This is a genomic window from Eubacterium aggregans (assembly GCF_900107815.1).
GTDB lineage: Bacteria > Bacillota > Clostridia > Eubacteriales > Eubacteriaceae > Eubacterium_O > Eubacterium_O aggregans.
The window spans coordinates 1-57,108 of the sequence record NZ_FNRK01000014.1; the positions used below are offsets into that span (position 1 = coordinate 1).

The 57,108-nt window shown below is 49.1% G+C and carries 56 protein-coding genes, 2 tRNA genes and 2 pseudogenes (1 of these 60 only partly in view); 22 read left to right on the plus strand and 38 right to left on the minus strand.

The window, feature by feature from the left end:
* Positions 1-278 (plus strand): annotated as a pseudogene (locus tag BLW33_RS08825) (IS1634 family transposase); the annotation flags it as partial.
* Between the two features lie 52 nt (positions 279-330).
* Positions 331-666: pseudogene (gene bioD, locus BLW33_RS08830) on the plus strand (ATP-dependent dethiobiotin synthetase BioD); the annotation flags it as partial.
* A 55-nt stretch (positions 667-721) separates the two neighbouring features.
* Here bioD and BLW33_RS08835 read toward each other — a convergent pair.
* Positions 722-2,380, minus strand: a complete 1,659-nt coding sequence (locus BLW33_RS08835; protein ID WP_090307946.1) for an FAD-dependent oxidoreductase — start codon at positions 2,378-2,380, stop codon at positions 722-724.
* Positions 2,381-2,479: 99 nt separating this feature from the next.
* Here BLW33_RS08835 and BLW33_RS08840 point away from each other — a divergent pair, with 99 nt between their 5' ends.
* Positions 2,480-3,160 carry a Crp/Fnr family transcriptional regulator gene (locus BLW33_RS08840; protein WP_090307770.1) on the plus strand — a complete coding sequence of 227 codons (681 nt, stop codon included), beginning with the start codon at positions 2,480-2,482 and terminating at the stop codon, positions 3,158-3,160.
* 107 nt (positions 3,161-3,267) lie between these two features.
* Positions 3,268-4,617, plus strand: a complete 1,350-nt coding sequence (locus BLW33_RS08845; protein WP_090307773.1) for a C-GCAxxG-C-C family (seleno)protein — start codon at positions 3,268-3,270, stop codon at positions 4,615-4,617.
* A 306-nt stretch (positions 4,618-4,923) separates the two neighbouring features.
* Here BLW33_RS08845 and BLW33_RS08850 read toward each other — a convergent pair whose 3' ends face one another.
* A complete protein-coding gene (locus tag BLW33_RS08850) occupies positions 4,924-5,511 on the minus strand; it encodes a ComEA family DNA-binding protein (RefSeq protein ID WP_242911635.1) in 588 nt (195 codons plus the stop codon).
* Positions 5,512-5,647: 136 nt separating this feature from the next.
* Between BLW33_RS08850 and BLW33_RS08855 the strand changes: the two genes are divergently transcribed.
* From BLW33_RS08855 to BLW33_RS08880, 6 genes are all read left to right on the plus strand, one after another.
* Positions 5,648-6,046: an RrF2 family transcriptional regulator gene (locus BLW33_RS08855; RefSeq protein WP_090307775.1), complete on the plus strand. Its 399-nt coding sequence runs from the start codon at positions 5,648-5,650 to the stop codon at positions 6,044-6,046.
* A gap of 46 nt (positions 6,047-6,092) precedes the next feature.
* Positions 6,093-7,997: an acyl-CoA dehydrogenase family protein gene (locus BLW33_RS08860; RefSeq protein ID WP_090307778.1), complete on the plus strand. Its 1,905-nt coding sequence runs from the start codon at positions 6,093-6,095 to the stop codon at positions 7,995-7,997.
* 39 nt (positions 7,998-8,036) lie between these two features.
* A complete protein-coding gene (locus tag BLW33_RS08865) occupies positions 8,037-9,242 on the plus strand; it encodes an FprA family A-type flavoprotein (protein WP_090307780.1) in 1,206 nt (401 codons plus the stop codon).
* Between the two features lie 500 nt (positions 9,243-9,742).
* Positions 9,743-11,587: a tyrosine decarboxylase gene (tdc, locus tag BLW33_RS08870; protein WP_090307782.1), complete on the plus strand. Its 1,845-nt coding sequence runs from the start codon at positions 9,743-9,745 to the stop codon at positions 11,585-11,587.
* Between the two features lie 75 nt (positions 11,588-11,662).
* Positions 11,663-13,195, plus strand: a complete 1,533-nt coding sequence (locus BLW33_RS08875) for an amino acid permease (RefSeq protein ID WP_090307784.1) — start codon at positions 11,663-11,665, stop codon at positions 13,193-13,195.
* A 183-nt stretch (positions 13,196-13,378) separates the two neighbouring features.
* Positions 13,379-14,575 (plus strand): MFS transporter, encoded by a 1,197-nt coding sequence (locus tag BLW33_RS08880; RefSeq protein WP_090307788.1) that lies wholly within the window; start codon positions 13,379-13,381, stop codon positions 14,573-14,575.
* Here the strand turns inward: BLW33_RS08880 and BLW33_RS08885 are convergent.
* Positions 14,570-15,751: a M20 metallopeptidase family protein gene (locus tag BLW33_RS08885; protein WP_090307790.1), complete on the minus strand. Its 1,182-nt coding sequence runs from the start codon at positions 15,749-15,751 to the stop codon at positions 14,570-14,572. The two genes, BLW33_RS08880 and BLW33_RS08885, sit on opposite strands and share 6 nt — an antisense overlap.
* A gap of 190 nt (positions 15,752-15,941) precedes the next feature.
* On the opposite strand from BLW33_RS08885, the gene thiT reads away from it, so the two are divergent.
* Positions 15,942-16,604 carry an energy-coupled thiamine transporter ThiT gene (thiT, locus tag BLW33_RS08890; protein WP_090307793.1) on the plus strand — a complete coding sequence of 221 codons (663 nt, stop codon included), beginning with the start codon at positions 15,942-15,944 and terminating at the stop codon, positions 16,602-16,604.
* A gap of 25 nt (positions 16,605-16,629) precedes the next feature.
* Here thiT and BLW33_RS08895 read toward each other — a convergent pair whose 3' ends face one another.
* The 5 genes from BLW33_RS08895 to BLW33_RS08915 all read right to left on the minus strand — a co-directional run bounded on the left by BLW33_RS08895 (position 16,630) and on the right by BLW33_RS08915 (position 21,560).
* The gene (locus BLW33_RS08895; protein ID WP_090307796.1) at positions 16,630-17,400 is read right to left on the minus strand and encodes an ABC transporter ATP-binding protein; all 771 of its coding nucleotides are present in this window, start codon (positions 17,398-17,400) and stop codon (positions 16,630-16,632) included.
* Between the two features lie 16 nt (positions 17,401-17,416).
* Complete coding sequence (locus BLW33_RS08900; RefSeq protein ID WP_090307799.1) at positions 17,417-18,199, minus strand: ABC transporter permease; 783 nt, start codon at positions 18,197-18,199, stop codon at positions 17,417-17,419.
* A gap of 9 nt (positions 18,200-18,208) precedes the next feature.
* Entirely contained in the window at positions 18,209-19,156 is a 948-nt protein-coding gene (locus BLW33_RS08905; protein WP_090307802.1) for an ABC transporter substrate-binding protein, read from the minus strand.
* Between the two features lie 34 nt (positions 19,157-19,190).
* The gene (locus BLW33_RS08910) at positions 19,191-21,263 is read right to left on the minus strand and encodes an anaerobic carbon-monoxide dehydrogenase catalytic subunit (protein ID WP_090307804.1); all 2,073 of its coding nucleotides are present in this window, start codon (positions 21,261-21,263) and stop codon (positions 19,191-19,193) included.
* A gap of 220 nt (positions 21,264-21,483) precedes the next feature.
* A tRNA-Arg gene (locus BLW33_RS08915) sits at positions 21,484-21,560 on the minus strand.
* Between the two features lie 175 nt (positions 21,561-21,735).
* Between BLW33_RS08915 and BLW33_RS08920 the strand changes: the two genes are divergently transcribed.
* The gene (locus tag BLW33_RS08920; protein ID WP_090307807.1) at positions 21,736-22,215 is read left to right on the plus strand and encodes a deoxycytidylate deaminase; all 480 of its coding nucleotides are present in this window, start codon (positions 21,736-21,738) and stop codon (positions 22,213-22,215) included.
* Positions 22,216-22,275: 60 nt separating this feature from the next.
* Here the strand turns inward: BLW33_RS08920 and BLW33_RS08925 are convergent, their stop codons facing one another.
* The 25 genes from BLW33_RS08925 to BLW33_RS14580 all read right to left on the minus strand — a co-directional run bounded on the left by BLW33_RS08925 (position 22,276) and on the right by BLW33_RS14580 (position 45,600).
* On the minus strand, positions 22,276-25,488 hold the full coding sequence (locus tag BLW33_RS08925; RefSeq protein ID WP_176966685.1) for a response regulator: 3,213 nt from the start codon (positions 25,486-25,488) through the stop codon (positions 22,276-22,278).
* 37 nt (positions 25,489-25,525) lie between these two features.
* Positions 25,526-26,137 (minus strand): PAS domain-containing protein, encoded by a 612-nt coding sequence (locus BLW33_RS08930; RefSeq protein WP_090307812.1) that lies wholly within the window; start codon positions 26,135-26,137, stop codon positions 25,526-25,528.
* Between the two features lie 3 nt (positions 26,138-26,140).
* The gene (locus BLW33_RS08935) at positions 26,141-29,326 is read right to left on the minus strand and encodes an EAL domain-containing protein (protein WP_090307815.1); all 3,186 of its coding nucleotides are present in this window, start codon (positions 29,324-29,326) and stop codon (positions 26,141-26,143) included.
* Positions 29,327-29,394: 68 nt separating this feature from the next.
* On the minus strand, positions 29,395-30,099 hold the full coding sequence (locus BLW33_RS08940) for a hypothetical protein (protein WP_090307818.1): 705 nt from the start codon (positions 30,097-30,099) through the stop codon (positions 29,395-29,397).
* A gap of 13 nt (positions 30,100-30,112) precedes the next feature.
* Positions 30,113-30,985 (minus strand): hypothetical protein, encoded by an 873-nt coding sequence (locus BLW33_RS08945; protein WP_090307821.1) that lies wholly within the window; start codon positions 30,983-30,985, stop codon positions 30,113-30,115.
* A 116-nt stretch (positions 30,986-31,101) separates the two neighbouring features.
* Positions 31,102-31,302 carry a cold-shock protein gene (locus BLW33_RS08950; RefSeq protein ID WP_090243411.1) on the minus strand — a complete coding sequence of 67 codons (201 nt, stop codon included), beginning with the start codon at positions 31,300-31,302 and terminating at the stop codon, positions 31,102-31,104.
* A gap of 262 nt (positions 31,303-31,564) precedes the next feature.
* Positions 31,565-31,834 carry a hypothetical protein gene (locus BLW33_RS08955; protein ID WP_090307824.1) on the minus strand — a complete coding sequence of 90 codons (270 nt, stop codon included), beginning with the start codon at positions 31,832-31,834 and terminating at the stop codon, positions 31,565-31,567.
* A complete protein-coding gene (gene gloA, locus BLW33_RS08960) occupies positions 31,834-32,220 on the minus strand; it encodes a lactoylglutathione lyase (protein WP_090307828.1) in 387 nt (128 codons plus the stop codon). Before gloA ends, BLW33_RS08955 begins: the two co-directional genes overlap by 1 nt.
* A gap of 24 nt (positions 32,221-32,244) precedes the next feature.
* Positions 32,245-32,994 (minus strand): DNA repair protein RecO, encoded by a 750-nt coding sequence (gene recO / locus BLW33_RS08965; RefSeq protein WP_090307831.1) that lies wholly within the window; start codon positions 32,992-32,994, stop codon positions 32,245-32,247.
* Positions 32,994-33,890 (minus strand): GTPase Era, encoded by an 897-nt coding sequence (gene era / locus BLW33_RS08970; protein ID WP_090307834.1) that lies wholly within the window; start codon positions 33,888-33,890, stop codon positions 32,994-32,996. The genes recO and era overlap by 1 nt, the downstream gene beginning before the upstream one ends.
* 70 nt (positions 33,891-33,960) lie before the next feature.
* Complete coding sequence (locus BLW33_RS08975; protein ID WP_090307838.1) at positions 33,961-34,347, minus strand: diacylglycerol kinase family protein; 387 nt, start codon at positions 34,345-34,347, stop codon at positions 33,961-33,963.
* Positions 34,348-34,366: 19 nt separating this feature from the next.
* Positions 34,367-34,837 carry an rRNA maturation RNase YbeY gene (gene ybeY / locus BLW33_RS08980; RefSeq protein WP_090307840.1) on the minus strand — a complete coding sequence of 157 codons (471 nt, stop codon included), beginning with the start codon at positions 34,835-34,837 and terminating at the stop codon, positions 34,367-34,369.
* Positions 34,830-35,831, minus strand: a complete 1,002-nt coding sequence (locus BLW33_RS08985) for a PhoH family protein (protein WP_090307843.1) — start codon at positions 35,829-35,831, stop codon at positions 34,830-34,832. The genes ybeY and BLW33_RS08985 overlap by 8 nt, the downstream gene beginning before the upstream one ends.
* 11 nt (positions 35,832-35,842) lie before the next feature.
* The gene (locus BLW33_RS08990; RefSeq protein WP_090307845.1) at positions 35,843-36,457 is read right to left on the minus strand and encodes a histidine phosphatase family protein; all 615 of its coding nucleotides are present in this window, start codon (positions 36,455-36,457) and stop codon (positions 35,843-35,845) included.
* Between the two features lie 102 nt (positions 36,458-36,559).
* Positions 36,560-37,288, minus strand: coding sequence for an acyl-[acyl-carrier-protein] thioesterase (locus tag BLW33_RS08995; protein ID WP_176966686.1), 729 nt, complete (start codon positions 37,286-37,288; stop codon positions 36,560-36,562).
* Positions 37,289-37,308: 20 nt separating this feature from the next.
* Complete coding sequence (locus tag BLW33_RS09000; RefSeq protein WP_090307851.1) at positions 37,309-38,733, minus strand: hypothetical protein; 1,425 nt, start codon at positions 38,731-38,733, stop codon at positions 37,309-37,311.
* Positions 38,734-39,004: 271 nt separating this feature from the next.
* Positions 39,005-39,442, minus strand: coding sequence for a hypothetical protein (locus BLW33_RS09005; protein ID WP_090307854.1), 438 nt, complete (start codon positions 39,440-39,442; stop codon positions 39,005-39,007).
* Positions 39,442-40,269 carry a metal ABC transporter permease gene (locus BLW33_RS09010; protein WP_090307857.1) on the minus strand — a complete coding sequence of 276 codons (828 nt, stop codon included), beginning with the start codon at positions 40,267-40,269 and terminating at the stop codon, positions 39,442-39,444. Before BLW33_RS09010 ends, BLW33_RS09005 begins: the two co-directional genes overlap by 1 nt.
* A 4-nt stretch (positions 40,270-40,273) precedes the next feature.
* Positions 40,274-41,002 (minus strand): metal ABC transporter ATP-binding protein, encoded by a 729-nt coding sequence (locus tag BLW33_RS09015; protein ID WP_242911636.1) that lies wholly within the window; start codon positions 41,000-41,002, stop codon positions 40,274-40,276.
* Complete coding sequence (locus tag BLW33_RS09020; RefSeq protein WP_242911637.1) at positions 40,995-41,981, minus strand: metal ABC transporter substrate-binding protein; 987 nt, start codon at positions 41,979-41,981, stop codon at positions 40,995-40,997. The genes BLW33_RS09015 and BLW33_RS09020 overlap by 8 nt, the downstream gene beginning before the upstream one ends.
* Before the next feature lie 94 nt (positions 41,982-42,075).
* Positions 42,076-42,387, minus strand: coding sequence for a hypothetical protein (locus tag BLW33_RS09025; RefSeq protein ID WP_090307861.1), 312 nt, complete (start codon positions 42,385-42,387; stop codon positions 42,076-42,078).
* Between the two features lie 99 nt (positions 42,388-42,486).
* Positions 42,487-43,719, minus strand: coding sequence for a deoxyguanosinetriphosphate triphosphohydrolase family protein (locus BLW33_RS09030; RefSeq protein WP_090307864.1), 1,233 nt, complete (start codon positions 43,717-43,719; stop codon positions 42,487-42,489).
* Between the two features lie 14 nt (positions 43,720-43,733).
* Positions 43,734-44,246: a hypothetical protein gene (locus BLW33_RS09035; protein ID WP_090307866.1), complete on the minus strand. Its 513-nt coding sequence runs from the start codon at positions 44,244-44,246 to the stop codon at positions 43,734-43,736.
* Positions 44,247-44,816: 570 nt separating this feature from the next.
* Positions 44,817-45,275 (minus strand): IS3 family transposase, encoded by a 459-nt coding sequence (locus BLW33_RS14335; RefSeq protein ID WP_090307870.1) that lies wholly within the window; start codon positions 45,273-45,275, stop codon positions 44,817-44,819.
* Positions 45,276-45,519: 244 nt separating this feature from the next.
* Entirely contained in the window at positions 45,520-45,600 is an 81-nt protein-coding gene (locus tag BLW33_RS14580; RefSeq protein ID WP_410173264.1) for a putative holin-like toxin, read from the minus strand.
* A 495-nt stretch (positions 45,601-46,095) separates the two neighbouring features.
* On the opposite strand from BLW33_RS14580, the gene BLW33_RS09050 reads away from it, so the two are divergent.
* On the plus strand, positions 46,096-46,305 hold the full coding sequence (locus BLW33_RS09050; protein ID WP_090307872.1) for a hypothetical protein: 210 nt from the start codon (positions 46,096-46,098) through the stop codon (positions 46,303-46,305).
* Positions 46,302-46,514 carry a tyrosine-type recombinase/integrase gene (locus BLW33_RS09055; protein ID WP_176966687.1) on the plus strand — a complete coding sequence of 71 codons (213 nt, stop codon included), beginning with the start codon at positions 46,302-46,304 and terminating at the stop codon, positions 46,512-46,514. The genes BLW33_RS09050 and BLW33_RS09055 overlap by 4 nt, the downstream gene beginning before the upstream one ends.
* An 86-nt stretch (positions 46,515-46,600) precedes the next feature.
* Here BLW33_RS09055 and BLW33_RS09060 read toward each other — a convergent pair.
* Positions 46,601-46,677: transfer RNA gene (locus BLW33_RS09060), tRNA-Pro, on the minus strand.
* Positions 46,678-46,785: 108 nt separating this feature from the next.
* Here BLW33_RS09060 and BLW33_RS09065 point away from each other — a divergent pair.
* The 8 genes from BLW33_RS09065 to BLW33_RS09095 all read left to right on the plus strand — a co-directional run bounded on the left by BLW33_RS09065 (position 46,786) and on the right by BLW33_RS09095 (position 52,764).
* On the plus strand, positions 46,786-47,370 hold the full coding sequence (locus BLW33_RS09065) for a YjbQ family protein (RefSeq protein ID WP_090307877.1): 585 nt from the start codon (positions 46,786-46,788) through the stop codon (positions 47,368-47,370).
* Between the two features lie 14 nt (positions 47,371-47,384).
* Positions 47,385-47,534, plus strand: a complete 150-nt coding sequence (locus tag BLW33_RS14130; RefSeq protein WP_176966688.1) for a hypothetical protein — start codon at positions 47,385-47,387, stop codon at positions 47,532-47,534.
* Between the two features lie 6 nt (positions 47,535-47,540).
* The gene (gene rlmH / locus BLW33_RS09070) at positions 47,541-48,020 is read left to right on the plus strand and encodes a 23S rRNA (pseudouridine(1915)-N(3))-methyltransferase RlmH (RefSeq protein ID WP_090307878.1); all 480 of its coding nucleotides are present in this window, start codon (positions 47,541-47,543) and stop codon (positions 48,018-48,020) included.
* A 25-nt stretch (positions 48,021-48,045) separates the two neighbouring features.
* The gene (locus tag BLW33_RS09075) at positions 48,046-49,350 is read left to right on the plus strand and encodes a glutamate-5-semialdehyde dehydrogenase (protein WP_090307881.1); all 1,305 of its coding nucleotides are present in this window, start codon (positions 48,046-48,048) and stop codon (positions 49,348-49,350) included.
* Positions 49,351-49,369: 19 nt separating this feature from the next.
* On the plus strand, positions 49,370-50,089 hold the full coding sequence (locus BLW33_RS09080; protein WP_090307954.1) for an ABC transporter ATP-binding protein: 720 nt from the start codon (positions 49,370-49,372) through the stop codon (positions 50,087-50,089).
* Between the two features lie 9 nt (positions 50,090-50,098).
* Positions 50,099-51,016: a SufB/SufD family protein gene (locus BLW33_RS09085; protein WP_090307883.1), complete on the plus strand. Its 918-nt coding sequence runs from the start codon at positions 50,099-50,101 to the stop codon at positions 51,014-51,016.
* 97 nt (positions 51,017-51,113) lie between these two features.
* Positions 51,114-51,947 (plus strand): DegV family protein, encoded by an 834-nt coding sequence (locus BLW33_RS09090; RefSeq protein WP_090307886.1) that lies wholly within the window; start codon positions 51,114-51,116, stop codon positions 51,945-51,947.
* A 76-nt stretch (positions 51,948-52,023) separates the two neighbouring features.
* Positions 52,024-52,764, plus strand: coding sequence for a lysophospholipid acyltransferase family protein (locus BLW33_RS09095; protein WP_090307888.1), 741 nt, complete (start codon positions 52,024-52,026; stop codon positions 52,762-52,764).
* Between the two features lie 71 nt (positions 52,765-52,835).
* Here the strand turns inward: BLW33_RS09095 and BLW33_RS09100 are convergent, their stop codons facing one another.
* The 4 genes from BLW33_RS09100 to BLW33_RS14340 form a co-directional block, all read right to left on the minus strand.
* Positions 52,836-54,323 (minus strand): phosphohexomutase domain-containing protein, encoded by a 1,488-nt coding sequence (locus BLW33_RS09100; protein ID WP_090307890.1) that lies wholly within the window; start codon positions 54,321-54,323, stop codon positions 52,836-52,838.
* Positions 54,324-54,346: 23 nt separating this feature from the next.
* On the minus strand, positions 54,347-55,372 hold the full coding sequence (gene argF / locus BLW33_RS09105) for an ornithine carbamoyltransferase (protein ID WP_090307892.1): 1,026 nt from the start codon (positions 55,370-55,372) through the stop codon (positions 54,347-54,349).
* A 140-nt stretch (positions 55,373-55,512) separates the two neighbouring features.
* Positions 55,513-56,760, minus strand: a complete 1,248-nt coding sequence (locus BLW33_RS09110; RefSeq protein ID WP_090307895.1) for an arginine deiminase — start codon at positions 56,758-56,760, stop codon at positions 55,513-55,515.
* On the minus strand, positions 56,760-57,108 hold the 3' portion of the coding sequence (locus BLW33_RS14340) for a zinc ribbon domain-containing protein (protein ID WP_242911638.1). 221 nt of this gene lie beyond the right edge of the window; only the last 349 of its 570 coding nucleotides appear in the window; its start codon lies beyond the right edge, outside the window; the stop codon is at positions 56,760-56,762. Before BLW33_RS14340 ends, BLW33_RS09110 begins: the two co-directional genes overlap by 1 nt.

Consider the following 57,108-nt stretch of genomic DNA (forward strand, 5'->3'; position numbering starts at 1 on the left):
ATATGCGCAGAGCCCTAACATCCTCAGAAAGCGCCCTGGAAGGGAAGCTGTTTGTTGAATTCATCGCACTCATCTTCCTCTCGTCCATCAAGAAAAGGATGGAAACGGCGGATCTCTTTTCAAAGTATACACTCCATGAAGTACTGGATGAGCTTGATGTCATCGAATGCTACCTCGAGCCCGGGAAAGCACCCGTGCAGGGCGAGGTTCTAAAGAAACAGGAAGAACTCTATCGCTCCCTCGGGGTCAGGCCGCTATTAGCTTCACCGCAGTGCTAAGGATGATGGCGGATACTCGTTAGGTGTTTCGGGAATGTAGGTTGTAGAGGGGGCCGGTGGACTGATTACGCCCCTGACCCAAGGCCCTGACCCACTTCTCCTAACGGATATGATCCTCACCCTGGGCTGCCCAGTCCTACTCGTCTCTGGCAGTGGCCTTGGGGCCATTAACCATACCATGCTTTCCATCCACCACGGGCAGGGCCTTGGGATTCCCATGGCGGGTGTGGTCCTTAATCGTTACGATTCCACCAATCCTATCCACGTCGATAATGCCCGGATGATCGAAGCACTCAGTGGCCTTCCGGTGTTGGCCCGAATCGAGACGAATGCCCAAGCCTGGCCAGATGATAAAAATCAGCTCAACACACTACTCAGTGCCCTTTAAGAAAAACACCAAGCCCTTTAGACGGTTGGCTTGGTGTTTTTTTTATCCGTGTTACTTACGCCTTCTTATAGGCTTTTTCAATGGCTGCATACAAGCGATAACCTCCGGCCAAATGACTGCATTCGTAGCCATTTCCCATCAGGATACGGCAGGCAATATAGCTGCGAAGCCCAGACTGACAATGGAGGTACACCGGCTTATCCTTTGGGATTTCGTCCAACCGGTTTCGCAGGCAGTCCAGAGGAATCTGAGTAAAGCCCGGAATCCGACCCCGGGCCACTTCGGCATCAGTGCGGACATCCAATAAGGTCGCACTGCCATCCCGGGGCAGACGCTCCACATCATCCCAGAAAAACTGATTGACCTTTCCAGTTACCAGGTTTTCCCCCACAAAGCCAACCATGTTGACCACATCCTTGGCCGATCCAAAGGGCGGGGCATAACAGAGCTCAAGCTCTGTTAAATCCGTGATCTTCCCCCCAAAGCGAATGGCCGTTGCCAGGACATCCATTCGTTTATCCACACCAGCATAACCCACAATCTGGGCGCCAATCATCCGCTCATCATCCTGACGCCAGAGCACTTTTACGGACATACTGGATGCCCCTGGGTAATAGCCCGCGTGATTGGGTGAGAAGGTATAGGCCTTATTGTACGCGATCCCCGCTGCCTGGGCCGCCTTTTCGGTTAAGCCCGTAACGGCCACGGTCATATCAAAGGCCTTAATCACAGCGGAGCCTTGGGTCCCGGTATAGACACTGCCAAGTCCGCACACATTATCAGCGGCAATGCGCCCCTGCTTATTGGCTGGGCCAGCCAATGGAATCATGGCTGGACTATCGGTGATAAAATTCTGGATTTCAACAGCGTCTCCCACTGCAAAAATATCCTGGGTATCGGTTTGCATCTGGGTATTGACGACGATGGCTCCCCGGGCATTGGTTTTGATCCCCGCATCCACCGCGATTTTTGTATCCGGGCGAACCCCAATGGCCAGAATAACCATATCCGCCATCAGCTCCCCATCTGAAAGTGTCACCTTTAAACCCCGGCCAGATTTTTCAATGGCGGTCACCCCATTACCGGTCCGAATATCCAGGCCCTTTTCTGCCAAATAGTTTTGCACATCTGCGGCCATATCGTAATCCAGGGGTGCAATGATATGATCGGCCATCTCTACAATGGTCACCGCTGTGCCCACATCCACCAGGTTTTCCGCCATTTCCACACCGATGGCACCACCTCCGACAACCACGGCGGTTTTAGGCTTCGTAGATTGAATATAAGTTTTAATCTTCAAGGTATCCGGAATATTACGCAGGGTAAAGATGCCCTCCAGGTCTGCTCCGGCAATGGGTGGGACAATGGGCTCTGCCCCCATGGAAAGAATGAGTTTGTCATAGCTTTCCGTATAAGTTTTATTATTCCCTCGATTAAGCACCGTCACACTGTGGGCTGCCGGGTCGATGGCGATGACTTCATTTTCCACCCGGACGTCCACATTAAACCGGGCGTTAAAGGAGCCCGGCGTCTGCAGGGTCAAAGCAGACCGATCACTGATGGTTCCCCCAATATAGTAGGGCAGGCCACAGTTGGCAAAAGAAATAAAGCATCCCTTTTCAAGCAATACAATTTCTGCCTGTTCATCCAAACGTCGTAGTCGGGCTGCTGCAGAAGCACCACCAGCGACGCCACCAACAATTACTGTTTTCATAATCACTCACCATTCCTTCCATCATCTGTTATAATATCTTATTGTAATCCAATTACTCGCTTTTTTAAACACCCTTAATTATTTGATCAGGAGAACGCCATGGAATTAACAGCCTTTGAACAACATTACGCCCCCATCCTTTCTTTTTGGCATCACCTCAACAAGGGGCAGCGTATCCTACTCAGCCATCATGCCCGGGAGGTCTCCTTTAAAGCCGGAGAAAACGTCCACGGCAACACCGGTGAATGTACCGGTGTCGTCATCCTTAAAAGCGGAAGCCTGCGGGCCTACATGCTGTCGGATAAAGGCCGGGAGATCACCCTTTACCGCCTGATTCCCGGAGAAATCTGTATGCTCTCAGCCTCCTGCGTCATCGAATCCATTACCTTCGATGTCTTCATCGATGCCGAGGTCCACAGCGAAGCCCTGCTTATCAATCCGGCCATCTTTGCCAGCCTCTCCAAGGAGAATGTCTATGTGGAAAATTTTTCCCTAAGCATTGCCACCGCCCGTTTTTCAGACGTGATGTGGGCCATGGAGCAAATTTTGTTTATGAGCTTTGATAAACGTCTAGCGATTTTCCTTCTGGATGAATACCGCAAGACTGGAGATACCACCATCCCCCTCACCCTCGACCAGGTCGCCCGCTACACCGGCTCTGCCCGGGAGGTGGTCTCCCGGATGATCAAGTATTTTGTAGCCGAGGGGATGGTCAGCCACAAACGCGGCCGGCTCACTCTACTGGATATCCCCAGCCTGACCGAACTAACCAGAGATTAGTTTGATTATACACCCATCCGACTCCATTATACCGTGATTTAATCACGTACATATTGATAAAAAATCGGTTATAATAAAAATAGATCATTCGTTAAAGGGGAATTTCTATGTTAAAAACTATTGCAAAAAAATTTTTTATTGATGAAAAAGCAAATTGCGCCGAAGCCGTCTATCGGGCTGCTGCCCAGTGCTACCATTTTACCACAGGTAAAGAGGATATCGCTATGGTCCGCGGCTTTGGCGGCGGTATGGGCTGTGGTAGTACCTGTGGTGCCCTGGCCGGTGCGTTATCTGCCCTGGGACGTCTTTACGACGGTGAAAAAACCACCCTCACCCAGACGGAGCTGAGCGCCAAACTTGTGGCTGCTTTTTCTGAAGTGACAGGGGATATCAATTGCTCGGTCCTCAAAGAAAAGTATTTTGAAGAAGGCCAACGCTGTTTAAAAACCGTGGAAATCGCCTGTGATGCCCTTGAAGCCGTTGCCGCCGAAAGTGGTTTTGGAGAAATAACCACCACAACCCTATCCGCCGAAGATATTAAAGCCGCCAAAGGGATGGGATTCCTTCACAATAAGGGCACCAATGCCTTTAACTGCCGGGTCATCACCCGCAATGGCAGAATCTCCAGTGTGGAAAACGCCTGTATCGCAGAAGCCGCCAAACGCTTTGGTAACGGCAATTTGGCCTTTACCACCAGACTGACCGTGGAAATCCAAGGCGTTCCCTTTGAAAACATTGAACCCATCCGGAAATTCCTGGCCACCGTCGGCCTGGAAACCGGAGGAACCGGCAGTAAGGTCCGGCCGGTGGTGGCCTGTAAGGGTACCACCTGTCAATATGGCCTGTGCGACACCTTTGATTTGTCAGAAAAACTCCATTATATTTTTTACAAGGGCTACCGTAATGTCAGCCTTCCCCATAAATTTAAAATCGCCGTGGGGGGGTGTCCCAATAATTGCGTCAAGCCTGACCTGAACGACATCGGCATCATTGGACAACGCCAACCCATTTTGGATGCCGATATCTGCCGGGGTTGTGGCAAATGTGCCGTGGAAAAGGGCTGCCCCATCGGTGCCAGCCAAGTGGTGGATGGCAAGCTTACCATTGACCGGGATATCTGTAATAATTGTGGCCGCTGTATTGCCATGTGTCCCTTTGAGGCCCTTTCCGGCCCAAGTAACGGCTTTAAGATTGTCATTGGCGGCCGTTGGGGTAAGAAAATAGCCATTGGTCAAGCCCTGAACCATCTCTTCACCACTGAGGAAGAGGTCATTGCCACCGTGGAAAAGGCCATCCTCCTCTTTAGAGAGCAGGGCGTCCCCGGAGAACGTTTCTCCGACACCATCACCCGCATCGGTTTTGAACAGGTTGAAGCCCAGCTCCTGGCCGATGACCTCCTGGCCCGGAAGGATGCCATCATCAATGAAATGAATGTGGTGGGTGGCGCTACCTGCTAAACCCTTTGGGAAGAGTTTGGGGGGCGGTAGCGTAAGCACTCTATAAGGTGCGGGGAGGTGGACATATGCTTTCACTTCGTCTGCTTGCGGATTCGGACATGGAGTGTCCAAAAATTCCCAGGGTGTCCGTAGATTGTATACCAGGCACTGCGACCTTGAGGCGAACAGGCGCAGCCTGTACGACGAGCGGGAACATGACTGTTATACAATCTGCGAACAGCCGTCCCATTACCACTACGTCCAGCGGACAAACGCCCCTCACCTTCACCCTGACGCAACGGCTCCCCCGCCTGTTGCGTTCTTTTTTTACAACGTAATCCCGTCTTTAATCTGTTCAAAGAGCTTATCCCCAATACGGTTGACGTTTTTTAGCTCCTCTAAATTAGTGAAGGGACCATTTTTCGTCCGATAGTCAATAATATTCTGGGCCAACACCTCCCCAATGCCACTTAAGGTCATCAGCGTTGTCTTATCCGCTGTATTGATATTCACCAAACCGCTGGCCGCGGTGCTGGCGACATCTTCCCCCCCGGCATTGACCTTCGGAATGGTAATCTTTGCCGCATCCTCAACAACCGCAGCTAAATTCAGGGCATCGCCATCCGCCTCCGGGGACAATCCCCCCGCCGCTTCAACGGCATCGATCACCCGGGAGCCGCCGTCTAAGGTATACACCCCCGGATTATTAACCGCCCCAGCCACGTGGACCAGGACCTTAGTGTTTGCGGTCTCCTGGACGGTGGAGGCGTTTCCTCCCGTTTCCATCGGGGTTAGCAGCGCATCCCGCTTCTGTTGTTGGCGCACAATCCCCCAGGTTACAATTCCCAGGAGAACGGCCCCAATGGCCAATCCATATCCCCATTTTTTACCATCGATTTTCCACTTTCCTTCCATCCGGTGTCGCCTCCCCATTCTATTTCCCATTTAAAGACATTGTAACATGTAATTAAAATGTTTTCAAATGCCCTTGACATTTCCATCACAACGTTTTATACTGGACTAAAAGAATCCAGTTTTACGAGAGGATCCAATGTTTATAACCAGAGAAATAGATTACGGTTTTCGTGTTGTTCGGGCGTTGCACCGAAAAGGTCAGTGTACTGCTGCCGAGATTAGTGAACTTGAGGGCGTTCCCACTGCCTTTGCTTACAAGATTTTGAAAAAACTCCAAAATGTAGAGATTGTTGAAATCATTCGCGGTAAATCCGGTGGCTACCATCTCAGGCAAAGCCCCGATACCTTAACGCTCTACGATATCGTAAAGGCCATCGGTGATGAAAACACCATCACCGCATGCCTGACTCCTGGCTATGTGTGTACATCCAATGAGAAAGGAAGGTGCCATGTCCACAGTGAGCTGCTTCGCATTCAAGCCGTACTAGAAGCTGAGCTTAAACGCAAAACACTTACAGAGGTATTCAACAGCTAATTCAAAATTCCCTTTTGGCAGAAAATTTCATAGGAGGTAGATTATTATGTTGTACAAAACCACAGACAACCACGAGGCCCTACGGACCAAGATTCGAGAATTCGCAGAAGCTGAAGTTAAACCCATCGCCTTCATGCTGGATCAAAACAACGAATTCCCGGATGAAGCCGTAGCCAAGCTGGGAGAAATGGGAATCATGGGGCTGCCCTATCCCAAAAAGTACGGTGGTGCTGGCCAAGATATTTTAAGTTATGCCATCGCCGTAGAAGAACTCTCTCGAGTAGATGGTGGAACTGGGGTAATCCTCTCTGCCCACGTATCCCTGGGCTCCTGGCCAATCTTTGCCTACGGAACTGAAGAACAGAAGAAAAAATACTTAGTTCCCCTGGCTAAGGGTGAAAAAATTGGCGCCTTCGGCCTAACTGAGACTAATGCCGGCAGCGACGCGGGTGAAACAGAAACCACTGCCGTCCTCCAAGGCGATCACTACTTACTCAATGGTGGAAAAATCTTTATTACCAATGCCGATAAAGCCGATACCTACGTCGTCTTTGCCGTCACCACCCCAGACATTGGTGTACGGGGTATCAGCGCTTTTATTGTCGAAAAGGGCTGGGAGGGCTTTACCTTTGGGGATCACTATGACAAAATGGGAATCCGTTCCTCCTCCACCGCAGAATTGCTCTTTAACGATGTGAAGGTCCCTGTGGAAAACCTCCTGGGCAAAGAAGGCCAGGGCTTTAAAATTGCCATGTCCACCCTGGATGGTGGGCGGATTGGCATCGCCTCCCAGGCCCTGGGTATCGCCCAAGGTGCCTATGAGCACGCCCTGGAATACGCCAAAGAACGGGAACAATTTGGCAAGCCCATCGGTGCCCAGCAGGTGATTAGCTTCAAGCTGGCTGACATGGCCACCAAGCTGCGCTGTGCCCGGTTCCTGATCTACAGTGCTGCTGAACTGAAGGAAGCCCATGAGTCCTATGGTATGGAAGCCGCCATGGCCAAGCAATACGCTTCAGATGTTTGCCTGGAAATCGTCAACGATGCCCTCCAGATTTTCGGAGGCACCGGCTACTTAAAGGGAATGGAAGTGGAACGGGCTTACCGGGATGCTAAAATTACCACTATTTATGAAGGTACCAATGAAATCCAGCGTGTGGTCATCGCGTCTCACCTTCTGGGTAAGATCACCAAGGATACGGCTCCCCGGACTGGAAAGAAGGGCCCCATCACCGGGGTTCGTAAAAAAATGATTCTCAAGGATGGCACTGCCCAGGAACGGGTGGCATCGGTTGTGGAATCCCTAAAAAAAGACGGCTATGATTTCACAGTGGGCATCCCCATGGATACCCCCATCCCCATGGCAGAACGGGTGGTCAGTGCCGGAAAAGGCATCGGTGCCAAGGAAAACATGAAGCTGGTGGAAGACTTAGCTACCGCTGCAGGCGCTGCCATTGGCTCCTCCCGGCCGGTGGCTGAAACCCTGCGCTATCTTCCCCTGGATCGCTATGTCGGGATGTCCGGACAAAAGTTCAAGGGCAATCTCTACATTGCCTGCGGTATTTCCGGGGCCGGCCAACACCTGAAGGGCATCAAGGATGCCTCTACCATTGTCGCCATCAATAACAACCCCAATGCCCCCATCTTTAAAAATGCCGATTACGGCATCGTCGGGGACGTAGAGGAAATCCTGCCACTCCTCTCTGCAGCCCTGGATACTGGGGAAGCCAAGAAACCCGCACCGCCCATGGTCAAGATTAAACGAGCCACCCCGAAAAAGCAGCCCCCAGCCTGGAAGCTTTACGTCTGTAACGGCTGCGGCTACGAATATGATGCCGGTGCCGGGGATCCCGAAGCCGATGTGGCACCAGGTACCCTTTTTGAAAAACTCCCCGACGAATGGATCTGCCCGGAATGCGGCGAAGCAAAAGATCAGTTTGTCGAAGTATAATGGCGTTATCAGGAAATCTCACAAATAGGAGGCATTGAAATGTATTGTGTAAGAAAAGTAACAGATGATTTGTATTGGGTTGGCGCCAGCGACCGTCGTTTGGCTTTGTTTGAAAATATCCATCCCATTCCCCGGGGCGTCTCCTACAACGCCTATGTACTGCTGGATGAAAAAACCGTTCTCTACGATACTGCAGACTGGTCTGTGGGGCGGCAGTTTTTAGAAAATGTTGAATATGTTTTAAATGGACGACCCCTTGATTATCTAGTCATCAACCATATGGAACCTGATCACGCCGCATCCATCGAAGAAATTCTGCTCCGTTTCCCTGAAGTGACAATTATTACCACCGAAAAAGCGGCGATGTTTATGCATCAATTTGGCTTTTCCATCAACGACCATCTGGATGAGGTGTCCGAAGGGGATACCCGCTGCTTCGGCAAGCATACCGTCACTTTTGTGGCCGCCCCTATGGTCCACTGGCCGGAAGCCATGGTCACCTTTGATGTGACCGATGGCATCCTCTTTGCTGCCGATGCCTTTGGATCTTTCTGTGCCCTGGATGGCAAACTCTTTAACGATGAAGTGAATTACGACCGGGACTGGATTGATGAAGCCCGCCGTTACTACACCAATATCGTTGGAAAATATGGCCCCTTCGTGCAAAAACTCCTGGCCAAGGCGGGTACCATCGATATTAAGATGATCTGCCCCCTCCACGGCCTGGTTTGGCGCAGTGATTTAGGCTATATCATTGAAAAATATGATAAATGGAGCCGCTATGAACCTGAAGAAAAGGGTGTTGTTGTGGCCTATGCGTCCATGTACGGCAATACGGAGGCAGCGGCGAATATCATTGCACAAAAGCTGGTGGAACGGGGTGTGACCAATGTGGTGGTTTATGATGTTTCCAACACCCATAAGTCCTATTTGATTTCCGAGGTGTTTAAATACAGCCACCTGGTACTGGCCTCGGTGACCTATAATTTAGGAATCTTCCCACCCATGCATGAATTTCTTATGGATATGAAGGCCCTGAATCTGCAGAAACGGACCGTTGGCATTATTGAAAATGGCTCCTGGGCCTGTAAATCCGGGACTCTGATGTCCGAATACCTGGACGCCATGAAGGAAATGACCATTCTGGATGATACCGTCACCCTGACCTCTTCCCTGAACGATATGGTGCTCCCGGAAATGGATACCCTGGCCGATGCCATTGTGGAAAGCATGAAGGGGGAATGATTGTAGAGCGGCAGGTAGTGGGGCGGTAGCGTGAGCTCTCGGCAAGGGGCGGGCAGGGGGACATATACCGTTTGTTCCGTCCACTTGCGAATTCGGACAGGGTGTGTTACCGAAAGTGCAAGCACTTTCGAACACATGCCTGTCCGCCTCGATGTGGACTTACACAAAGGATATGTCCCCCTGCCCTTTGGTTCGTAAGTACCGCCGCGGTAGTTACTTTAATTCCCCGTTCGTCCCAGAATCCTCGGACAGCCGCCCCCCTGCCACAACCTTCAGCGGACGAACTTCCTTCCCCCTCTCCCCGAGGGGGTTTTTTTATTGCCTTCATTTAAGAAAGCCTTATGTCAAAAGCCCCCATTTGTGCATTATCTGCCCCATTTTGTCATTCCAATTTTTTGCTTCTTTCTCTTAAGAATCGAGAACTATACTGACCTCAACCTAAGGAGCCAGATCCACCCTATTGGATTCCTTAAGGAATAGAAACAATGGAGGTTACTACTTTGAAACACGTCGATGTAAAAGCACTTTTTATTGGTGATAAATCAGAAAACGGCAATTATTACAAAGAACAGATGGAAAAACTCATGGATGCCCACCTGGGCTGGCGACAGGATTATATGCCCGCAGATATGCCTGCCATCAGCGATGAAGACAAGCGCGACCCAAACTTTATTGCAACCATCGAAAAAACGACAGAGGTTTTAGATGATCTGAACCAACGGATGCGCTCTGGCTCCATTCCCTGGAACAGTGCCGGTCGGTATTGGGGGCAGATGAATGCGGAAACACTGATGCCTTCCCTCATTGCCTACAATTATGCCATGCTTTGGAACGGTAACAATGTCGCCCTGGAATCCTCCATGGCAACCTCCCAGATGGAAGCCGAAGTGGGTGAGGATTTTGTCAATCTTTTTAGCTATACCGATGGCTGGGGACATATCACCCATGATGGCTCCATCGCCAACCTCGAAGGCATCTGGTATGCCCGCTGCTTTAAATCCATTCCCCTTGCCATGAAGGATGTGTATCCTGAAAAGGTTGCCGGTAAATCGGATTGGGAGCTTCTCAATCTAAGCGTGGAAGAAATACTGGAAATGGTGGGCGCCCTGAGCTCCGATGAAATGGATGCGGTTAAGGCAGCTTCTTCCCGGAGTGGTAAGCATATTTCTGATCTTGGGAAATGGATTGTTCCGGAAACCAAGCACTATTCCTGGGAAAAGGCTGTGGATATCTCCGGGGTTGGACTCGATCAGATGGTGGCCATTCCCGTAAAAAGCAATTATCGTATGGATGTCGATGCTTTGGAAAAAACCATTCGGGAACTGGCCGCTGAAAAGACCCCCATACTCGGAATCGTGGCCGTCGTAGGGACCACAGAAGAAGGCGCCGTGGACCACGTGGACCAAATCGTCGCACTCCGGGATCGCCTTAAGAATGAAGGGATTTATTTCTATCTCCATGTAGATGCCGCCTACGGTGGCTATGGCCGGGCCCTCTTCCTCGATGCGGACGGCCAATATGTGGACTACGATAACATGGATGCCCTATTTAAAGAATACGACACCTTCCATTATCCCATTGAAATTTCAGAGGATGTCTACAATGGCTATAAGGCCATCCAGTTTGCAGAATCCATTACAGTGGACCCCCATAAAATGGGATATGTCCCCTATGCTGCCGGCGGGATTGTCATTAAGCATAAGGACATGCGCAACATCATTTCCTATTTTGCCCCCTATGTCTTTGAAAAATCCACTGTGAAAGCCCCGGATATGTTAGGTGCCTTTATCCTTGGAGGATCCAAGGCCGGTGCCACAGCCGCTGCAGTCTGGACTGCCCATCGGGTGCTCGACCTCAATATTACCGGATATGGACAACTCATTGCTGCCTCCATTGAAGCCGCCCACCGTTTCCGTGCCTTCCTGGAAAATCTGACCTTCACTATCGACGGCCATACCATTGAAGTATACCCTTTGAACCATCCGGATTTCAATATGGTGGATTGGGTGTTTAAAGAAAAGGGCTGCACCGATTTAACCGCCATTAACGCCTTCAATGAAAAAATGTTTGATTATTCTTCCTACATGGAAGGCGATGTCTATGCCAATCATTTCATCTCCTCCCATACGACCTTCAGCCAGGATTCCTATGGGGACAGCCCTCTGGAATTTGTAGAAGGTATGGGGATCTCCGCCGATGAATGGCAAAAAGTCAAAGAGGTCACCCTGATGCGTGCCGCCATTATGACCCCCTATTTGAATGATGAAAAATTATTTGATTTCTATTCCCAGGCTATCGAAAAGGCCATGGGGAAAAAGCTGACAGAAATCTATCGTTCGAAGTAATTGCCACCACAGATCTGCTTGTCGCTCATTATCCGATCGTCGGTTTCTTACAATTAATAGAAAGAGGTGTTTTTCATGGGTAACACTAAAAATTCAACACAAGGGTTGACCTTATCCAAGGTCAGTACCTTCACCTTTATCGGCATGACATGCGCCTTGGTTGCAAGCGTCAGGAATATTCCTGACGTTGCGGCCACGGGCTGGACCATGTTCTTTTATATGATCGTTGGGGCACTCCTCTTTGGTTTGCCCATCGCCCTGATTTCCGGGGAATACGCTGGAATGTATCCCTCCGCCGCTGGCGGTCCGGAGCTCTGGACCACTAAGGCCCGGGGCAAGAAATGGGGGTTTGTCACCTCCTGGCTTTTATGGGTCCAAATGTTCCCGGGGATGGTGATGGTCGCCTCGGTTTTAGCCCCAATGTTGTGTGTGGGGATTAACCAGCCCGCCCTTGGTGAAAATAATATCTTTACCCTGGTCATGATTCTAGGGGTTTACTGGGCCGTGACCCTTCTGAATCTAAAATTCGATATGGCCAAGATCGGCGGGAAATGGGGAATCTGGTTTATGCTCTATATTCCAATCATCATTATCTTTTTACTGGGTGCCGCCGCCTTGTTTAAAACCGGAATCGATCCCCATAACCTCCTCGGCCACTTTGAAGCGTCATCCCTCGTTCCCTGGGGTAATAAAGGCGCCATCGAAAGCCTTCAGTATTTTGGTCCCATTATCTTTATCTTCACAGGGATTGAAATGTCCTCGGTTTATATCAAGCGTCTTGAAAAGCCCGTTAAGCAATATATCTCCGGTGTCTTTGCCGCTTTAGCCATTATGTTCATTGCCAATACCTTTAGTGCCCTGATTGTCGCCAATGTGGTAAATACTGGCAATATTGACTTAAACAACGTGGCCCAGCCCGTGGTTTTCTTCTGTCAGATCCTTGGCTTACCCACCTGGATCGGCAATATCTTCGGTCTATTCGTGTTTGTCGGTGTCATGGTACAGCTCTCGGCATGGATTACTGGTCCCTCAAAGACCATCACCCAGGCTGCCCGTCGTGGCCTGTATCCACCAAAATTCGAATTCTGGAAAAACAATAAAATGGATGTCGCCCCAACAGTGCTTCTCACCCAGGCGACGATTATCTCCATATTTGCCCTAGTCTTCCTATTAATTCCTGGTGTCAACAGTGCTTTCCTGACCCTGGTCAATGCCACCACCATCATCTATTGCTTTGTCTATATCATCATGGCGGTGGGAATTATCCGCCTCCGGAAGACCCAGCCTGATCTGGCCCGCCCCTTCCGCATTGGTAAAAAGGGCGATGGGCTACTGAAGGCCATTGCCATTATCCTCATGGCCATCATCGTTATTTCCTGCTTCTACTCGGTGTATTTCAGCTCCTTAGTCAGCGCAATTCTCACCGTTGTGGTGGCCTTCGCCTTCTTGATTATTCCCCTGTTCATCTTTAAAAAGAGTAATCCTTCCTGGGCGAGCAAGGTTCAGGAACTCATGAAGGATGAACCCCACAATATTCCGGAGGAATCAGAAGTGGATATTAAAAATGGAACGGCTGCCACAGTGGGTCCCACTACTCCCTCAAAATAGATAGGCTGGTTTTCCAGCTAAAAAGTATTTATAAAACAGAGGCAGAGCGCAAATGCCCTCTGCCTCTGTTTGTCATATTTTACCCCAACAGGGTATGATTTCCACCTTGTGACAGGCGTATCCCCATGATAGAATGGACAAAAACATCATCGGGGACCACCCCCGCAACGAAAAGGAGCTGCTATGCCCGACACCTGGAAAAAGAATATTACGCTCTTCCTCATTAGCCAAACCATCTCCATGCTGGGCTCGGCCTTGACCCAATACGCCATGATCTGGTACGTCACCCTGACCACCCAATCCGGCATGATGATGACCCTTTCTACCCTGTGTACCTTTTTACCCCAGGTTTTTATCTCTTTATTCGCCGGGGTTTGGGCCGACCGATACAATCGCAAGGTCCTGATTATTCTGGCAGATGCCCTGGTGGCCCTTTCCACCCTGGGTCTGGCCATTGCTTTTATGTCCGGTTATCGGGAGCTTTGGCTTTTATTCCTCGTGGCTGGTATTCGCTCGGTGGGCACTGGGATTCAGGTCCCCACGGTCAATGCCTTAATCCCCCAGCTGACCCCAGAGGATAAGCTCATGCGCATCAATGGGATCAACGGAACCCTTCAGACCTTTACCATGCTGGTGGCTCCGGCCGTTTCCGGAGCCCTATTGGCTTCTTCCACTGTGGAAGCTGCCTTCTTTGTGGATGTGGCCACCGCTGCCATTGGCATCTCCTGCTTTGCCGCCTTTGTGGCGGTGCCCCGTCCAATTCCCGCAGAAAATGGCCGCGATACCGTACTGACGGATTTAATGATTGGCGTACGCTACACCCTCTCCCATCCCTTTGTCCGGGGGATGTTGATTTTTTATGGGGTGCTGATGTTCTTAGTCAGTCCGGCGGTTTTTCTGACCCCCCTGCTTATCGCCCGGGATTTTGCCGATGAAATCTGGCACCTCACCGCCAACGAACTGGCTTACTCCGCCGGGGCAACCATCGGAGGCTTTATGATCTCCATCTGGGGAAGCTGGAAGGACCGCACCAAAACCATTGCGGTCTTTACCATTTTATACGGCCTTCTAAGCATCGCCCTGGGGCTTTCCCCATGGTTTATCCTCTTTTTAGTCTGCATCTTTTGTGTGGGCATCACCGTTCCCTTTATCACCACGCCCTTTATTGTGGCCCTTCAGGAACGGGTGGAAGAGGGGATGATGGGCCGGGTTTTTTCCATTCTTCAAATCATCGGAACCGCGGCCATGCCCCTGGGTATGGTTCTCTTCGGGCCATTGGCGGACATTGTGAATATCCGCATTTTAATTGTCGGCACCTCTGTGGTAACCCTCTTTACCGCCTTTTTACTGCGGCGCAGTGCTATGCAGTCCCCATCATAGGGGGCTTCCAGCATTCTGGGCCACCATCACTGCCTGGACCAGCACCGATGCGGCGGTAACGAGGGCACGGTCATCGGTATGGAAGCGGGGATGGTGCAAAGCCGGGGAATCCTCCCCAGGGGTCCCACTGCCAAACCAAAACAGAAAGGCAGGGACCCGCTCCATGATTACGGCAAAATCCTCACTGGCCAGGGTGGGGGTGATGCTTTCAATATTCTCTGCGCCCACCACCTGCTCCGCTGCCCTTCGGGCCAGTGCCGTCATTTCCGGCTGATTAAAGGCCAGGGGAACCACTTCTTTATAGATAATCTCCGCGGTGCATTCGTAGGCCGCTGCGGTATTTTCCACAATGGCCGCCACCCGGCTCCGGGCCCGGTCCATGGCCGGTGCGCTTAAGGAGCGAATGGTGGCCGCCATTTTCACCTCATCCACCACCAGATTATCCATACTCCCCCCTTGGATGGCATTCACCGAACAGATGAGGTTCTCCATGGGGTCCGTATTCCGGCTAACCACAGTCTGTAATGCCTGAACGATAGCGGCAGCACAGACGATGGGGTCCACACAGAGGTGGGGCATAGAGCCGTGGCCCCCCTTTCCTGCGACAGTAATGACAAAATTAGTCTTGGCCGCCATTAAGGCTCCTTCCTTGATAATGACTTTCCCCGCCGGCACCCCGGGCCAATTGTGGAGACCAAAAAAATAATCGGGATGGACCAATTTTAGTAAGCCTGCCTCAATCATGGACCTGGCCCCGGTGGTGGTTTCCTCCGCTCGCTGGAATAAAAGGACCACATCCCCTTTCAGCTGATGCCGTTTTCGGCTGAGGGCAGCCGCTGCTCCCAGCACCGCTGCGGTGTGGAAATCGTGACCACAGGCGTGCATCACCCCTGACTTTAGGGATTTGTTAGGGCTTTCGATGGCTTCGGTCTGGGGGATAGCGTCAATATCGCAGCGCAACCCCACGGTAGGACCAGCCTCTTCCCCCTTAATCCGGGCCACCAGGCCTGTAGGGACATCCAGTTCCAGGATTTCTATCCCTGGGAGCTTTTCCAGGGCTCTGCAAATCGCACTGGTCGTTTCGTATTCCTCGTTGGATAGCTCCGGATGGGCGTGCATCCAGTTTTTAAAATCCCGAATGTGTTGTTCTTCCTCTGGGGTCAATATGACAGCCATAATCTTCCTCCTCAAATGAATTGTTCTCACTCCATTATAGACTATCCCTTTAAAAACACAAACCCAATCCCCCCTGCTGCCCCATAAAACTTGACAAAAGGTTAGACAAAGCGTATATTGAACGTGCTGGGGGCGCCCATTGGGCTGAGATTACTTGATCCGGATAATACCGGCGTAAGGAGGCAACACAATGTTAAATGTTTTCGTCGTCCCAAATGGTGATGGCAGCTACGCCCTTTCAACCGGGGGCTATATCGCCGCTGCTGTCGTTGTATTCCTCATTCTTATTTTAGCATCTACCCTCACCCAGAGCAAAAAGCCCATCGATACCCGAGAGCTGACCTTTGCTGCGGTGGCCATTGCCCTGACCATCATCACATCCTTTATCAAGCTGTGGCATATGCCCATGGGTGGGTCCATTACCCTCTTTTCCATGCTCTTTATCACCCTCATCGGCTATTGGTACGGTCCATCCTTCGGCATTCTCACCGGAGTGGCCTACGGCCTGCTGCAGCTCATTATCGACCCCTACATTTTAAGTGTTCCACAGCTGCTCATTGATTATCCCTTATCCTTTGGTGCCCTTGGCCTTTCCGGCTTCTTTTCCAAGAAAAAAAACGGCCTGGTCCTGGGATATCTCACAGGGGTCCTTGGCCGCTATTTCTTCGCCGTCATTTCAGGGGTGGTTTTCTTTGGGCTCTATGCCGCAGACTTTGGGATGTCTCCCCTGCCCTATTCGCTCTTGTATAACGGCATGTATATCGGTGGGGAAGCCGCCATTACCGTGGTGGTTCTCTTGATTCCATCGGTATCCAAGGCCCTGGACCGCCTTAAACTCCAGGCCCTCGCTTAATTCTTCCCTACACACGGGCATCCCCTTATAGATAGTACTCCAGGGGATGCTCGTGTTTTAGGTTAATGGCCTTAAAAACCCGGTCCCGCATCAGCACAAAATCATCGGAGGTCCGTTCCCGTAAATGGGGCATCTCCACATCTAAAACCGCGTGGATTCTCCCGGGATTGGCTGACAGGATCACGATACGGTCCGCCAGGTACACCGCCTCCTCTATATCATGGGTGACAAAGAGGATGGTGGTTCCGGTCTCCCGGCAGAGGGTGAGGATATCCTCCTGGAGCTTCATCCGAGTGATGGCATCCAGGGCCCCGAAGGGCTCGTCCATGAGCAGGATTTCCGGCTGTACAGCCAGGGCTCTGGCAATGGCTGCCCGCTGCTGCATCCCCCCGGACAGCTGGTGGGGGAATCTATCCCGGGCATCCTCCAGCCCCACCATTTTCAGATACTTGGTAATCATGATGTTCTGCTCTGCCCGAGTGACCTTTTTCACCTCAAGTCCCAGGGCAACATTCTGGCCGACAGTACGCCAGGGCAGCAGACCATAATCTTGAAATATAACCAGTCGATTGATGGCCGGGGCGGTCACCACCTCACCCTCAATGCGAACCGAGCCTTCCTCCGCCTTGATAAACCCTGCCACAATATTCAGCAAGGTGCTTTTTCCACAGCCCGAGGGCCCCAAAAGGCAGACCAGCTCCCCCTGTTTAATGTCTAAATTAATATTCTCTAAGACAGGGGGTGACCCTGCCCCATCCCCAAAGGATTGGAATACATTCTCTATTTCGATGAACATTCAATTCTCCTTCCGGTTATACATTTCCCAGGCCCCAGCGCTTCCGAACCCAATGCTCCAACAGCCCCACCAGCTTATTCAGCATCAAACCCAACACGCCAATAACAAGGATCATCGCCAATAACGCATCCGGACGGATGCTATTTTTGGCATCCATAATGAGAAAGCCCAAGCCCGATTGAGCCCCAATCATTTCCCCGGATACCAGAAAAATCCAGGAGGTCCCAATGGCCAGCTGAAGACTAGCGGTAATCTGGGGAAAGATGGCCGGCAGCAAAATTTTATAAACCGTCTGCCAGGGGGTCATCCCAAAATTCTCTGCCACTTTCCAATAAACGGTTGGTAGCGTGCCCACTGCCTTAACCGTGGATAGTAAAATTGGGAAAAAACCGGCGATAAAAATAATGGCGATGGCCGGAATATCCCCAATGCCTAGCCACAAGACAATAAAGGGCATCCAAGCCACCGGGGCCACGGGGCGCAGAAGCTGCACCACCGGATTCACATAAGCAAAAATTTTAGGGAAATATCCCAAAAGCAGCCCCAAGCCGACCCCAAGGAGGGCGGCCAAAGTAAAGCCAATGGCAAACCGGAGCAGACTGACTAAGATATGCCAAGGAAGCGTAACGTCCGAAAGGCTTCCGGAAAGACCCGTTCCCCACAGCTCAGTCAAGGCCAAAGCCACCTGACCTGGGGAGGGGAACAGGCTGGTGTTGACCTGCCCCAGGCTAACGGCCAGCTGCCAGAGAATGAGGATCACCAGAATCGCAATGAAACGGTGCTTAAATATATCCTTCATCTTCTCCCCCTAATTCTGGCTGTACACAAAATCATCGTAGGACGGTGGATTGGTATTGATGCCGTCAGCCTTGACCTTTTCGGACAATGCCCCATAGTCCTCCCGGGTAAGGGTCAGATTATCGTAGGATATCCACTTCAGGGATTCTTTTAGCACTGCCGCATCCTGTCCCAGATATTTCTCTGCAACGGTAGTCGCTGTTGCCTCATCCAGCTTCTGTCCCGCTTCCTGATAGCTGTCGATGACCACCTGGGCCACCTCTGGATTATTTTTGATAAAGGCCCCGTTTAGCACAAAAGCACAGCACACCGAATTCTCCCAAAGATCCCCCGATTCATACAGCACATGACCAAAGCCCTTCACCACCCCAGCGGCCCCAAAGGGCTCTGCCACACAATAGCCGTCGATGGCCCCACTGGCCAGGGAGGATGGCATTTCTGTAGGGGAAAGCTCGGTGAGCTTAACATCCTTAGCGGATAATCCCGCCTTAGCCAGGGCCTCCTGGACCAAAATATTATGGGAGGATTGGGTGGAAGGAATGGCGATGGTCTTTCCCTTTAAATCCTGGGGTGTCGTCACGGCGTCGGAGACCACCAGAACATTGCCATCCCGGTGCCCCAGGGCCACCGCCTTCAAATCGATGCCCTTGTTCACCGCTCCCATGGCCAGTTCAATGAGAACCGATGCCCCATCGATTTTCCCAGCATTGAGGGCATCCATTAGATCCGTCCAGGAACTAAATTTTTGGAGCTCAATCTGTACATCTCCCCCAGCTGCCTCCAGCAGCTCCTTTTCCTCAAATACAGGCAAGGCATGGGTGATGGGCAAATAGCCGATGGTTACTTTCTTTTGACTGGAAGCAGCAGCACCACGCCCCTGCCCCTGGCACCCCGTAAGGATAACCCCTGCAACAAGCAACACCAAAAGGGCCATGGCCCAACGCTTTTTTTTATACATTGTAAACTCCTTTTCTCATCCTCTTTTTATCCTCTTACCATCCCAGGGCTTTCCGTTTTGACTGAAGGTCCGCCACCATTTTTTCCCCAAGGGCCACGGGATCGGCATCCACCACCATGACGGCACCGAGGGTGCTGCGGGTATCCTCCTTCAAAAACCGGATGACCTTCTCCGAGCCATGAATGGGTGCCTCCACACAGTGGTAGGTGTTCACCCCCATGAGCCGAAAGCCCAGGGACGCATCCAAGCCCTTTTCGTTGGACCATTCCGGAGAAGTAAAGGCATAGGGCATCTCATGGATGGCCCTGTCGAATTCTCCGGCAATCCCTGCAAAAAAAGCCGAGGACCGGGCGTTATCAATACATTCTCCCACATGCCAAACCGGGGGAAGATTATCAGGCTCCAGGAAGGCCCGAAGGGATGCCCCCACCCGCCCGTAGGCCAGCTCTGTGGTTTGGCAGAAGCCCAGCTTCATCAATGGGAAGGAGGCACAGCCATTGGTAATGATCAGCACATTGTGCTTAAGGAGCACCTCCGCCACATCCACAATGGCCTTTTCATAAACCACCTTGGGATTATTACAGCCCACCAGATTCACTATCCCGAGGATCTCCCCTGAACGCAGAGCCTCGGCCATTTTCTCAAGGCCTCCGTGGATTTTTTGGATATACTCCACTGAAAACCCAACCTCTGCCTCAATCTCATAGGGGGGAATGAACACCGGAATGTGCCGGCGCTTTTCAAAGCTTTCAATGGCCCGCTCCACAATCCGCTCTGCAATCTGCCCTGTTTCATCGATATTGCTGTGGTGGTGGTCATATCCTATGTGCTCCGCCCCGGGCAGTCGATTGGAATCACTCGTCGTGACAACCGTTGTCTGGTAACAACGGGCCACATCCATGATTGCGGGATAGATTTCCTGGACATCTGCCACCCAGAGATCCAGGGCCCCAGTCCCCAGAACCAACTCCGCACTAATGGCATTGGACAGGGGAATAACCCCACTGTAACGATACATCGCCGCCAGGGAGGAGCAGCAGATACCATAAAACTGAATGCCTTTTGCCCCCTTTTCCCGGGCCAGCTTCTGATACTTTTCACTGTATCCTGTTTTCACGATTTCCCGGACCAGTACGGGCAAATGGCCATGGACGGCAATATTAACATAGCCCTCCTTCAGGGCCCCAATATTGGTTTTAGCCGTCGCCCGGTCCCCAATGCCCAGTAAAGCATCCGTGGCAATGGCAGCCCCCAGAACCCCACTGAAGGTAAAGACTAATCCACAGCGCAGGAATTGCCGCATGATGCTCTCCCAATCGCTATCAATGGCACAGCCCGATTTATGATAGGCTTCAAAAACCTCATGATACGCGCTAATGGGCAGGATATCCATCTCCTTCCATATCTGCTGGCGTTCCTTAGGGGCACAGGCAGAAATGGTGGCATAATCATCGGGCTCGGTTTGGGATAAATCCTTTAACAGCCGATCCGCCAAATCGATGGTAATGTGCTTAAGCTGGCGATGGGCGGTTTGAATGCCAAAGGCCTTTGCCATGGTCCGGATTTTATGCTCCCCATCGATGGCAATATCCATCTTCCCCTGGGCCGCCCATTTTAACATCAGGATAACCTCCCGGGCATGCATACCGTGTTGGGCCGCCCCGGCCGCTGCGCTGCGCAGCAGATTTCTCGCAACAATCAGGTCTGCATCTGCACCACAGACGCCCCGGGGGCTCTTCTTGGTAATCCGGCAGGGACCCATATTACAATTCTTACAGCAGGTTCCCCCCAGCCCAAAAATACACTGGGGCTGCTGGGCATCAAAGCGATCAAAGGCTGTGTCGATGTTCAGATACGCCATTCGTTCCATCATTTCCTTTACTCCAGGGTCTGGGGTTTCAGCCAACACCCGCTGTTTATTGGGAAATGTTTTTCGATAAGTGTTAACCGCCTTAGAATAATCATCTGGATAATCCTCCGAATGAACGGATTCCTTTGGGGATAAAACCTTTGGAATACCATTGCGGTCAAATTGAATTTTACTTCGATGCTGATGCTCATGATCATGTCCATGGTGCTCATGATGATCATTGTGGGTCTCTTTCATGGTCGGTCCTCCTCTATAAATATAAACATATTAAACATATATGTTATAAAATTAATGTTTCATACAGTCTAAAGGATTCCCGTGGCTTTGTCAATCATTTTTTATTTGTTCCCGTATTCAATTCTGTGCTTAAGTTTTTGATTTATCAAATTTTTCAAAAAATAAAAAAGTCTTAAACACGAGGATTCCTTGTGTTTAAGACTCTTATATTTATCGAATATGGTGCGCCCGATACGATTCGAACGTACGGCACATGGCTTCGGAGACCATTGCTCTATCCACCTGAGCTACGGGCGCTAAAAGGTTACTGGATTATTATACCTTAACTGCATAAATTGTCAATACGGATTTTCAGTCTTTTTCAAAAGAATTTCAAGAATTTTCTTGTGCAGAAAGAAAATATATTCATTTTTAAGGAATTCAAGGCAAAAAAAATGATATACTTTATGAAATAACATCAACGGAGGTTATGATGAAGCGAAATGATTATATCAGCTGGGACGAATACTTCATGGGTATTGCCCATCTGGCTGCCCAGCGCAGCAAGGACCCCGGCACCCAGGTAGGCGCTTGCATCGTCGATGCCGATAATAAAATACTGACCATGGGATACAATGGAATGCCCACAGGCTGCGATGACGACCATATGCCCTGGGAGCGGGAAGGTGATCCCTTAAACACTAAATATTTATATGTATGCCATGCTGAGTTTAATGCTATTTTAAATAGTGGCGGCCGCTCTTTAAAGGGCGCTACCTTGTACGCCACCCTCTTCCCTTGTAATGAGTGTGCCAAAGCCATTATTCAATCCGGGATTAAGCGGGTGATTTATGGGGAAGATAAATACGCCGATTCCGACAGCGTGCTGGCTTCAAAGCGTATGTTTGAAATGGCTGGTGTCACCTATGATGCCTATGTCCCCTCCGGCAAGGAGATTACCATCGAATTATAATTAACACAGATAAAAAACGTGCCCGGTACCACTCTGGTGGCAGGGCACGTTTTTTACGGATTATGGTTTCTGTTGATCAAAGCATTGCTTTAGAGTGCTGTATAGTATCTGAGTATCAATCGGCTTTGCGATATGACCATTCATTCCACTGGAAAAGACTTCGGATACATCCTCTGTGAAAGCATTCGCCGTCATGGCGTATATCGGTATCGTCGCTGCTTCAGGATGATCGGATTTACGAATTGCCTTAGCCGCTTCATAACCATCCATAAAGGGCATCTGAACATCCATCAAAATAGCGTCATAGGTTCCTGGCTCCATGGCCATAAAGCCTTCTAGCGCTTCCTTTCCATCTCCCGCGCAATCCACGCTTAGGCCAACCAGTTCCAATAAATCAATGGCAATTTCACGGTTTATTTCATTGTCCTCTGCCAATAAAATACGTTTTCCATCAAAATTATAGTCCTGTTCATCGGCCGTGGCTTTTGTATATTTTCCACCGCTTAACGTCATCAGCACATTATAAACTGTCGATTGAAACAAGGGTTTAGGGATAAACATATTCGCCCCGGCTGCCTTGGCTTCGTCTTCGATTTCAGAAAGGTCGTAGGCTGAAACGATGATGATAATCGTATCCTCATCATACAACTCCCGAATTTTTCGGGTGACCTCTACCCCATTTGTTCCCGGCATTTTCCAGTCGACAAAGCAAAGATCATAGCCACTGCCTGCTGTATAGGCATCCTGAATCCGTGTCAGAGCATCCTCCCCGCCCTCCGCTGTTTCAAATTGAACGCCAATACGTTCGAGCACTATGGTAGTGTATTCCAAGGTCTGGGCATCATCATCTACCACTAAGGCTTTAATATCCCTAAACTCTGCCGGTTCATTTTGTGATAAATCCGATATGCTGTCAAAAGGAAGTTCTACGGCGAAGGTCGTTCCCACTCCAATGGTGCTCTCCAGCGTTATGGCACCATGCATCATTTCAACCAAACTTTTAGTAATGGATAGGCCTAAACCGCTGCCCCCATGGTTTTGAGCCGTTTCCGCACTCTCCTGCTCAAAGGGCTTGAAAATACGGGTTTGCATTTCCTTGGAAATACCAGCACCGGTATCCGTAACCGCAAACCGAAAGTATATTTTTTCTCCCTGACGATCCTCTTGGGTGATTAAAACCTTAATGCTTCCACCCTTTGGCGTGAATTTATACGCATTGGACAAAAGATTCAGGAGAATTTGGTTAAGCCTCAGGGCATCCCCTACCAGCATTTCCTCTGTGACGCCAGAAAGCAATACCTCAAACTCAATTTCCTTTTCTTTACACTGCGTGTAATACAAGGTAGTAAGGGATGTTAAAAGAGCTTTTAAATCAAAGGGATTATGGGCAATTTTTAGCTTTTCACTTTCAATCGCCGACATATCCAACACATCATTGATAATACCCAAGAGAATTTTTGCAGATGCATCAATTTTAGATAAATAGTCTTTTATTTTTAGCGAATCATCCGCATGATGTTTGGCGATTTCCGTTAAACCCACAATAGCATTCATGGGTGTTCGGATTTCATGACTCATCCTGGCTAAAAATTGGGACTTGGCTTGATTCGCATGCTCTGCCTGTAGGACTGATTCGGAAAGCTGTTTATTTTTCTCCTGAATTTTCTCTGTATTTTTTTGACGAATGTTTAAAATCTGCCAAAACATAAGAACGCACAACAGGATGAGTAAAACGATAAAGATGAAAGGCACCCGATATTTGTATAGCATATCCCCCAAGGTAAGATGATAAGGCTTTCCGGTGGTATATTTGGCGATGATCTGGGACACGGTATCCTCATCGATTTGGGCGATGCTTTTATTGAGAACTGAAATCAGCATAGGATCTGATAATAGGGGATTGGAGTTCCCATTTTCATCAACAAGGGAAACCGCACTGAGGCAAAGTTGATCGCTCAGCCCCTCCACAGGAAAGGCCGACAAGCTTTCATACTGGGGCTTGGATAAAAGATAGGTCACCACATATTGGTTCTGCATCGCTAAATCGGCTTTCCCATCTAAAACCGCCTGAAAGCTTTCCTCCACCGTATCATATACGTCAATAGTAAAATTGGGATATTTAGTTTGCAAAAAAGCCTCAACACTCCCTGACCCTGTGGCCATGGCAATTTTATAAGACGCATTTTTGTCAAAGTTTGTATCAGATTTTCCTACGAATACCTTTTGGGCTGCCAAATAGGGATTCGATAGCCGTAATCCCTTTGTTTTCAGATTAATGCTGTTGTATTCCACACTGGCAATCAATCCGATTTTATTTTCCGTTAAATAGTCATAGCTGACTTTTCCTGGAGGCAAAGGAATATACTGAATGGAAAGCCCACTAATTTCGGCAATCTTATCCACAATATCCCGGGTCATTCCTGCAAATTCTCCAGTGTTCGTATCCTCATAGGACACAGGATCCTGATTCGAAACATATCCCAAATTGATGGAGCCCAGCTTTACAATATATTCCTGCTCCGCCTTACTAAACGCCTGTGAATTTTGGACATCATCAAAATATTCTTTATCCAGAGACATCTCATAATAGCGATTATTGGTGTGAATATGGGCTTGGGCGGTATCCACTCCTGTTTTAATTGAGGGATCATTCGCGTTGCAGGCAAAGTACATATCCACTGGGGTCATCCGGGCTATGACTTTATAATCATTGGTATACCGTATGGTTCCCATCATCAGGGCATCGACCTGACCAGAGTCTAAAGCCGTACGGGCCTCCTGATCAGTGGCATATTCCGACATAATGACTGAAACACCTTTTTCGGCCATGGTTTCCTGGCATAAAGAACGATAGGCTGAACCTGCAATACCGCCGATGCGCAGGCCATTGAAATTGCTGTAATCCTCGTAGGCGTAATGGGTATTATCAGTCTTCACACAAAGCAATGCACCATTTTCTCCCATGCTTTCTTCCGAAAAATCATAGAGATCCTCACGCCCGGGGGCCTTCTGTACGCCGACAACAATATCTATAGCACCTTGTTCTAGATTTTCCAGGGCCTGGCTAAAGGACAGATCCACATAATCCAAGGTCCATCCATTATAATCGGCAATATCACTTAAATATTCTGCGGCATATCCTTTCACCGTACCATCCACTTCACGCTCAATAAAATTAGGATAGTTCATCACAGCCACTTTGACTGTTTTTTCGGTACTTGCTGCCCGAACCGGCAGCGTACTGATCATAAGCATGACCACTATAATTAACATTAATTTAAACTGATGTTTCAACGGATTACACCTCCCCCTATTCCGGATTGATGGCTCTTTCCATTTTAAACTGTCCAATATTCTCTGCTGTCCCAATGGTTTTGATGGGGCTTCCCTGATCATCAAAAATATTTGTGCATCTTATTCGCCACCAAATCCGCTGACCCGAAGGTTCGTAAAGTGGAATATCATAACAAACTGCCTTTACCCCGTCATAAAGCTCTTGCTGTTTTTCTTGATACAGGCCGACATATTCTGGCGGAATGATGCCGCTCTCTACCAGAAACCGACTGTACTGAGGAATGACATCTGCAAACCCTAAATTTGCTCCCTGGATACCATTAATACACGTATCCGTTAGTAAATCGTGTTCCCAATATTGAAGTCCAGAGTGGGATAGGGCAATCTCCAGCTTTAGCCGTTGTTCATTAAGGCTCTCGGTAATCAAACGCTCCTTTGTAATGTCGATAATGGTGACATAAAACCAACCCTGTCCATTTTCATCCTGCACCAAATGGCCAATATCATGAACCCAACAGAGACTGCCATCTTCCTTTTCAATCCGATATTCGCATTCATCCACATTTCCTACCGCAATTTGAGTGCTAATTTCATTGAGAACCCGTTCCCGGTCTTCATGCCAGACCATTTTTTAAAAGGAACGGCCAAACTTTTCATCGAAACCCTGTCGGCTATAGCCCAACATTTTCAACATATTCTCACTTACAAAATCAAAGGTATCATTATCCTCTGCACGATAACGGAAAATCCCCCCTGGCATTAAATCCAGCAGCCGCTTACGGTCTTCTGAGAGATCCGTCAATTGTTTGGCAATGGCCGCCCGGGCAGTATTATCTTGAATATACTGAATCCTGGCGGTTTTGCCTCCCCATTCCGTCAGCTTTCCTTTAATGATGTAATGTTTTCCCCTCGCTTGATCGACCACCTCATGCTCACAGTACTCCTTAGACATTTCAGCCAAAGGCACGCAGTGAGGACAGGGCTCTGTATATCCCCAAATCAGATTATAGCATTTTTTCCCTGACCCGGTACGTCGGTCGCACCCTGCAATGTCACCAACGACATGATTAAGGTAGAGTACATCGTAATTCTCTGTGTCACAGACCATAATCCCATCGCTGGTTTCGTCTAAAAGCCAATCTAAATTTCGAGAAAGTACAGGGGATGGCATGGGCATTTCGTGGTCATAAATCTGATACTGGTTTTTCCCAAGCCGCTTAGCCACCAATAAGGCACTATCTCCATTCTTATAAAGGGTTTGATAATTGGTGCCTTGATCTGGTGCGATGGATACACCCGCCGTCGCTGTTATTTCCACGCCACCATACTGTACCCGGAGCTTTCTGCAAAGCAGGCTGACACGTTTATGTAGCTTTGGCAGATCCGTCAACGTTGGTAGGAAAACAGCAAATTCATCCCCTCCCAAGCGCGTGATAATATCATCCTTATCAAAATGGCATCGCAAAATATCGGCAATATCGACTAGAACCGCATCCCCCTTATCATGGCCAAACACATCGTTAATGGTCTTGAAATTATCTAGATCCAAAGTGATAAAGGCTCCATCATTGGGTCCAGGTGCTGCAAAAAACGCGTTCATCCGTGTTTCTAAAGCGATGCGGTTATACAGACCCGTCAAGGCATCGTGCTCAGCCTGATAGCGTATGGCCTCTACTTCCTGGCTCAAGAGCGTTTCTCTTTCCATGAGGCGTAACTTGGACTCTGCCAAAGCATTATTGACCCGATGTTGGGCAACCTCTGTATTATAAGGCTTTGCAATAAAATCATCTGCCCCCATGGATAGAGCTCTGGCCTCCCCCTCTTCACCAAGCTTTGAGGTAATGATTACCGGGATATCACAGGTATCCGGATTCGCTTTCAATCGTCCCAGCAGCTGGAATCCGCCCATAATCGGCATCACCAAATCCAATAAGATAATGTCGACCATTTTATAGTTTTTAAGAACATAATCGTAAGCAGTTTGTCCATTATTAATTTCGACGATGGTATAAGTGTTCCAAAAAATTTCTGCCAAAATCTTTCGGTTGACCTCAACATCATCAACGATCATCATCACCCGTTTTGTCCCTCCATTGTGGATTGCAACCTGATTGCTAGGCACATAATTTTCTGGGGAAACCGTATCACAATCGGCAATAACGGACCTTTTCAAGTGAGCTTCAAACGCGGTACGTGGCATGGGCTTTGCATAATAGTACCCCTGGACACAGTGGCAATCCATTTTTTGCAGGATATCCAGCTGGGTCTTTGTTTCCACGCCCTCTGCCACAACATCCAAATTCAGCCATTTGGCTAAACTTATAACAAAGCTCAAAATACTCGGACTTCCACCATTTTTTGTTTCATTTTGAATGAATGGCATATCCAGTTTGAGAATGTCCAGGGGCATCTGGGACAGCATATTCAGGGACGAATACCCCGAGCCAAAATCGTCCATTTCAATAACGAATCCCAAGGCCTTCAGTCTTTTAACCGTTTTGATCAGCTGCTCCGGATCTTCTGTATAGGCTGTCTCGGTGATTTCTAAATGGAGGTAACGGGGATGAATTCCGGCCTCGTCCACCAGCCCCAATAAGCACTCCGGTAAATCGGTACGGTAAATATCCAACCTTGAGATATTCACCGAAATGGGGATCAACCGCTGTCCTCGATCCTGCCAGTCTTTTAATGTTTGACAGACCGTCCGCCACACATACTGATCAAGCTTTGTAATAAAGCCATTGCGTTCAAAAATGGGAATGAAGGTCCCTGGGGACATCAATCCTTTTTTGGGATGGACCCACCGGATTAGTGCTTCTGCCCCGACGACGGCTTCCTTCTTCACATCGTATTTAGGCTGATAATATACCTTGAACTGATTGTCCTGAACCGCAATTTCCATTTCATCAAGAATGGATTGCTCAAAAAGAAGGTCTTGACGAATGATATCATCGTAGTAGGCGTAAGGTATATCGTACTGTCCCTTTATGGACTTACAGGCAATCACCCCGCGGTCGCACATCACGTTTGCCGGAATATCCAGTGCCTTAATGACATAAATGCCAAAACGAAGCCTCAGGCTGATGGGAATAGGAAATCGATTGACCTTGGCAATCATTTCATCAAAACAAGATTTGTCATAGGAGGGTCGATGGGGCAGTAAGCAGGCAAATTGATCCACACCAATCCGGCCACAAATCCCTTTTTCTGCAAAATAACTCTCCATCAAACCGGCCAAGTGTTTAAGCAGCGCATCCCCGATATCCATTCCAAATAGATCATTAACCAACTTAAAACGTTCGATATCACAGCAGATAAGGTCATAACTTTCCGATGGTTTTCCTTTAATATTCATCGTTATCTGCTCATAAAAGAATTCTTTTTTCAGGACTCCCGTCAATACATCCTTACGGACGGCATTGACCAGAGCCGCTGTTTCTCTAAGCTTGATGGTATTTGCCAATCGGTGCTTAATAACCGCAGGCTTATAGGGCTTCACTAAAACATCATTCGCTCCCATGGACAAAGCCAAAACCTCAGTGTCTGAAGCATCATCTCCAGTTGTTACAATAATCGGAATCTTTGACAAAAGCGTATCGCCGCTCATAGCTGCCATCACCTCATACCCATTCATCACAGGCATGGTAATATCCAGCAAGACCGCAGCAATACGCTCCTTTTGTTGGTGTAATATATCTAAGGCAATCTTTCCATTTTCTGCTTCCAGGATTGTGTAATCTTCCTTCAAAATCCCAGATAAAACCAGGCGGTTTACCCGCCGGTCATCCACAATCAAGACACATTTTCTCTTTGGCATCGAAATGCCCTCCCCTTTTTCTTGTCTGTTTATACCCGTATCATTTTGCCGATGCGTATTGTTCTCTTTTATTCCTCTGGATTGACCTCCACCGTTGGTGTGGGGGCTGGTGTCGCCGTTACATTATCAATTTTCTGCTGGGTCGTATGGGTAATCTCCCCAAACCAGGTCGTAATGGTGGATAAACCAAAACCGGTATTGATCCCAAAGAATCCCAGCCAAATAAATAAGGTGTACAGAATGGTCACCAGGGTAATCACCACACGTCGTCCAAAGCCACTGCGATGGTAGCGATAAAACACGTATAAGCCAAGGGGGGGGAGCGCAATGATTAAAACAACCATCGCCCATTTTTTTACCAATAGCCTTTTAAGCTTTCCTTTGGGGCTACCGCCATCTTCCCCCAATGCATCATCCGTTGGCGGCACCGCCGCTGCCGGGCCTGGTGATGGTGGATTTTGGCCAATGGGATCAAATTCCTCTTCCTCGGCATAATAATCTTCAAATTTTTCCGGATTTTTTATGACATCCGCCACACAGGATTTATACCATTCCAATACCTGCTCATCATCGCATTCGATGCGCAGGAGGACATGGCCTTGATCCTTTTTGGCAAAGCGAATGCTAATGGTGTCCGCACCGTACTCTGCCGTCATGACATCCCCCTGACGGTTTAATTTAATTTTGGTAAAATCCCCGGTATCCAGTGCTATTTCAGAGGCATCAATCCACTGGGCAAGGGTCCCTGGGGCCGATAACTTTTGCTTGTTCATTTGTTTTCATCCTTTATTTTGACGCTGCCTGCTGGATCAGCGTGTCCATCTCAGCCAGCCAGGCCTGCTTCACGGTTTGTTGGATTTCGTACCTTCCGGTGACCGCATTGTATTCAAAGAGGCGGCTAAGGGCATAGGGGCCTGTGTTTCCGCTTCCTTGGAGAATTTTGTACACCCCGATGTCATCATTGGGATCATTTAGAGTATCCTCCAGTCTCCCAAGGATAGCCATTTTCTGACGGTCACTGGTGCTGGCTGGATCTTCTAAATCAAAAATCTGGGTATCTGTTTGAACGCTCAATCCAGCTGGATTTAAAATGGTATACTCTGTAATGAGGAAATCGTGCTGCTGATTAAAGCGATCCACAAAACGAACCAACTGGAAATCGAGCTGGTTCCCCACTTCAACCGCAGAACCCTGGTCTCCCTGCCGCCTGACGATCCCCAGGTTAAAGAGTCCCTCCTGGCTGCAGTCATCCAAATCGTAGGTATAAAGGCTTTGCCATTCGCCATTAATCTCCTTCAGGATTTGAATAAAGACATCCTGATAGTACCATGTCTTTCCACCCACAGTATAGCCCATGCTTCGCCTCTCGTCTGAGCCTGAAAAGCTGGTTTTTAGCAGCTCCTCACTTTCCGGGATGAGGGAAAACACCTCCATCTGATGGATGGTCCCCTTACGATTGCAGGATACCGTGTACTTCGGAATCTTCTGATAATCATCTTCATTATTATTTTGAGCACTCACTCTAGGACCGTAGAGGCCGATATCAATTTCTACATTGCGCTCACGCACCATATAAAGCCAATAGCCGATGGCACTGGCAATGGTGACAGCCATGAGAAGGGCGCACCATTTGAAGGCATTCTTTGAGGTTTCGTCCAATTTTACATCCTTTTGGTTCTATATTTCTACTTTACCTGTATTATAACAAATAACTTGGCTTCATCCAATAAAAAAACACCCCAGAGCAACCTCCAGGGCGTTTTTCTTTAAATGAATTACTGTGCTACAACGTTCTTTGCCTGTAAGCCACGGGGGCCATCTTCGATGTCAAAAGTTACACTTTGTCCTTCGTTCAGGGTTTTGAAGCCATCGGACACGATTGCGGAAAAATGTACGAATACATCGTCGCCATCTTCACGGGAGATGAATCCAAATCCTTTTTCACTGTTAAACCATTTTACTGTACCTGCGTTCATCACGGTACCTCCTAAATCCTTAATATCCAAGGAACCGATAAAAAAATCACATATTTTCGCAAACCACTTATACTAGAGTAAAATGATCTGCAAAAATATGTGAATCAATTACTACTTCCTTAAGACAAATTAATAATAACCCAATTACAATTTTTTGTCAATTATTATTCATCCTACAATGGGAAATATTACAAAAATTATTTATAAAGAAGCTGTCCCACAGGACCTATTGGCGTTTTTTGTGGGACAGCGCTCTTAACCATCACTCTTTTCGCAGATTGAGACTCAGTTTGGGCCAGGTTTGACACATCGATAAATGAATCCCGGTTTGCCTGGCCGTTTGTCGAATGAATTGATAGGCCAAAACATCCGGGTTGATGCAATTGGCATTCATCTCATAAATAGCTGGATCCTCTGCAATGCTTCGAATTTCCGAATACTGCTCAAATTCCAAGGGGCCATTGCTCTCGAAAACATAGGGAATGTCCTTGATTTCCACCACAAGTAGTGGTGCCTTTTCCCCCTCATCCATTACTTTTTTCTCAAAATCTCAATTTTGTAACCATCGGGATCGGTAATGAAGTAATAGCTCTTCTTCCCTGCGTCCAGGCCGCTTAAATTGGTGACCGTGTAGCCCTTGGCAATGTGCTCATCATGGCTGGCTTCCAAGTCGTCCACTTCCAGAGCCAGGTGACCGTAGCCATTCCCTAAATCGTAGGGAACTTCCGGGTCGTAATTATAGGTTAACTCCAGGGTAAAGTCGGTCTGACCATCCCCCAAATAGACCAGGGTAAACTTACCCTCGGGCTTATCCTTCCTGCGGACCTCTGTCAGTCCCAGGGCGTCTTCATAAAAAGCTAAAGATTTTTCCAGATCCATCACCCGGATCATAGTGTGCAGCATACGATATTTTCCCATAGGTTCCTCCTAAAAATGTATTATTCAGTTTCCCACAACATCCTTGTAAAACTGATAGGCCGAAAGCTTCTTATCCAAATTAAATGAAATATAATGATCCATGATATCCATAATCCGCCGGATCGTCTCATCGGGCAAATCCATATCCCGGATGACCTTAATGGGCTTAATGAGCAAGGTCTCCATGACGGACAGCTGTTCTGAAAGCAAGCGGTAGGTATACCCTTCATCCCCTGAGCAGTCCCGACAGATGGCCCCGCCCCCATCGATGGAAAAGTATATCAATTCCTCTGTTTTTTTGCAATGGGCACAGGCAGAAAGAATGGGCCGAATCCCCTGGGCCTCTGCAATCTTCAGCTGGAAGGCTGCCACCAGCGCGGTGTCACTGACCGCCTGTCCCTGGGATAAATAGTACAATATATGGTTGGCCACCTTTAAAACCGCCGGGTTCCCCTGATAAAAATCATAAAAGGCATCCAGCAGCTCTAAAATATAAGAAGCCAAGGACATCTTGAGTAAATCCTGGCGCAGGGGGTAGAAGGCTTCAACTAAAGTCGCCTGATTGATGGCGGCAAAATTCTTTCCCGGATAGTAGACAAACTCACTAAAGGAAAAGAGCTGGGTGGCTGCCACCAGTTGGCTTTTACTGCGCCTAACCCCCTTGGCAATGGCCTTTTGCTTGCCCTCCTTCTCCGTAAACAGGGTGAGTATTTTGTCCTGCTCCTGGAAGGGCTGCTCCCTGATGACCAGGGCCCGTGTCTTAACCTGGGCCATTAGTCAAAATAACCCAGATCCTTTAAATCGTAATTCCGCTCCCGCCAATCGGCCCGGACCTTTACCCAAAGCTGGAGATTTACCGGCGTTTTTAAAAAGAATTCAATATCCCGTCGGGCCTGACTCCCGATTTTTTTCAGCATAGCCCCCTGCTTCCCAATAATGATGCCCTTGTGGCTTTTCTTTTCACAGAAAATGGTGGCGTCAATGTCCAAAATACTTTTATTGGGCCGTTCCTTCATCATGGAGATTTCCACGGCCACTCCGTGGGGAATTTCATCCCGGAGGAGGTTGAGGATTTTCTCTCGGATCAGCTCTGCGACAATAAACCGCTCACTTTGATCCACAATCATGTCATCAGGGAAAAACATGGGGCCCTCCGGCAAATCCTTCCGGATGAGGGTGAGCAGCTCTTCAATACCGTCCCCATCCCGGGCCGATATAGGCAGAATGGCCTGGAGAAAATCGTAGGACTGATAAAGAGCAATGGTTTCCAACAGCTCCTCCTTGGGTACGGTGTCAATTTTATTCAGAACGAGGAGGATGGGCGTTTTAATTTTGGAGAGCTTCTCTAAAATATATTGATCCCCGGGGCCCAGTTTTTTTTCCGGCTCCACCAGGTAGAGCACCACATCCACGTCCCCCAGGGTATCCATGGCTGCCTTTTGCATATAATCCCCCAGCTTGTTCTTCGGGCGATGCATCCCGGGGGTATCGATGAAGACCATCTGGCAATCATCCTCGGTGTGGATGCAGCGGATGGCGTTCCGGGTGGTTTGGGGTTTGCTGGAGGTAATCACCAGCTTTTCCTTCATAATGGCATTGAGCAGGGTGGATTTGCCTACATTGGGACGTCCGACGATGCTGATGAAACCTGATTGAAATTCTTTTTCCATTGATTAAACTTCCTTCTCTATTTGATGACCCTTCATCCGACTGGTCTTTTCCCATTCTATCGATAGTATCTTAAATTCCTCCCATGGCCGTCACGGTCGTGATGATGAGCTGCCAAAGCCGGGGTCCAAAAATAATGAGCCCCACCACAACAGAAACCCCCGCCATGAGAAGGACGGCACCTGCCGCCGTGTCCTTACTGGCCTTGGCCAAATCGTGATATTCTTCGGTGTAGAGGTCCACCAGGGTTTCCACCGCGGTATTGACCACCTCGAGGATTAAGACAAAGCCAATGACAATGACCAGTGCCAGCCACTCGGGAGTGGTGATATGGAAATAAAACCCGGCCAAAATGGCTAAAACCCCAATAATCGTATGAATCTTCATATTGGGTTGGGTTCGCAAAACATAACTCACCCCTTGGATGGCATAATGAAAACTACTCCTTAAGCGTCGCATTTCATCCCCCCCTCTCCAATCAGTCCTCTTGACCCATAATGGCCTTTTCACGGGTGCGCATCACCTGTTTATCCTCTGGAACCATATGGTCGTAGCCCAGCAGGTGTAAGGTGGAATGGACGGATAAATAGCATACCTCCGCCTCAAAGGTATTGCCGTATTCTTTGGCCTGCTTCTCAGCCTGCTCCAAATTCACGATGATATCCCCTAAAACCAGAGGCATCCCTTCCTCAAGCTCAATAACCTCATCCTCTGGGGTGAAATCATTCATGGGAAAGGAGAGCACATCCGTCGCTTTGTCCTGATGGCGATATTCTGCATTAATGGCTTGAATTTCATCTGGTGTCACCATGGAATAGCTGATTTCTACCTCTACCTCCGGTTCGATGCCCTCACTTTCCACTGTCCGCTTAATAAACTCTAAAATCTGGGCTTTCAGGGCATCATCCACCACTTGATCGGTCCGGTTATCAAACTCAATTTTAATCATTTTCCTTAACCTTTCGCTTTTCTGCCCGGGCTTGTCGCTGCTTTTCATTTTTATCATAGGCCTCTATAATCCGTTGGACCAGCCGATGACGCACCACATCCGATTCTGTAAACTGAATAAAGGCGATGCCCGCCACCCCCTTTAGGATATGCTGTACTTCCTTAAGTCCCGAACGTTTTCCCTCGGGCAAATCCACCTGGGTAACATCCCCGGTGACCACCACCTTAGAGCCTGCCCCAAAGCGGGTTAAAAACATCTTCATCTGCTCCGGGGTGGTGTTTTGGGCCTCGTCTAGTATAATATAGGCATTTTCCAGGGTCCGCCCCCGCATATAAGCCAGGGGAGCCACCTCGATGAGTCCTTTTTCCATATTTCGTTCAAAGGCCTCTGCTCCCATGATTTCAAAGAGGGCATCGTACAATGGGCGCAGGTAGGGGTCTACTTTATCCTGTAGGTCCCCCGGCAAAAAGCCCAGCTTTTCTCCGGCTTCCACCGCGGGCCGGGTCAGGACCAGGCGGTCAACCTCTCCATTTTTAAAGGCCGTAATGGCCATGGCCATGGCGAGATAGGTTTTTCCTGTCCCTGCCGGACCGATGCCAAAGACCATCTCATTCTTTCGGATGGCCTCAATGTATTTTTTCTGGCCGATGGTTTTGCTGCGAATGGGCTTTCCCCGGGTGGTAAAACAGATGGTGTCTTCCCGGAGGGCACCGTATTCCTTGGAAAGTCCCTTGGCCTCCAGCTGGAGGATATAATCCGTGGTATCCTTGGTAATCGTCCCCTGAACGGCGACGGTTTTTACCATTTCTTCCACCACCCGGATGCCGGCATCCACCGCCTTGGCTCCCCCCCGGATTTTTAAGGTGTTATCCCGGACGATGACATCAATATTCAGCCGTCCCTCAATCATCTTAATATTTTCATCATACTGGCCGAAGACCTTGGCGAGGATCTCCGGCGACTCAATGAGTAACTCTTTCGTGATTTCTTCCAATGACACGCTCCTTATTCATACTCTGGTGCATACAGGGTTTCCAGTATTCCATAGCCCTCTGGGCAGCGAATGATGGCAATCCCCCCTAATTTGATTTCAAAATGCCATTTAACATCTAAGGGTAAATCCAGCAGGTTAAGCAGCAGACTGTGAACGGTTCCTCCATGGGCGACGATGAGAACCGTCTGATCCTCTTCCTCCTTGTCCTCTTCCTCAATAAAGTGTTTCAGGCGCTGATGATACTCCACATAGGATTCACCTTCTGGGAGCATGGTAAAATTATAATCTTCCATCCATTCTTTCCAGGCCGCCGGGTCCTTCACCTCGGCCTCAGCGATGGTAAGGCCGTCAAAAATACCAAAGTTAAATTCTTTTAATACCGGCTCTACCGAAAAGGGCACCCCCAGAATGGCAGAAGCCTCTTCCCCAATGATCCGAGCACGGCTGATGGGGCTGGCATACACCCGGTTAATGGGGGTGTGCTGATGGATGGCCTGGATTTCTTCAAGAAGGCGTTCTTTCATCACAAGCCCCCGCTTGGTATAGGGGGATTCGGTATGACCGTTGAGGCGGCCCTCCACATTTCCTTGGGTTTCCACATGGCGTACGAGTATATATCGCTTCATTTCGTCATCCTTTAGTCAATTGTTATGGTGTTATTATATCCTTATTTTTGAAAATTAAAAAGGACCTTCAATAAATAATATTGCGGATCCCCATTTTTTATTCTAGGACAAAATTAATTCAAGCTGGCACAGCAGCTCATCCCGTTGATTGATGACATCCACACGGTAGTGATGATTGGCCATCTGAGCCGAACGGACCGTCACTATATCGCCATAAAAGCCCTGGTTCTTATAAATAATTTTCACCTGGGAAAGGGCCATGGATTTCACCTCTTCCAGAGGCAGGATTTCCAGAGCCCAGGCCAGGTACTTCACATGGTTCACATGGGTGTTGAAATCAATATCCAAATAGCGGACCTGAAACTGCTTTTCCTCTGTCCACCCAGAAACCTTCGTCAGCCGCCGCAGATTAAAATCGGTTTGATTCCCGGCCTGATAAACCGCATTCTGGGGAACGGCGTCCATCCGGCGCAAGCGGCCGCTTTCCGTATCGATGAGCATCCATTCCGTGTCCGCCTCGATCATGACCGTCCCATCCTGATCTCTAATGGCAAAACGTCTGTGGGCAGCAAAGCCATGGAAGGCTATGGCCTCGGTTTCCACCGTAATCTCCTGATTAAAGACCGGGTACGCCATAAAGCGCAAATCGTACTTCACTAAGAACCAAGCCAAGCCAGCTGCTTCCATGGCCTTGGGTCCAACGTCCAGAGCCTCGCTTTGCTCCTGGCTGCTTTGCTGAAAATAATTCATTACCGCCACGGGCGACAGCTGATAGTCGTAGGTACACTCGTAGCCATTGACCCGCTGTTTTTTTTCATATACTAATCCCATTGCTGCTCCTTCTTTCATTCCTATAGCTTGGGAAAGGCCTTTCCTGTCGTCATATTCTCCTGATGCTTCTTCTGGACCTGTTCATCGGCATCACCGTATTCCCTTAAAATGTTTTCACGCCCTTGGCTCTCGGCCTTATATTCCCGGGCCTTTTTCATCTGACTTCCCAAAAATCCCTGATCCTCGATATCCGCCACCTGACGGGCGGCATAGGTGGTTTCCGGATGCTCTACCCGGATGCGCATGGTGTCCAGAACACCGTCCGAAAGTCCAAGATTTTGTTCCATCTCTGCCATATCTTCTAATATTTCCATGGCCCAGGCCCGCATATCCACCATCTGGCCATTTCGTTTGATTTTAAAACCGGGCTGTAACCCACCAACAGCTACGGCCTCTTCATTTAAAAGACCTTCCTGCTGCCACTGGGGGTAATCCTCCTCTGGCTTAATAAGCATGTACAAAATAAAGCGATGGACAAATTCCATATCGATTTTTGCAATGCCACAGGGATCGTACACATTGAGATCAATGGTACGGATCTCCAGATATTTAATGCCGTCTTCTCTCAGGGATTCCAGAACATTGACCGCATCCCTGGGCTTCATCCGTATCTGGGTATAGAGCTCCTTGGCTGCAGAAAGATATCCCTTATCCACATAACCCTGAACATCCTCTACAAAAGACTCCACCGAAGTATAGTCCGGGTACAGGGGAAAAAGGTTTTTATAGCCACAGGCTGAATTTCGAAAGGATGGTCCGGTGGTCTCCAGATAAGAGCCGGCATCATCCACCGGGGACATCTGAGCCACACAATCTGGTATATAGCTCTTGTGCAGGCCAACACTACACCCGGTGAGATAAATAATAAGCCAACGGTATCGCAGATAATTGCGGACGATTTTCAGATAAACCGCATCTTTAAAAGCCTGATGGCTATACTCCGGGGCGATGGTACGCCGAACCGTTTCAATATCCTCATCCTTAAAGGAAAAATTCAAATGAATCCCTGAAATCAGCTGTTTCTTTCCACCGTATTTTTCAATGAGCCCCTGGCGGTAAGCCATAGCACTCCCCGCATCGGGACGTCCTTCGTAAATCGCGATGGGGATCTCATCATCCTCAGGAATATCGCAGGGCATGGATTGGGGCCAGAAAAATTCATTCTCCGGCAGCACATCCTGTACGGCATCACAGAGCCAGGTTAAGGCTGTGTAGGCCTTATCAATGGTGTCTACGGTGGGTGTCACCACCTCGATTTGGCTTTCTGAAAAATCGGTGGTAATAAAGGGATTGATCAGCTTGTTACCAAAGGGTTCCGGATGTAAGGTCGTTGCCAGCTTGCCTTCCGGCGTCACCCTTAGACCTTCGCGCTCAACGCCATAATCGCCGCGCAAAAGTTCCTCGGGTGTTAATAAATCACGTAGTATTTTACAATTAATATTCATCGTTCACCTTGTATATTTTTAGCATATTTAGATTATTATACCACAGAAGCTTAAGGGATTCTAATAAATGAAAAGACCCTGCCGCATGGGTAGGGTCTTGAAGGAAGGCTGCGCTTTCAAATCTATTCGTTAAAGTTAGGAGAGAGTTAAACTTGTAAAAAGTGTACTGCAGCTTCCATCCCATCGATTATTGAGTAAGAGGAGTTTCAATCGATGAATAAAGTTTAACTTAACTAACTTATTTTGTCAATCCCCTTTGGAATTTTTTTATTTATTTTAAGATTTTTACCGTCGTATGGGTTAAATGATAAAAGGTCGCCTTTGCCCCGTCAATTTTATAGCTTTGGAATTCTCCGGTTATTTCAATGGGTGTGCCAACCTCCGGGTAATCATCGGGATAGCTGCCTGCCTCCCAGGTGAATTCCAGGGGCACTGAGCAGCATGCCGTCACATCAGAGATGGGGGTATAAAAGCAAAAATAGTCAGTGTTTTTTGATATAGCGACCTTGAACACCCCCTGGATTCGAATGGTTTTTCCCACATAATCCTGGGGTGCATTTAAAATCTGTACCGCTTGGGAGTACCCCAGGGTTTCACCCATTTGGGTTGAATCGTAATCCACGGGTTTATTAGTGCCCTCACACCCGCTTAAAAAGAGAAGCAACAGCACCATGCACAATATTAAACCACAGCGTCTTTTTTTCTTCATCACTGACCTCCTATTCTACCCAATCCATAAAACAGTAAAAATACCGTCATCCCCATGGCGACAATGGTGGCACCCACAGGGGTCGAAAGCATGATGGCGGTTAAAATCCCCGCCACCGTGAAAAGGACCGAAAGCGCTCCAGAGACCACTACCACCTGCTTAAAGCTACGAAACAGCTGCATGGCCGAGAGGGTTGGAAAAACAATGAGGGCCGAAACCAAGAGAGAGCCCACTAAATTCATGGCTAGAACGATGATGATCGCCGTAATGATGGCAATGAGGAGATTATAGGCCTCGGTATTCAGCCCCATGGCTTTGGTGAAGGTTTCATCAAAAGTCAGGGCAAAGATCCGGTGATAGAAAAAAACAAACACCAGAATAACAACAATGGATAAAACCAGACACTGCACCACATCCGATCCTGTTAGCGTAAGGATGGAGGTTGAACCGAAAAGGGTTGTACAAACATCCCCGCTGATATTAGCTGATTGGGAAAAGAGATTTACCAGGAGGTACCCCAGGGCCAAGGCCCCCACCGAAACCATGGCAATGGCGGCATCCCCCATGACACGCATCTGCTGACCCCGTTTCAGCAGGATGACGGCGGTAAGGATGGTCAATGGCAGAATCACAACCATTTTGTTTGTCAACTGTAGGACCATGGCCACCGCCATGGCACCAAAGGCCACGTGGGATAGGCCATCCCCGATAAGTGAAAACTGCCGCAAGACCAAGGTCACCCCCAGTAATGAGGCGGAAAAGGCAATGAGCACCCCGGCAACGAGGGCATATTGAACAAAGGGGTAGGTTAAATAGGTCAAAAGCATCTTTTTATACCGCCCTTTTACTGGCGGCCAAATACGCCTGACCCACGGGGCTTTTGACATAATCCTCCCGGCTGCCGTAAAACCGCGGAAAACGATCAAGATGGAGGATATGGGTCGTCTGTTGAACCACTGCCGTAATATCGTGGCTGACCATGATAATTGACAATCCCAGAGTCGTATTCAATTGCTTCACCAAGGTGTAGAAGGCCCCGCGACTTTCGGAGTCCAGCCCGCTAACCGGCTCATCCAAAACCAAGAGATCAGAGGCCGCACACAACGCCCGTGCCAGAAGCACCCGTTGCTGCTGACCGCCGGACAGTCTGCCGAAGGGCTGTTTTTCAAGCCCTGCAATGCCCACCTGCTCCATGGCGTTCTGGGCCAGCTGTCGGTCCTTGCCACTATAAAAGGGGCGATACCCCATATGCCCCAATCGTCCGGATAACACAATTTCTTTCACAACCGCCGGAAAATTTCGGGATGCTGCTGTCATTTGGGGCAAATAGCCCACCCCTGAAGGGCAACGCCTCCCACCCCATTGGATCTGGCCAGATACTGGGGGGATAAGCCCCAACAGGGTCTTAATAAAGGTGCTTTTGCCCACACCATTTTCTCCGATAACACCAAGATAATCCCCGGAGTGGATGGTGAGGGATAATCCCTCCACCACCCGTTTTTTTTCATAACCCAGGGCAACATCATTAAACTGAATTTGCAGCATTTGTGTTCTACTCATTCAAGGCTCCCCGAAGCACCGATAAATTCTTCTCCATGATCCCCAAATAGGTTTCCCCCTTCGAGATATCCGAAGCGGTGACGGATTGCATGGAATCTAAAGCCTGGATTTTTTGATTTTTAGCCTTTGTATTTTCTACAATGGTCTTCGCAATTTTTTGATCGGAATTTTCAATGGTGAGAATGGTTGAAATCCCTGTGGCATCCACCTTTTGAGCCAAATAAGAGATGGTTTGAAAGCTCGCCTCGGTCTCCGCCGAGCACCCAACAAACGCAGCAGAATAGGTGATCCCATAATCATCCATGAGGTACCGAAAGGGAAAACGATCCCCAACGATGACCGCCTTATGCTTAGCCTGCGCTGCCATCCGGCCGTATTCTTCGTCCATTTCTGATAATTTCCCAATATACTCGCCATCCCGTTTAATATACTCCTGGGCATGGTCCCCATCCATCTGCTGGAGGGCTGTTGCAATGGCATTACAGGCAATCTTCGCATTGTTAAAGGAGAGCCAGATATGCTCGTCCAGCTCCGGCTCATCATGGTCATGCTCCCCTTCCTCCTCGGCTTGCATCCCCTCAACAACCGCTTCCTCCTTTACTTTTTCGGCGAGTGCATCCATCAAGCGCAGCACCTTTGGCTGATCCTTGGCATCGGTCTTTAAGACCTTCTCCACCCAGTCATCAGATTCCCCGCCAATGTATATGAACAAATCCGCATTGTTGATTTTTTTAATATCCGCTGCCGTTGGCTGGTAGCTATGGAGATCCACGCCCTTATCCTGCAGCAGGGTCACCTCAATGGACCCTGCACGGTCTCCAAGGATCTGCCGGGTCCAATCGTATACGGGAAAGGTGGTACAGACAATCTGAAAGGCCTTTTTCTGCCCTGTTTCCTCCGACATGCCACACCCCGTAATCATTCCAAAGGCCATAATCCCAACACACAATAATCCGATTATTTTCGTGTAATATTTCAATTTTTTCCTCCAATTCTATATCATTGATTAACCAATAAACTTTTAAAAAAACGCACGTCAAAAAATCCCTTAACGGGAGACGGTACGTCCTGTTTTAGTTCAATAATTTAACCTTGAGGGAGACAGGGGTATCCCCGGATCGGCGATCCCCTCGAAATAAAATAATACCGTAAAATAAAATGCAGCCGAAGACCAATGCCACGGCCTGTCCTGCCAATCCATCGTCGCCAGACAAAAGGTTCTGGCACGCGCTGATGGTATGGCACACCGGACAATCTGCTCCGGTGCAGGGATGGTGGTCATTCAGAATGAGATGGGTAGCGCCCAGCATTGATAAAACCAACAGGCAGGACAAAAAAAGACTCACACGACGCTTGATGAGCCGGCTCCGTTGTTGTTTCTCCATACCCAAACACCCCCTTCTGATCATTGGAATGCTTCAATTATATGGGATATCCACAAAAAGTCAAGGTTCACTAACTTGTATTTTAAGAAAGGAGCGCCTCTAATAAGTCAGTAATTCGTTAAATAATTTGATGGCAAAGCGATCGGTCATCCCTGAAATAAAGTCAAGAATGGCTTGGATATAGCTGGCCTTTCCTTCCAAATTACCATAAATTTTTACATTTTCACAATGGGCCGCAGCCTCACGAAGGACCCCGTCCGGGATACTGTCCAATATACAATAGTGGGATAACCACCCTTCAAAGGCACCCATGGTCATGGGATAATAGGCTTTCCTTTCCGCCAGCTTTCTCCAGGGATTTTCTCCATAAGACTCCAGCAAAACGTCAAAAATCTCCCGTATCACCAGCTCGGCATAGCGCTTGAAGGGGCCAAGGCGCCGGTTATTGTAAATATACGTGTAATTGAAATCTTTTATTGCTTTAAGCTGCTCCTGGTATTGGGGGCTTAAGCAAATTCCCTTTTCCGGGGTGCTGTTTTTGCAGATATCAATGATCAGCTTATGCATAATCACCGTGGTGTTTAGTACCGCGGTATCCCCTTCCCGGGCCATGTCCAGCAATTTTTTCTCCGTGGCCTTATCGATAAATCCCAGGTTGATGGCATCTTCAATATCCCGTCCGATATAGGCGATCTTATCCGCAATTTTCACCACACAGCCTTCCCAGGTTACCGGCTGATACTGTCCCTTTTGTGTAAATGTCTCAAGTGCCATTCTTTCTTGCCGGGGATGAAGGACCCCTTCATTTAATTCTCCGCAATGAGCCACAATGCCGTCCCGCACGGCATAGGTAAGGTCGAGATTCTTTAGCTTCTTAAAATCATCTTCCAACAGCTCAATGTGATCGACAAAGCGCAGACCATTGCGTTCATGCCAAAAGGGTTCCTGTAAATACTCTTCACTAAGGGCCTCAAGCACTGCCTCGCCATGGTGTCCAAAGGGTGCGTGCCCCAGATCATGCCCCATGGCGATGGCCTTCGTTAGCTCATCATTGAGCCCCAGACGCTTCGCAATGGTATTGCTGACAGATTCCACATGGAGAACATGCTCCATCCGGGTACAGATATGATCATTATCAATGTTAAAAAATACTTGGGTCTTATGCTTGAGCCGACGGTAGGCTAAGGAGTGCAGAATACGGGTATAATCCCGCCCAAAAGGGCTGCGGACATCCTCCTCACGCTCGTAAAGATTTTGGCAGCGGGCAGTCAGTTCATCCCAGTGTGGATTTCTTTCTGTTGCGGCTACTGTTTCAAATGCTTTTTCTTGCATATGCTCCTCCTTTTTCACTCTCCCGTCGCATCGTTAAAAGCGGGGCTTCCTGGGTCTCCCCAATCTGTTTTTCCGGAGGAGATGACGGTGCCATCCGCCTGGACCACAGCATAAATATCCAATATCTCCGTATTGATGGGATGGCGCGCATTTTCGACCTGTTCGTAGGTAATCTGCTCCAGGGCGACTAAATTGCATTTCTCATTCTTGGATTTCCGGTCGTACACCAACATTAACGAAACGGGGTTTCCCTCTTCGTCCGTAGACTCCTTGAGCAGTGCCTGGGCATTTCCCTTGGCATTGTCTGCCCGGATAAAACTCATTTCCTCCTGATTCGAAAACTCGGCGTTATACACCTGGCGCAGAACATCCCCTGGGTTGACGTGGCTTTCTATGGCCGCCTGCTTCTCTGCCACAAGACGTGCCGCCTCCTGGGCTTTGTAAATGCCATAACCGCCCAAAACCAGCACGAAGGTTAAAATAATCAAACCGATAACCCAAGGCCAACGTTTTTTAAGTTGATTCATTTTCATTTCTCCTTCTATCCTATTCTAAGGGGATCTCCAAAAGGGAAGCCACGCTTAAGCGTATTATATCAGGTGGTAGGCAAAAAGAAAAGTTAGGATAATTTTGTCCCGGAGAAGCGATTGAGAAGAAGTACGCCTTGAACTTTGTGAATAAAAGGTATCCTGCCCATCCCAGGCGGATGGACTGAATAAAACAGTAAGGAAATCCGGAAAGGTATCTGCAGGCAACTGGGTTACCTACGCATCATGAATTAAATGAACTGTCATACACAAACCATCGGCATTTGTAGAACCCTTAAAGCACTTTACAAATATGGAGTACTTGCCAGTCCTCGTCTTCAATACTACCAGGTAGCCACGTCCCCAATTCCATGATAACAGCCCGGAAACACTCAGCGTCCTCACATGTGCTGAACAAACCGTAAGGATTCAACTTCTCTGTAAAATACTGTGTTAAAAGATTATGCACAGGAGATGAACCTCTAAAGAATCCCTCTCCTACCATTGAATATCCCCCCAATCCAGTGACTGGAATTGTCAATAAAAGTTTAGTCCCATCGGCAAGGAGAATTATGCAGCAACAGTACAGTGGTAAAGTGCCCGCTTAGAGAGCGGCGGGAGACCATCGTTGGTGCTGTAAATCCGACGATGATTATCGTATTGGATATATCTAAAGATAACCGTCTTAACCATCTCCTGGGTCATCTTCATCGTATCAATACGATAAAGTTTTTCTTTCTTGAGCGTTGCGAAAAAGCTCTCCATCCGGGCGTTATCATAGCATCGACCAACACTGCTCATACTGGATTGATACAATACAGGATTGACTTGATTAAAAACTAGATTAATCCAATAAATCGCCGATTCCCTGATTAACTTGCTGGCAACTTGCAAAGCCATCAGATGGACGGCCCAGGCGGGATCAATCATCCCGTCGCTTGATGGGGTCCCCAAAAGGGATTCCAGTTGAAAATTCAGCCAATCATTATTCTGGAAGTGCATACTGCGCACATCCGAATTTTCGGCCATTACTCCAAAAGTATTCTAAACTCTGTTTAACAGAGTTTAGAATTTCCTTGAGAAATCTTACGTAAAAACGCACGAAACCCCCAGCAACCTTAAACAGGTCCCAGGGGCTTGAATATTCGTTCATACCGTTGTATAATATGGGTAGAAAAGAGCGGCCCGCTTTCGGCGGTACTGCCTCTACAGATTTTTAATCAGCTACCCACTGACGGTCAAATCATAGGGGTAGCTTTTTTCATGCTCTTTTTTAGCCTTTGCGACCGGAAAAGAGTAATGCCACTAGTGCGCCGAAGGTCAACATAAGCATTAAACTTTCATACACTGTCATAGCATCACCCCCAATCTTATGCAGATTGAGGCAGAAGCCCGCTACCCAGCAAACCACTCTTAGAAGGTATTATATCAGGTGGTGGGCAAAAAGAAAAGACCTGGGAGATATCCCCCTTATGAAGCTAACCCCGCACACCATCCAGCACTTTTACAATAAGCTATTAGAGGCGCACAGCCCCAAAACCGTAAAGAACACCCACGGCATCCTCTCCAAAGCCATCAACCAAGCCGTGGCCCTGGCCTATATTTTTTCCAATCCTTCCAGCTTATGCACCCTTCCAAAGGGCGATAAACCAGCGATTCACCCCCTGGACAGCGACACCCTTCCCCATTTCTTGAGCATCTGCCAAAGCGACACCCTGGAAAATCTGTTTATCTTCGCCATATTCACAGGTTTACGGCGTTCGGAAATCATTTGCTTGACCTGGGACTTTGAAACAAGCACGATATACATTCATCGCCAATTGCAGCCCTGGAGGGAAATTATCAATGGATGGTCACCAAGAACGGGAAGCCCCGAACCATCGCCCCGGCCCCCTTTGTTATGGATATGCTGCGGGATATCCGAAAGCGGCAACTGGAAAACCGCCTGAGAGCCGGGAGCCTCTGGAATGACCAGGGGGGATTTGTGTTCTCTACTGAAACCGGGGACCACACCAAGGCGGGGACACTGAATAACCATTTCTCAAAATCCGAAAGGTGATTGAGTTGCCAAAGCTGCGCTTCCATGATCTGCGCCACACCTACGCCGTGGCCAGCATCCAGGCGGGGGACGATTTTAAGACTATCTCCGAAAACATGGGGCATCATTCCGTTGCTTTTACCATGGACACCTACGCCCACGTGACAGATGCCATGCGCAAAAAAAGCAGCCAGAATATGGAACGGTTTTATAATGGATTGTCTGTATAAAAATCTGTAAAGGGTAAATCGTATATTTTGAGAAATAAAAAAAGCCGGAGAACCGCTTGTTCCCTGGCTTTTTGCTTTTTATCAACTGGTCGGAGTGAGAGGATTTGAACCTCCGGCCTCATGGTCCCGAACCATGCGCTCTACCAAACTGAGCCACACCCCGATAAAATTAAAACTTAAATTGCAAACCAACGGAGTTTATTGTAATATAGAATGTATCTTAAATCAAGGTTTTTTTTAAATTTTATAAGAGATAATTGGAGAGTGTTATATGGAAATATTAACGTTTCAAATTGCAACCCACGAGGGAATGCTGGAAATAACCGATTTAGTCCGGGATTATGTCCTGCGCAATCAAATCAAGGATGGGCTGGTTATGCTCCAGGCCCCGGAAAAGTCCGTTGGGATAACCTTTGCCGATGCTGCTGATCCCAATATTGAGCGGGAATATCTCAAAAAACTCAATCATATGCTGCCCAAGTACGATGGAATGCAGTTTACCGGATGGTCCACCCCCGGAATCAAGGCGGCCTTCATTGGACAGTCCATGCAGGTTATGGTTCAGGGCGGCACGCTCATTCTGGGATACCAGCAGGGCATTTTTGTGGCAGACTTTGCCGGTCCTTCCGAGAAGCGCAGCCTCTTTATCAGCCATATGGGCACCACCTTGGCCGAGGGAGAACAGCCTGAGCTTCCAGCCGTCCTGGCTCAGATGAACGCCCAGGTTGAAGCCGAAAAGGAAGCCGCACGGCTGGAACAGGAACGGGTCATTGCAGAAATGCGCGAGGAATATGCCAAGCGTCAGGCTAACCTGGATGCGGCAGAAGGCGAAATCGAATCCGATCGTCGATTATAATAAAGGAGAAAACAATGCCAACGAGTAAAAAAAGTCCCCATAAACATACCCCAAAGAAAAAAGAAAATAATACCCACCAGACCATCAAGCCCTGGCACCGCATCGGTGCCCTGGTCCTTGTGGTAGCTCTGATTCTCAGCATGGTTGCCATGTACGCTTTTTAAAGAAACGTGAGAATACGAATTATTTGCGTCGGCAAGTTAAAGGAAGCTTACCTTGGGCAGGCCGCCGCTGAATACAAAAAGCGGCTGGGCCGATACTGCAAGCTGGAAATCCTCGAGGTGAAGGATGAAAAAGTCCCGGAGCGACTAAGCGAGGCCCAGCGGGCCCAAGCCATGGCCGCCGAGGGGGAACGGGTCCTCAAACATCTGGAGGATAATGGCGCGGTGATCACCATGGAAATTGGTGCTAAGGCCCTGACCTCCGAAGCCTTTGCCGCCCGGATTGCTGATTTTGGTCTTTCGGGAACCAGTACCATTACCTTTGTCATTGGGGGGTCCCTGGGTATCGCACCAGCAGTCTTAAAACGCTCAGACTTATCCCTTTCCTTTTCCCCCATGACCTTTCCCCATCAGTTGTTTCGGGTCATGCTTCTGGAGCAGATTTACCGGGCTTTTAAAATTAACAGCCACGAAACCTACCATAAATAGCAACCCATGAAAGGAGCTATCCACTATGACGAATTCTTCCATGCAGGAGCGGGGCCAGCTGGCCCGGCGCGCCGGTATTACACTTTCAGCCACCTCTACAGCGGACCGAAACCAAGCCCTGGCAACTATTGCCGATGCTCTGGACGCCGGACGAGCTGAAATTCTTTCCGCCAACAGGCGGGACTATGAACGCAGTGTCTCAGAAAACTTAGCCCCCCCTCTTTTAAAACGCTTGACCTTTGATGACCATAAGGTCGACGATGTCATTTCCGGGATTCGCAGCCTCATCGAGCTGCCGGATCCCGTGGGTCACACCCAGATGGCCAAGGAATTAGACAACGGCCTGGATCTCTATCGGGTGAGCTGCCCCATCGGCGTTATAGGGATTATCTTTGAATCCCGTCCCGATGCCTTTGTGCAGATTTCCAGTCTTTGCCTGAAATCCGGCAATGCCGTTTTGCTAAAGGGCGGCCGGGAGGCCCTGGAAACCAATCGAGCTTTAAACCAAATCATTCACGATGCCTCTGTGGCTTCCGGTATGCCCGAGGGATGGATTCAAAACCTGGAGAGCCGGGATGAGGTCACCGAAATGCTGGCCCTGGATGACTCCATCGATTTAATTATTCCCCGGGGCTCCAACGCCTTCGTCAAATATATTATGGATCATTCCAACATTCCGGTGATGGGCCACGCCGATGGAATTTGCCATGTGTACGTGGATGAAGCCGCAGACCTGCCCATGGCAGTGGATATCGCTGTGGATGCTAAATCCCAGTACGTGGCGGTATGCAATGCCGCTGAAACCCTGTTGGTCCACCGGGCCATTGCCCCTAAGTTCCTCCCTGCGCTTAAGGAGAAAATGGATGCCGCCGGGGTGCACCTTTTGGGGGATGCCGAGGTCCAGGCCATCATCGGTGTGGATGCTTCCACCGAGGCAGACTGGTCCACCGAGTATTTAGACTACATCCTCTCCATTAAACTGGTGTCCGATCTGGATGAGGCCATTAACCACATCAACCACTATGGCTCTGGCCATACCGATGTTATCATCACCACAGATGAAGCTGCCCAAAAGCGGTTTACCACCCTGGTGGATTCTGCCTGCGTCTTTGTCAATTGCTCCAGCCGTTTTTCCGACGGCTTCCGCTTCGGCTTCGGTGCCGAGGTTGGCATCAGCACCGCCAAGCTCCACGCCAGAGGGCCTGTGGGCTTAGAAGGACTCCTCAGTTATAAGTATAAGCTTATTGGCCACGGACAAATCGTTGCGGACTACACCGAAGGGCGGGCATCCTTTACTCACCAACTGATGGATGCCACATGCCCTCTATAAATTAAAAATCGAGGTTATTATGTTAGAATTAAAAAATATTTGCTTTGAAGCCGAAGATGATCAAAAAGAAATCCTCAAGGATATTAATTTAAAGGTCCCCGCAGGAAAGTTTATGGTCATCACCGGACCCAACGGCGGTGGGAAATCCACCCTGGCCCGGATTATCGCTGGGATTCAGACCCCCACCAAAGGGCAGATCCTTTTTGAAGGACAGGATATCACTGCCCTCAGCATTACCGAACGGGCCCGTCTTGGCATCAGCTTTGCCTTCCAGCAGCCCGTTCGTTTCAAGGGGATTACCGTCCATGACCTCATCTCCCTGGCTGCCGGAGAAGCCCTCAACCAAAGCGAGGCCTGCCGGTATCTTTCCGAGGTGGGCCTGTGTGCCCGGGATTATATCGACCGGGAGCTCAACGAAAGCCTCTCCGGGGGAGAAATCAAGCGGATCGAAATCGCCTCCATCCTGGCTCGGGGGACCAAGCTGTCCATCTTTGATGAGCCTGAGGCCGGCATCGATTTATGGAGTTTTAAAAACCTCATCGATGTATTTAAAAAGATGTATGAGACCATCAACGGTTCCATCATGATCATCTCCCATCAGGAACGGATCTTAAATATTGCCGATGAAATCATCGTGCTGGCCAGCGGAAAAATCATCAGCCAGGGCTCCCGGGATGAGATTCTCCCCCGGCTGCTCACCGGTACGGATAAGGTGGACTTCTGTCCACTGCAGAAATAGGAGGACATCATGGATCAGATTGCAAAAGATTTATTAAAAGAAGTGGCCGGTATTGAAGGCAAACCCGATGGTGCCTTTAACATCCGTGAAAACAGTGGCTGTGCCGGACGAAATTCCACCGAGGCCATCCAGATCATCAGTAAAGAGGACGGCTCAGGCATCGATATCGTCGTCGCACCAGGGACTAAGAACGACAAGGTCTACATTCCCGCCCTGGTCACCTGCAGCGGGGTTCACGATCTGGTGTACAATGATTTTTTCATCGGTGAAAATGCCGATGTCACCATTGTAGCTGGCTGCGGGGTCAGTACTGACGGCTGTGACGGCTCGGAGCACAATGGCATCCATCGCTTCTTTCTAAAGCCCGGATCGAAGGTCCTCTACCTTGAAAAGCACATCGGCTTTGGGGAAGGCACCGGGGAGCGGGTCATTAATCCCGAAACCTACATGGAGCTGGAAGCAGGCTCTACCATGACCATGGAAACCACTCAAATTAAGGGGGTAGACTCCACCAAGCGGGTGTCCAAGGCCATTATTAAAGAAGAGGCTACCTTGGTTATTAAAGAAAAGCTGATGACCCACGGCAGCCAATACGCAGAGACGGCCTTTGAAGTGGCCTTGGAAGGCGAAGGGGCCAGCTGTACCTTAAGCTCCCGCTCCGTGGCCCGGGATACCTCCAAGCAGCTCTTCCTCTCCAAAATAAACGGTAATAATCGCTGTGCGGGACATTCTGAATGTGATGCCATCATCATGGATCAAGGGGTAGTTTCAGCCATTCCGGAAATCACAGCCAACCACCTGGAAGCGGCCCTAATCCACGAGGCCGCCATCGGCAAGATTGCCGGGGACCAGATTATCAAGCTGATGACCCTTGGACTGACTGAGGCTGAGGCTGAGGCCCATATTATCGATGGTTTCTTGAAGTAACACGGATTAAATTGGGTGAAGCATTGCTTTTTTTGTCCTTGACGATTATACTATAGGATAGAATGAAACGCCCTCACGAGGGCATCAAGGAGCTGACATGGAAAGTAAAATTATTATGGATAGCTGCGTAGATTTTAACGACTCGGCCTTCAGCCCTGCCGTGGAATACCAACGCATCCCCTTTAAGATCATCATCGATGGTGAAGAAATCGTCGATCACAATTTGAACACCTTCCTCCTCATTGATAAAATGAAGATGAGCAAGCACAAGATGACCACGGCCTGTCCTTCGCCCAAGGATTTTCTGGACGCAATGGACCCGGCCAAGGCCAACTACATCGTCACCATCTCCAGCAAGCTAAGCGGCTGCCACAACAGCGCCGTTATGGCGAAGAAAATGGCTGAAGAAGAAGGTATTACGGAAAATGTCTATATCTTTGATTCACTCTCTGCTGCCAGTGGTGAGGATTTGGTGGTGATGAAGATTAACGAACTCATTGCCCGGGGACTTTCCCCCCAGGATTTAGTCCCCATCGTCCGGGATTATATTGCCAATATGACCACCTACTTCATTCTGAATTCCCTGGATAATCTGGCTAAGAATGGCCGGATCAGTCCAACGGTGGCCCTTATTGGAAAAATGCTTAAGATTGTTCCCATTATGGGTGCCCGGGATGGGGAAATAGAACTCAAGGAAAAGGTCCGGGGCCGGAAGAAGGCATTCGCCCGTTTGGTGGAAATCATCACCTCCGAGGTCCAGGATGCCGGCGAGCGGATTTTTGCTATTACCCATGTCCATGCCTTGGAACAGGCAGAAAAACTAAAGAACGCCATCCTGGATGCCAATTTATTTAAAGATGTGGTTATTTTTGAAGCCGGCGGTCTCAGCAGCTTTTACGCCGATAACGGCGGTATCGTTGTGTCCTATTAATGTATTCACCCAGGCCGCTCCGGCGGTCTTTTTCTTGTGTTTAATACCCGTTTTCTGATTGAAAGGAATCTAATTTATGCGTGTCATTCCCTGGTTTATTTATTTTTGGCTTTATCTCATTGCACTCATTCCCAAGCACCGCAAGGCTGTGGCCCTGAGAAAGGCTGGTCATCGCGAGGCTCACGATGAACTGGTCCGCTCTGCTGTCCACCCCTGGGCAAAATCCATGCTCACCACCGCTGGCGGCCAGGTCACCGTCACTGGCCTTGAGAACATGCCTAAAACACCGGCGGTCTATGTGTCCAACCACCTCAGCCATTGTGACATTCCCTTGATGCTCGGCTATCTGGGGGATGATACGAAGCCCCTGGTGGCGAAAATAGAAACGAAAAAAATCCCCTTAATCCGGGGATGGATGGAGGAACTCCATTGTGTCTTCCTCCATCGGGATGATCCCCGGGCCGCCATAAAAGATTTGGACATCGCCGCCCAATTTGTGAAAGAGGGCTATTCCATGGTCATCTTTCCCGAAGGCACCCGGAGTAAAATCGGTGAAATGTCAGATTTCAAGGCGGGAGCCTTTCGCATCGCCCAAAAGACCAAGGTCCCCGTTGTCCCGGTGTGTATCCGGGGAACCCGGGAAGTCATGCGCCCCGGCAGCATCTGGATGCACAAGGCCCCAGTGAAGATGCAGATCCTGCCCCCCATTGATACCAGCGGCTACGAAAAGGCCGATTGGCGTGCCTTGCCGGAAGTGGCGGAGGAACGGGTGAAGGGTGGACTTGCTTCCATGCAGCTGACTGACCCCCATCATTGATTTCACAATCTAAAAAAAGCCGTTATCCGATTAGAGAGATCTAAATCGATAACGGCTTTATATTTTGTCTCCTATGCTTTTAGCGCATCAAAATCCTTTAAAAAGTCCTCAATAACGGCATAAATTTTCTCACATCCGCCGACTTCATCCGACTCGATATTCAAGGGGATGATGGGGTCGTGAAGGGACATCCGCATGAGGCACCAGCCACTGCCGGCGGTGGCATCACAGCTGACCCGGATGCCCTCATAATTGGGCTCTACGATGGTCCAGCCGGGCTGTGCAGCGGCAAATTCACCAAATCGAGCCAGCACATCCTCGCCGTAGGCCTTAAAGTCCTCCAGAGCGATTTTAAAGCGTTTTTCAACCGCTTCTGCCGGCTCCTTCAGATCCTTGAGGAAATCCGAAATGGGCTTACCCTCCTGGTGCAGGGCGGCAAATTGGATAAGGGCCATGGTGACCAGATAGGCCCCATCGTCCAGGAAGTAATTCTCTTTGATGGCCCCATGTCCGCTGGTTTCCATAGCTAAATGGGTTTCCTGTCCTGCTTCATTCAGGCGGATGGCCTCATTGATGACATTCTTATAGCCACGTTTAAAGCGGTGATGTACCCCTCCCAGGCCTTCAATATACTCTGTCAATCCCGTGGAGGTGATGGAATCCGTCACAATGGTGCTCCCGGGGTAGTCCTTGAGCAGCATATTCGCAATAAAAGCGATAAAGCCGTTGCGATTGATGGGATGTCCCTTTTCGTCAATCACAGCGGCACGGTCTACATCGGTATCAAAGATGATGCCCATATCGGCTTGATTGTCCACAACAGCGGCACAGGCGGAAGCCATGGCAGCTTCATCCTCTGGATTTGGCACATGATTGGGGAACTGGCCATCGGGTTCTAAAAACTGACTCCCCGTGGTGTCCGCCCCAAGGGGAGCCAGAACCAGCTTCGCAAAAAATCCTCCGGCGCCGTTTCCGGCATCCACAATAATCCTTGACCCTGCCAGGGGCTGCGCTTTGCCCGTCTTTTCCCGAACGGCCGCAACGATACCCTCGGCGTACTTAGGAATGAAGGGATAATCGATACGTTTGCCACCCAGGGTAAAGGACGTTTCGATCCGTTCTGCTTCCACAAGGATTTCTTTGATATCTTCCTTATTTAAGCCCCCATCCTTGGTGAAAAGCTTAATCCCATTACGGTTAAAGGGTAAATGGCTGGCGGTAATCATCACCGCACCATCGCAATTCATTTCCGGATCAATGCAGGTCATAAACATGGAAGGTGTGGTGGCTAATCCACAGTCGTACACTTGGTTGCCAGTACTGACCAATCCCAGACAGGCCGCCTGGGCAAGCTTCGGCCCGGTGAGACGGCTATCCCGTCCAACGGCCACTGTTAATGTATCCTTACCGAGCTTGGCTTTCAGCCACAACCCAAAGGCGTAGGCAATCTTCATGGTGATATCATCGGTCAGGGTAATTTTCTCCCCCTCGACGCCATCCATGGCGACGCCCCGGACATCGGAACCGTTTTGCAATTTTGTAATGTTCTCTATAATCATGGTTGGTCCCCTAACTTTTTAATTTAAAATACGATGGGCTTGCCGTCTTCGTCCACCTGGTTTGTCGCCAGGGTGGCGCACATCACGGCTTTGATGGTGTGCATCCGGTTTTCAGCTTCATCAAAAACCAGGGAAGCCGCACTACGGAAGACTCCATCGGTCACTTCCATGGCGGACAATCCGAAACGTTCCTTTACATCAGCTCCAACCACGGTTTCTTCATCGTGGAAGGAGGGTAGGCAATGGAGGAAAATGGTCTCGGGATTTCCGGTGGCGGCCATCATGGCCTCATTGACCTGGTAGGGCTTTAACATTTCGATACGCTCGGCCATCTTATCCTCTTCTCCCATGGAAACCCATACATCGGTGTAGATGACATCGGCATCCTTTACCCCTTCTTCAATCTGATCGGTCAGGATGACTGAGCCGCCAGTTTCTTCGCACAGTGCGCGCATCTTGGTAACCAGGGATTCTTCTGGAAACAGGGCCTTTGGTGCCAGAGCGGTAAAATGCATCCCCAGCTTCGCACAACCAATCATCAGGGAATTTCCCATATTGTTTCTGGCATCCCCCACAAAAACGAGCTTCCGGCCCTTTAAGTCCCCAAAGTGCTCCCGAACCGTCATCATATCCGCCAAAATTTGGGTGGGGTGAAATTCGTCCGTTAAGCCATTCCAAACCGGAACCCCGGAAAATTCGGCCAGGGCGTTAACTGTTTCTTGCTTAAATCCCCGGAACTCAATACCGTCATAAAACCGGCCAAGAACTTTGGCTGTGTCTTCGATGGATTCTTTTTTGCCCATCTGGCTGTTGGTTAAGAAGGTGACTTTGGCCCCTTCGTCAAAGGCGCCCACTTCAAAGGCACAACGGGTCCGTGTGGATGTCTTCTCGAAAATCAAGACGATATTCTTGCCAGCTAGCAGCTTGCCAATAGATCCATCCTTTTTTTTCTGTTTGAGTGCGTCAGCATAATCTAATAAAAATGTGATTTCTTCCGGAGAGAAATCCAATAAGGTCAAAAAATTTCGACCCTTCAAATCGATTCCCATAATTACCTCCAATTTTTGTATGGTTACATTTTATCCGAAACTGTCCTTTTTTGCAATCCGTTCTCCCCATGGAATAAACGAAAAGTCGATGTTTTTAGCAGGATTTCTAAAAACATCGACTTTTACACTTTACATATTCATTAAATTTCAACGGTATCCCGGCAAAGGGGCATGGTCATACAGCGCGGTCCTCCCCGCCCCCGTACCAGCTCCGAGGCCTCAATCCCAATAACCTCGATGCCACATTTTTCCAGCATGGCGTTGGAACGCTCATTCCGGCTATAAGCCACCACAACCCCCGGCGCCACAGCCAGGGTATTGGTGCTGTCGTTCCACTGCTCCCTGGCCGCAGCCACGGGATTCCCGCCCCCGCTTTCAATGAGCCGAATGTGGGGAATCTTAAGGGAAGCCTCCAAGGATTGTTTTAAATCACCGGATGGCTCATAGGCCAGTCCTCCAGCCTTTCCCCGGGTAATGATGACCGTTCCCACTGCATCTAAAATTCCGGGATAGACCGTAAACTTATCGAGATCCACCATGGTAAATACGGTGTCTAAATGCATAAAGGCCCGATTGTTTGGGATTTTGACCGCCAAAACTTTTTGAATCTCCGGTCTTTTTTCAAAGAGGGCCGCGGCAAGCCGCTCCACCCCGTGGACCTTCGTCCGTTCACTACAGCCCACGGCTACAACCTCTGGGGTAAGCACCAGTACATCCCCGCCTTCCAAGGAGAAAAAATCATCATGCTTATAATACTGATTTTCCCCATTGGGGGCAAAAAGCGGGTGATGTTTAAAGATGGCCTCCATGTAGAGGCTTTCCCGCCTCCGCACCACTGTCGCCATAGAGCTAATGGCCATTCCCTGACCAATAACCACCGCCGGGTCCCGCATAAAATAAAGGTTTGGCAGTGGGTTAATGACAAAATCGTAGGGGGCTGATCCGTGGATATAATCACTGAGGACGGGCTCCCTTGCCAAAACATCCAGCTCCTTTTGCAGAACCCCGGAAATAAAGGCATCCCGTAAATCGGATGGTGCCAGTCCCAGAAGGTAATCCCGGAGAAAGCCATCAATATAGTCTCCCGACGAAGGATTCTTATCAATAACCGCATCCACCAACTCCTGGCGAACCGGGGCCATGGCCAGAACATCTGCCAATAAATCCTCGACATAATGGATAATGACCCCCCGGGTTTTCAAAATATCCCCAAAGGCATCGTGCTCCTCCTGCATCCGCCGTAGCCAAGGAATGTCCTCAAAGAGAACCTCCTTCAGCATCTCCGGTACAATGCGCTCCAGCTCCAGGCCAGGGCGGTGGAGAATGACCCGCCGCAGCCGGCCCACTTCAGAGGTGATTCCCAGGATGCCAGAGGCTTGGTCTGGCATCAATAAACTCCGGCCAAAGCAATAACAATGGACATAATGCCGCCCCAGAGCATCAGGGATAAAACAATACCAACGGCCATCCAGATGAGCTCAGCCCGGGCGAAATAACGCTTATTCGGATTGGTATCCCCGGTAGCTGCCCAGATGATGAGCATAACGATATTGACCACTGGAATCATTAATAAGAGGATGGTCCAAACCCATTCCCCCATGGTAATGACCGGTGCCATTTCCATATCCTTCGCCTTCGGGGGTACCGGGGGCTTGGCTGAGGGCGGTTCCGGTTCACTGGGCGGCGTTGTGCCCCCATCAGAAAATCCACCGGCTACATCCATCTTTTCGACCATT

What these genes read in the sequence shown, in the direction of transcription:
- BLW33_RS14580 (WP_410173264.1), bottom strand. Translation starts at nt 45,600, where the DNA reads ATGACAGTGTATGAAAGTTTAATGCTTATGTTGACCTTCGGCGCACTA.
- BLW33_RS08955 (WP_090307824.1), bottom strand. Translation starts at nt 31,834, where the DNA reads ATGGATGAGGGGGAAAAGGCACCACTACTTGTGGTGGAAATCAAGGAC.
- BLW33_RS09090 (WP_090307886.1), top strand. Translation starts at nt 51,114, where the DNA reads ATGGAAAGTAAAATTATTATGGATAGCTGCGTAGATTTTAACGACTCG.
- BLW33_RS08995 (WP_176966686.1), bottom strand. Translation starts at nt 37,288, where the DNA reads ATGGGATTAGTATATGAAAAAAAACAGCGGGTCAATGGCTACGAGTGT.
- BLW33_RS14335 (WP_090307870.1), bottom strand. Translation starts at nt 45,275, where the DNA reads ATGGCCGAAAATTCGGATGTGCGCAGTATGCACTTCCAGAATAATGAT.
- thiT (WP_090307793.1), top strand. Translation starts at nt 15,942, where the DNA reads ATGTTAAATGTTTTCGTCGTCCCAAATGGTGATGGCAGCTACGCCCTT.
- BLW33_RS08840 (WP_090307770.1), top strand. Translation starts at nt 2,480, where the DNA reads ATGGAATTAACAGCCTTTGAACAACATTACGCCCCCATCCTTTCTTTT.
- BLW33_RS09025 (WP_090307861.1), bottom strand. Translation starts at nt 42,387, where the DNA reads ATGGAGAAACAACAACGGAGCCGGCTCATCAAGCGTCGTGTGAGTCTT.
- BLW33_RS08940 (WP_090307818.1), bottom strand. Translation starts at nt 30,099, where the DNA reads ATGAACAAGCAAAAGTTATCGGCCCCAGGGACCCTTGCCCAGTGGATT.
- BLW33_RS08880 (WP_090307788.1), top strand. Translation starts at nt 13,379, where the DNA reads ATGCCCGACACCTGGAAAAAGAATATTACGCTCTTCCTCATTAGCCAA.
- BLW33_RS09075 (WP_090307881.1), top strand. Translation starts at nt 48,046, where the DNA reads ATGACGAATTCTTCCATGCAGGAGCGGGGCCAGCTGGCCCGGCGCGCC.
- BLW33_RS08835 (WP_090307946.1), bottom strand. Translation starts at nt 2,380, where the DNA reads ATGAAAACAGTAATTGTTGGTGGCGTCGCTGGTGGTGCTTCTGCAGCA.
- BLW33_RS08925 (WP_176966685.1), bottom strand. Translation starts at nt 25,488, where the DNA reads ATGTTAATTATAGTGGTCATGCTTATGATCAGTACGCTGCCGGTTCGG.
- BLW33_RS08885 (WP_090307790.1), bottom strand. Translation starts at nt 15,751, where the DNA reads ATGGCTGTCATATTGACCCCAGAGGAAGAACAACACATTCGGGATTTT.
- BLW33_RS08865 (WP_090307780.1), top strand. Translation starts at nt 8,037, where the DNA reads ATGTATTGTGTAAGAAAAGTAACAGATGATTTGTATTGGGTTGGCGCC.
- gloA (WP_090307828.1), bottom strand. Translation starts at nt 32,220, where the DNA reads ATGGGAAAATATCGTATGCTGCACACTATGATCCGGGTGATGGATCTG.
- BLW33_RS08850 (WP_242911635.1), bottom strand. Translation starts at nt 5,511, where the DNA reads ATGGAAGGAAAGTGGAAAATCGATGGTAAAAAATGGGGATATGGATTG.
- BLW33_RS09110 (WP_090307895.1), bottom strand. Translation starts at nt 56,760, where the DNA reads ATGCCAGACCAAGCCTCTGGCATCCTGGGAATCACCTCTGAAGTGGGC.
- BLW33_RS08930 (WP_090307812.1), bottom strand. Translation starts at nt 26,137, where the DNA reads ATGGTCTGGCATGAAGACCGGGAACGGGTTCTCAATGAAATTAGCACT.
- BLW33_RS09035 (WP_090307866.1), bottom strand. Translation starts at nt 44,246, where the DNA reads ATGAATCAACTTAAAAAACGTTGGCCTTGGGTTATCGGTTTGATTATT.
- BLW33_RS08975 (WP_090307838.1), bottom strand. Translation starts at nt 34,347, where the DNA reads ATGCGACGCTTAAGGAGTAGTTTTCATTATGCCATCCAAGGGGTGAGT.
- BLW33_RS08845 (WP_090307773.1), top strand. Translation starts at nt 3,268, where the DNA reads ATGTTAAAAACTATTGCAAAAAAATTTTTTATTGATGAAAAAGCAAAT.
- BLW33_RS08990 (WP_090307845.1), bottom strand. Translation starts at nt 36,457, where the DNA reads ATGAAGCGATATATACTCGTACGCCATGTGGAAACCCAAGGAAATGTG.
- BLW33_RS14130 (WP_176966688.1), top strand. Translation starts at nt 47,385, where the DNA reads ATGCCAACGAGTAAAAAAAGTCCCCATAAACATACCCCAAAGAAAAAA.
- BLW33_RS08910 (WP_090307804.1), bottom strand. Translation starts at nt 21,263, where the DNA reads ATGAAAGAGACCCACAATGATCATCATGAGCACCATGGACATGATCAT.
- BLW33_RS08895 (WP_090307796.1), bottom strand. Translation starts at nt 17,400, where the DNA reads ATGTTCATCGAAATAGAGAATGTATTCCAATCCTTTGGGGATGGGGCA.
- BLW33_RS08855 (WP_090307775.1), top strand. Translation starts at nt 5,648, where the DNA reads ATGTTTATAACCAGAGAAATAGATTACGGTTTTCGTGTTGTTCGGGCG.
- era (WP_090307834.1), bottom strand. Translation starts at nt 33,890, where the DNA reads ATGGAAAAAGAATTTCAATCAGGTTTCATCAGCATCGTCGGACGTCCC.
- BLW33_RS09005 (WP_090307854.1), bottom strand. Translation starts at nt 39,442, where the DNA reads ATGAAGAAAAAAAGACGCTGTGGTTTAATATTGTGCATGGTGCTGTTG.
- BLW33_RS09010 (WP_090307857.1), bottom strand. Translation starts at nt 40,269, where the DNA reads ATGCTTTTGACCTATTTAACCTACCCCTTTGTTCAATATGCCCTCGTT.
- BLW33_RS09095 (WP_090307888.1), top strand. Translation starts at nt 52,024, where the DNA reads ATGCGTGTCATTCCCTGGTTTATTTATTTTTGGCTTTATCTCATTGCA.
- BLW33_RS08920 (WP_090307807.1), top strand. Translation starts at nt 21,736, where the DNA reads ATGAAGCGAAATGATTATATCAGCTGGGACGAATACTTCATGGGTATT.
- BLW33_RS09065 (WP_090307877.1), top strand. Translation starts at nt 46,786, where the DNA reads ATGGAAATATTAACGTTTCAAATTGCAACCCACGAGGGAATGCTGGAA.
- BLW33_RS08935 (WP_090307815.1), bottom strand. Translation starts at nt 29,326, where the DNA reads ATGCCAAAGAGAAAATGTGTCTTGATTGTGGATGACCGGCGGGTAAAC.
- BLW33_RS08905 (WP_090307802.1), bottom strand. Translation starts at nt 19,156, where the DNA reads ATGTATAAAAAAAAGCGTTGGGCCATGGCCCTTTTGGTGTTGCTTGTT.
- BLW33_RS08860 (WP_090307778.1), top strand. Translation starts at nt 6,093, where the DNA reads ATGTTGTACAAAACCACAGACAACCACGAGGCCCTACGGACCAAGATT.
- BLW33_RS09030 (WP_090307864.1), bottom strand. Translation starts at nt 43,719, where the DNA reads ATGCAAGAAAAAGCATTTGAAACAGTAGCCGCAACAGAAAGAAATCCA.
- BLW33_RS09100 (WP_090307890.1), bottom strand. Translation starts at nt 54,323, where the DNA reads ATGATTATAGAGAACATTACAAAATTGCAAAACGGTTCCGATGTCCGG.
- recO (WP_090307831.1), bottom strand. Translation starts at nt 32,994, where the DNA reads ATGGCCCAGGTTAAGACACGGGCCCTGGTCATCAGGGAGCAGCCCTTC.
- argF (WP_090307892.1), bottom strand. Translation starts at nt 55,372, where the DNA reads ATGGGAATCGATTTGAAGGGTCGAAATTTTTTGACCTTATTGGATTTC.
- BLW33_RS08875 (WP_090307784.1), top strand. Translation starts at nt 11,663, where the DNA reads ATGGGTAACACTAAAAATTCAACACAAGGGTTGACCTTATCCAAGGTC.
- ybeY (WP_090307840.1), bottom strand. Translation starts at nt 34,837, where the DNA reads ATGATTAAAATTGAGTTTGATAACCGGACCGATCAAGTGGTGGATGAT.
- BLW33_RS09000 (WP_090307851.1), bottom strand. Translation starts at nt 38,733, where the DNA reads ATGAATATTAATTGTAAAATACTACGTGATTTATTAACACCCGAGGAA.
- BLW33_RS09085 (WP_090307883.1), top strand. Translation starts at nt 50,099, where the DNA reads ATGGATCAGATTGCAAAAGATTTATTAAAAGAAGTGGCCGGTATTGAA.
- BLW33_RS09080 (WP_090307954.1), top strand. Translation starts at nt 49,370, where the DNA reads ATGTTAGAATTAAAAAATATTTGCTTTGAAGCCGAAGATGATCAAAAA.
- BLW33_RS08950 (WP_090243411.1), bottom strand. Translation starts at nt 31,302, where the DNA reads ATGAACGCAGGTACAGTAAAATGGTTTAACAGTGAAAAAGGATTTGGA.
- BLW33_RS09015 (WP_242911636.1), bottom strand. Translation starts at nt 41,002, where the DNA reads ATGAGTAGAACACAAATGCTGCAAATTCAGTTTAATGATGTTGCCCTG.
- BLW33_RS08900 (WP_090307799.1), bottom strand. Translation starts at nt 18,199, where the DNA reads ATGAAGGATATATTTAAGCACCGTTTCATTGCGATTCTGGTGATCCTC.
- BLW33_RS09050 (WP_090307872.1), top strand. Translation starts at nt 46,096, where the DNA reads ATGGTCACCAAGAACGGGAAGCCCCGAACCATCGCCCCGGCCCCCTTT.